Below are 48,728 nucleotides of genomic sequence, written 5' to 3' on the forward strand. Positions count from 1 at the left end.
CCGATGCCCAGCGCCCTCGACCGCCGTGACGGTGTCTGCGACGGCTTGTGGTGGGCCAGAGATGACGGTGGACGACGGCCCGTTCACCGCCGCGATCACCACACAACCACCGGTGGGGAAGAAGCCTTCCGCCTCCGCCGCGCTCAGACCCAGGGACGCCATCGCGCCGCCTCCGGACAGGGCGCGGAGTGCCCGGCTGCGGAGGGCGACGATCCGTGCACCGTCCTCCAACGTGAGTGCTCCCGCGACGCAGGCTGCGGCGATCTCGCCCTGGGAGTGCCCGATGACGGCGGCCGGTTTCACGCCGTGCTCCGCCCACACGGCGGCGAGGGACACCATCACCGCCCACAGCACGGGCTGCACCACATCCACCCGGGCCAGTTCCGCACCGTCACCGCGCAACACACCGGTCAACGACCAGTCCACATGCGGCTTCAACGCCGACTCGCAGGCGGCGATGTGTTCGGCGAAGACGGTTGAGGTGTCGAGGAGTTCGACGCCCATGCCGACCCACTGCGAGCCTTGTCCGGGGAACACCAACACCGGCCCGGTGCTGGTCGTCATGGCGGGCAGGCCGGGGCACACCACCCGATCGTCCGGCACACCGGCCGCCAACGCCCGCACACCAGCCACGAGTTCATCCACGTCCGAGCCGATGACAACGGCCCGATGCTCGAACACCGACCGCTCAGACACCAGCGACCAGCCCACCCCACCCACCGACACCCCACCACCCACCCCCACCGACACCTCCGCCACATGGTCAACCAACGCCGCCGCCTGCCCCCGCAACGCATCCCCACTCCGCCCCGACACCACCCACGGCACCACACCACCCAAACCAGCCACACCAACCCCAACCCCAACCCCAGAACCCCCCTCCACAACAACCGCCCCCAAAACCTCCTCCACAATCACATGCGCATTCGTCCCCGAAATCCCGAAGGCCGAGACACCCGCGCGCCGCGGCCGATCGCCCGACCGCGCCCATTCCCGTGCCTGGTCCAGCAGGCGTACTGCGCCCGAGTCCCAGTCGACGTGTGGCGACGGGGCGTCGATGTGCAGGGACGCGGGCAGCACCCCGTGCCGCATCGCCATCACCATCTTGATGACGCCGGCGACGCCCGCCGCGGCCTGGGTGTGTCCGAGGTTGGACTTCACCGAGCCGAGCCACAGCGGCCGGTCCGCCGGCCGGTCCTGGCCGTACGTCGCCAACACCGCGCGGGCCTCGATCGGGTCACCCAGCGTCGTGCCCGTGCCGTGGCCCTCGACGACGTCCACCTCGGACGCCGACAGCCGGGCGTTGGCCAGCGCCTGCCGGATGACGCGTTCCTGCGCCGGGCCGTTCGGCGCGGTCAGGCCGTTGCTCGCACCGTCCTGGTTGATCGCCGAACCACGAACCACCCCCAACACCCGATGCCCGTGGCGCCGCGCGTCCGACAGCCTCTCCAGGACGACCAGTCCGACGCCCTCGGACCAGCCGGTGCCGTCGGCCGCGGCCGCGAAGGGCTTGCACCGGCCGTCGGCGGCCATGCCCCGCTGCCGGGAGAACTCGATGAAGCCGCCCGCGGTGGCCATCACGGACACCCCGCCGGCCAGCGCGAGCGTGCACTCGTCCTGCCGCAGCGATTGGCAGGCCAGGTGGATGGCGGTGAGCGACGACGAGCACGCCGTGTCGACCGTGACCGCGGGGCCTTCGAGCCCCAGCGCGTAGGCGACGCGGCCGGAGATCACGCTGCCGAGGTTGCCGGTCCCGACGTACCCCTCCACCTCGCTCGTCAGATCGCCGATGACGGACAGGTAGTCGTGGGAGCTGACCCCGGTGAACACCCCCGTCTCGCTGCGGCGCAGGGCCTCCCGCGGCAGCCCGGCCCGTTCGAACGCCTCCCAGGCGCACTCCAGCAGCAGCCGCTGCTGCGGGTCCATCGCGAGCGCCTCGCGCGGGCTGATGTCGAAGAAGGCCGCGTCGAACTGCACCGCGTCCTCGCAGAACCCGCCCTCGACGACGTACGTCTTGCCGTGCTTGTCGGGGTCGGGGTCGTACAGGTCCGCGGCGTCCCAGCCCCGGTCCGACGGGAAGCCGCCGATCGCGTCGCCGCCGTCGGCCACCAGCCGCCACAGGTCCTCCGGGGACCGCACGCCGCCGGGATAGCGGCAGGCCATGCCGACGATCGCGACGGGCTCCGGCTCCGCGGACTCCACCTCCCGCAGCCGCTGACGGGTCTGGCGCAGCTCGGCGGTGACCCACTTCAGATGGTCGAGGAGCTGTTCCTCATTCGGCACGGAAACCCACGCTCCTCCGGCTGACGCGCCGCTTCGGGGACACCCGGTCGGCCTGGTTTACCTGATCCACCCGGTTCGCCTGGTTCACCTGGTTCACGACTTTCCGAACTCCTCGGAGATGAGGTCGAAGATGTCTTCCGCCGTCGCGCCGGCGAGGTCGCGGTGCGCGGCGGAGCGCTCCGGCGCGGCACCGGCCCCGTTCCACTTCGCCAACAGCAGCTCCAGCCGCCGGGTGACCCGGCGCCGTGCGGCCCGGTCCAGCGCGGCGGGCTCGACCGACGCGTCCCACCGCTCCAGACCGGACAGGACGCCGCCCTCGGACGCGTCCTGCGCGTCCGTGCCCAAGTGCTCCCGCAGCACCTCGGCCAATGCGCCGGGCGACGGATGGTCGAACACGAGGGTCGGCGGCAGCGTCAGCCCCGTCGACGCATTGAGGCGGTTGCGCAACTCGACCGCGGTCAACGAGTCGAAGCCGAGCTCCTTGAACGGCTGGTCGGGCGGCACGGCGTCCGGATCGGGGTGGCCGAGCACCGCGGCCACCTGCGCTTGCACGTGACGCAGCAGCAGCGTCCGCCGCTGCTCCGGGGTCCCGGCGTCGAGTTGGCGCAGCAGCGGCGCGCCGTCGTCGGCCGTGCCGTCCCGTCCGTCGTCCGCTCCGCCCGACTGCGGCGGGGCCAGGTCCGACAGCAGGGGGCTGGGCCTGCGGGTGGTGAGCGCGGCGGCGAACTTGTCCCACGCGACGTCCGCGACGGCCAGCGTGGTGTCGCCGTGGTCGAGTGCCAGCGCAAGGGACTTCAGCGCCGGGCCGGGATCGAGCGGCGCGAGACCGCGGCGCCCGAAGTAGGCGACGGCCGACGCGTCCGACGCCATCCCGGCCTCGCCCCAGGGCCCCCAGGCGACGCTGGTGGCTGGCAGGCCGAGGCCGCGGCGGTGTTCGGCGAGCGCGTCGAGATAGGTGTTCGCCGCCGCGTACGAGCCCTGGAGGCCGCTGCCCCAGGCCGCAGCACCGGAGGAGAACAGGACGAAGGCGGTCAGGTCCAGGTCGCGCGTCAGCTCGTGCAGCAGCCGGGCCGCGTGTGCCTTGGGCCGTAGGACAGTCTCGACGTGCGGCAGTTCGAGACCGCCGAACGGCATGTTCTCCGGGACGCCGGACGCGTGGAACACGGCGGTCAGCGGGTGTTGTGCCGGTACGCCGCCGAGCAGGGCGCGCAGCGCGGCCCGCTCGGCGACGTCGCACGCGGCGACGGTCACCCGGGCGCCCCGCGCCTCCAGGTCAGTGGTGAGTTCCGCGGCACCTGGAGCGTCGGGGCCGCCCCGGCTGACCAGCAGCAGGTGCGGTGCGCCCCGGTCCGCCAGCCAGCGGGCGACGTGGCCGCCGATGCTGCCGGTGCCGCCCGTGACGAGGGTGGTACCCGTGGGCCGCCAGCCCGCGCCCGCGTCGTACGGAGCATCAGCACGGCCTGCCGAGCCGTTGGCCGCGGACCCGTTGGCCCTGGAGCCGTTGGCCCCTGACCCGTTGACGCGCGAACCGTTCACGGCGGCGTCGGGCCCGGCGGGCTCGGCCGGCGCACGGCGCAGCCGTCGGGCGTACGTCCCGGAGTCCCGCAGGGCGACCTGGTCCTCCGGTTGGCCGGGCGCGAAGAGCGCCGCGAGCCGGTCGGGCAGGTCATCGCCCGGCGCTTCGGGCAGGTCGACCAGACCGCCCCAGCGCTGCGGCTCCTCCAGCGCCGCCACCCGGCCGAGCCCCCACACCTGCGCCTGGACGGGCCGGGGCAGCGGATCCGCGGGGAAGACGGCGACCGCGCCTTGCGTCAGGCTCCACACCGGCACTTCGACGTGGGCGTCCCCGAGCGCCTGGACCAGCGCCGTGGTGGCCGCGAGGCCCGTCGACACCGACGGATGGTCGGCGTGCGGCGACTGATCGAGACCCATCAGGCTGACGACCCCCGCCAAGGGCTCCTCGGTGTCCGACTCCATCAGCAGCGTCGTCAGCTCCGCCCGGCCCGCGTCCGCAGGCCCCAGCGCACGGACGGCCACGGCGCCGGCGTGCCGCGTCAGCGCTTCTTCGGCTGCCGCCGCGGCCGGATGGTCCTCCGCACCGGCCGGGGTCAGCAGCAGCCACCGTCCGGGCAGGGGCCGCGCAGTGGTGGCTGCCACCGACGCCCACTCCGCCCGGTAGCGCCAGGAGTCCAGCACCGACCGCTCGCGGTGACCGCGCCGCCAGTCCGACAGGATCGGCAGGGCGGGCCGCAGGCTCTCCAGGGCCGCCGCGTCGCCGTCCAGCCGCAGCGTCCTGACGAGCGCGTCGACGTCCCGCTCCTCGATGGCGTGCCACAGCCGGGCCTCCGCCGGATCGGCTGCGCCCGGCACGGGCTCGGCCGCCGTGGGGGGCGCCACCCAGTAGCGCCGGTGCCGGAACGAGTACGTCGGCAACGGCACCGTCCGCGGCGCCGGCTCGACGGGGAACAGCGACGCCCAGTCGACCCCTGCGCCGGCCGCGAAGGCGAGCGCCAGGGACCTCAGCACCTGGCCCCGGTCGCCGCGGTCCCGGTGCAGCGTCGGCACCGCGACCGCGGCGACACCGGCCCGCTCGAAGCCCTCCTGCATCCCCAGCGTCAACACCGGATGGCTGCTGACCTCGATGAACACCCGGTGCCCGGTCTCCAGCAGGGCCTGCACCGCATCCGCGAACCGCACCGGCTCGCGCAGATTGCGCACCCAGTACTCGGTGTCCAACGCGGCAGTGTCCAACAGCCCCGCCGTGACCGTCGAGTAGAACGGCACCTCGCCGTCCACGGGCAGCACACCCGACAGCGCCGACGTCAACTCGTCCGTGATCAGGTCGACCTGCGGGCCGTGCGACGCGTAGTCCACGTCGATGAGCCGAGCCCGCAACCCTTCCTCCGCCGCCCGTGCGACGACCGCCGCGACCTGCTCCGGCGGCCCCGAGACCACCGTCGACGAGGGCCCGTTGACCGCCGCCACACCGACCTGCGGACCCACCTCGGCCAGCAGCTCCGCCACCCGCTCCCGATCGGCGGCCACCGATGCCATCGCCCCGCCGCCGGCCAGTCGCCGAAGCGCCTTGCTGCGCAGCGCGACGATCCGCGCACCGTCCTCCAAGGACAGCGCGCCGGCCACGCAGGCCGCGGCGATCTCCCCCTGGCTGTGGCCGACGACGGCCGCGGGCGTGACGCCGTGGTCGGCCCACACGGCGGCGAGCGACACCATGACGGCCCACAGCACCGGCTGGACCACGTCCACCCGGGCCAACTCGGACCCGTCGCCGCGCAGCACCTCGGTGAGGGACCAGTCCACGTACGGGCCCAACGCCCACTCGCACTCGGCGATCCGCTCCGCGAACACCGGCAGCGAGTCCAGCAACTCGGCGCCCATGCCGACCCACTGCGAACCCTGCCCCGGGAACACCAGCACCGCCCCGACGTCCGTAGCCACCGCCGGCCCGCCGGGGGTCACCACATCGGGGTGCGGCACACCGTCGGCCAGCGCCGCGACCCCCGCCACGAGCGCATCCAGATCGTCGCCGACGACCACCGCGCGGTGCTCGAACGCCGACCGGGTGCTCGCCAGCGACCAGCCCACGTCCAGTGACCGGCCCACGTCCAGCGGAGACGGCACGGAAGGAGCCGTACGGGACGACGGCCCGGAGGACGCCGCCAAGTGCGCGGCGAGCGCCGCGGCCTGACCCCGCAGCGCCTCAGCGCTCCGCCCCGTCAACGGCCACGCGACCGCACCCAACGGCGGCACCCCTGCACCGTCGCCGGGCTCGCCGCCGACCGGCTTTCCTGGCGCCTCCTCCAGCAGCAGATGTGCGTTCGTCCCGCTGATGCCGAACGCCGACACCCCGGCCCGCCGCGGGCGCTCCCCGCGCGGCCACTCCTCGGCCGCGGTCAGGAGCCGCACCCCACCGGACGACCAGTCCACGTGCGGGGTGGGCTCGTCGATGTGCAGCGACGCCGGCAGCACCCCGTGCCGCAGCGCCTCCACCATCTTGATGACGCCCGCGACGCCCGCCGCGGCCTGGGTGTGCCCGATGTTCGACTTCACCGAGCCCAGCAGCAACGGCCGACCGTCGGCCCGCTCCCGCCCGTACGTCGCCAACAGGGCCTGCGCCTCGATCGGGTCGCCCAGGGCCGTACCGGTCCCGTGCGCCTCCACCACGTCCACCTCGGACGCCGACAGCCGGGCGTTGGCCAGCGCCTGCCGGATGACGCGCTCCTGAGACGGGCCGTTCGGCGCGGTCAGGCCGTTGCTCGCACCGTCCTGGTTGATCGCCGAACCACGGATCACCGCCAGCACCTGGTGCCCGTTGGCCTCGGCGTCCGACAGCCGTTCCAACAGCAGCAGGCCCGAGCCCTCGCCCCACGTGAGACCGTCCGCGTCCGCGGCGAACGCCTTGCAGCGCGCGTCCTGCGACATCCCGCGCTGCCGGGAGAACTCCACGAAGGCCCCCGGCGTCGCCATCACCGTCACCCCGCCGGCGAGCGCCATGGAGCACTCGCCCTGGCGCAGCGCCTGCGTCGCCAAATGCGTCGCCACCAGCGAGGACGAGCACGCGGTGTCCACCGTGACCGCCGGGCCCTCAAGTCCGAAGGCGTACGCCACCCGGCCCGAGACCACGCTGCCGATGTTGCCGGTGGCGACGTAGCCCTCCACGTCGCTGGGCGTGATGTTGATCAGCGACAGGTAGTCCTGCGACGTGACTCCGGTGAACACGCCCGTGCTGCTGCCCCGCAGGGCGTCCCGGGTCAGCCCGGCGCTCTCGAACGCCTCCCACGCGCACTCCAGCAGCAGCCGCTGCTGCGGGTCCATCGCCAGCGCCTCCCGCGGCGAGATCCCGAAGAACTCCGCGTCGAAGTGCGGTGCGTCGTGGACGAAGCCGCCCTCCCGGACGTACGTCGTGCCCGGATGGTCGGGGTCGGGGTGATAGACGACGTCCAGGTCCCAGTTGCGGTCCGTGGGCATCGGGGTGATCGCGTCACCACCGGAGACCACCAGATCCCAGAGCTCCCGCGGACCGCTCGCACCCCCCGGATAGCGGCAGGCCATGCCCACGATCGCGATCGGCTCGTCGTGCTGCCCCGGCGCAGCCGCCCGCACCGGCGCACCCGCGGCAGCCGTGCCGTCGCCCAGGAGTGCGTCCCGGATGTGGACCGCGACCGCCTCCGGCGTCGGATGGTCGAAGACCAGCGTCGCATCCAGCCTCAACCCGCTGGCCTCGCTGAGCCGATTGCGCAACTCGACCGCCGTCAGCGAGTCGAACCCCAGTTCCTGGAACGGCTGCCCCGAGGGCACCGCGTCCGCGCCGGAGTGTCCGAGCACGGCCGCCGCCTGCGACTGCACCAGCCGCAGCACGGTGTGGTGCTGCTGCGCCGGCGACGCGTCGGCCAACTGCCGCCGCAGGGGGCCGTCCCCGCCGTTGGTCCCGGGGGCGGCCGCCTCCTGCTCGTCGAGCGCGCCGCGGGCCGGCCGGGCGAGGTCGACCAACAGTGCACTGGGCCGCTGGGTGGTGAAGGCCGAGGGGAACCGCTCCCAGTCGACGTCCGCCACGGTGAGCGTCGCGTCCCTGGCGTCCAGTGCGCCCTGGAGCGAGGCGATCGCCCGACCCGGCTCCAACGGAGCAAGCCCCAGATGACCGAAGTACGCCACGGCGGCGTCGTCGGCGGCCATGCCGACCTCGCCCCAGGGGCCCCAGGCGACGCTGGTGGCGGGTAGGCCGAGTCCGCGGCGGTGTTCGGCGAGCGCGTCGAGGAAGGCGTTGCCCGCCGCGTACGCGCCCTGCTGGCCGCTGCCCCACGTCGCCGCCCCCGAAGAGAACAGCACGAAGGCGCTCAGGTCCAGCTCGCGCGTCAACTCATGGAGATGTGCCGCCCCCAACGTCTTGGCGGCCAACACCTCGCCCAAGCCGTACACGTCCATCTCCGCCAGGCCGCCGATGCCCGCGGTGCCTGCGGTGTGGAAGACGGCGGTGAGGGGGTGTTCGGTGGGGATGTTGGTGATGAGGTCTTTGAGTTGGGTGTGGTCGGCGGTGTCGCAGGAGGTGATGGTGATTTTGGTGCCGCGTTGGGTGAGGTCGTTGACGAGTTCGGTGGTGCCGGGTGCGTCGGGGCCGCTGCGGCTGGCGAGGAGCAGGTGCGGTGCACCGGCGTCCGCCAGCCACCGCGCCACGTGGGCGCCGATGCTCCCCGTCCCACCGGTGATCAGAGTGGTGCCCGCCGGCCGCCAGCCGTCGGCGGACGTGTCCGGCGAACCCGCGCGGCGCAGCCGCCGCCCCAGCGCACCCGAGGCGCGTATGGCGATTTGGTCTTCGGGTTGGTCGGGCGTCAGTAGTGCGGCGATGCGGGTTGGTGTTCGGTCGTCGATGGTGTGGGGGAGGTCGATGAGTCCGCCCCAGCGTTGGGGGTGTTCGAGGGCGGCGACTCGGCCGAGTCCCCATGTCTGGGCTTGTGCGGGGTGGGGGAGTGGTTCGGTGGGGGTGGTGGCGACGGCGCCTTGGGTCACGCACCACAGGGGCGCGGCGATGCCCGCGTCGCTCAGCGCCTGGAGCAGCAGCACCGTACCCATCAACCCCGCCGGGACGGCCCGGTGGTCGGGGTGGGCCGACTCCGCCAGCGCCAGCAGGCTCAATACGCCCGCCGGCGTCTCACCGCCGGTCGTCTCCACGACCACCTGCGTCAACTCTTCAAGCCGCAGGTCGATCGTGTCGACGGACTGTACGACGGCCGTCGCCCCGTGCGCGGCGAGCGCGGCCGACACGGATTCGACGGCCGGCTCCGATTCGTGACCTGCGGGTACGACGACCAGCCAGGTCCCGCTGAGCGCGGGTGCGGCCACCTCCGGGAGGTGCTGCCAACCGACCCGGTAGCGCCAGGCGTCGAGCGAGGCCCGCTGACGACGCTGCCGCCGCCAGGCCGACAGCGTGGGCAGCAACTCGTCCAGCCCCGGCAACTGGTCAGCGGGCGAGCCGAGGGTACGCGTCAGGGCCTCTACGTCCCCTTGCTCCACCGCGTCCCAGAACGGCGAGTCGTCCAGCCCCTGGGACGCCACCGAAGCCGCCTCCGGGGAGGTGGCGGCGAGCCAGTAGCGCTGGTGTTGGAAGGCGTAGGTGGGGAGGTCGATGGTGTGGGGTGTGGTGTCGTGGGTGGTGAACCAGGCGTGCCAGTCGACGCCGACGCCGTGGGTGTGGAGCTGGGCCAGGGCGTGGGCGAGGGCGTCGGCGTCCGCTCGCTTGTGATGCAGAACGGATGCCACGACGGGGTTCAGGTCACCGTCCAGGGTGCGCTGCGTCGCGGTAGCGAGGACCGGATCCGGGCCCAACTCCAGAAAGACGCCGGTGTCGGGGGCGAGGTGGCTCACCGCCGGGGCGAAGTGGACGGGTTGACGGATGTGCCGGGCCCAGTAGGCGGGGGTGGCGATCTCCGGCCCGGCCGGCTCCCCGGAGAGGTTGCTGATCAACGGCAACGACGGCTCATGGAAAGCCAGGGACGCGATCGCCTCCTCGAACTCCTCCAGCATCGGTTCCATGAGCGCCGAGTGGAAGGCATGGCTCACCGTGAGCGCCTTCGTCTTCCGACCCCTACCAGCCCACACCGAGGCGATCGCAGCGACCTGGTCCGTGGGGCCGGAGATGACAGTGCTCGTCGGTGTGTTCAGAGCAGCGATGCTGACACCGTCGTACGCAGCGAGATCGTCGGCGAGCTCATCCGCACCGGCCTCGATCGCCGTCATCGAACCGCCCTGAGGCAGGGCACCCATCAACGTGGCACGAGCCGCAACCAACTGGCACGCATCCCGCAGATCAAACACCCCCGCCACATGAGCAGCAGCAACCTCACCAATCGAATGCCCCACCACCGCATCAGGCCGCACCCCCACCGACTCCAACAACCGCACCAACGCAACATGCAGAGCAAACAAGCCCGCCTGCGCGTAGGTGGTGTGGTCCAGCAACCCTGCTGGCTCACCCTTGAACACCACCCCCCGCACCGAATGCTCCAAGTGCCCGTCCAACTCGGCACACACCTCATCGAACGCCGCCGCGAACACCGGGAACCGGGCATACAACCCCACCCCCATCCCCACCCGCTGCGCACCCTGACCGCTGAACATAAACACCGTCTGTCCTGCAACAGCACTGGCCGCGGTCACCACACCCGGATGCGCCTCACCCGCCGCCAACGCCCGCAACCCCGCCACCAACTCGTCGGCGTCTTCACCCACCACCACCGCACGACGCTCGAACACCGACCGACCCGTCACCAACGACCAGCCGACGTCCCCCGCACGCAGTGGCTCATGCGTCGATACGTGCGCGGCGAGCGCCGCTGCCTGGCCGCGTAGCGCTGCGTCCCCGCGGGCGGAAAGGACCCACGGCACGGTGACTTCCGGGTCGTCCGCGCCGTCCGCGTCAGCGGTCACGGCCGCCACATCGGCGGTGGCCTGTTCGATGATCACGTGTGCGTTGGTGCCGGAGATGCCGAAGGACGACACACCGGCCCGGCGCACACGTCCGTCCTGTGGCCATGCCGTCTGCTCCCGCAGCAGCGCGACCGCGCCCGCCGACCAGTCCACGTGCGGCGACGGCTCGTCAATGTGCAGCGACGCCGGCAGCACCCCGTGCCGCATCGCCATCACCATCTTGATGACGCCAGCGACCCCCGCCGCAGCCTGCGTGTGCCCGATGTTCGACTTCACCGAACCCAACAACAACGGACGCTCAACCGACCGACCCTGCCCGTACGTCGCCAGCAAGGCGTGCGCCTCGATCGGGTCGCCCAACGCCGTACCCGTACCGTGGCCCTCGACCGCGTCGACGTCGCCGGGGGCGAGCCGGGCGTTCGCCAGTGCTTGGGCTATGACCCGCTGCTGCGCGGGCCCGTTGGGCGCGGTCAGCCCGTTGCTGGTGCCGTCCTGGTTCACGGCCGAGCCGCGCAGCACCGCCAGCACCGGATGACCGTTCCGCCGCGCGTCCGACAGCTTCTCCAACAGCAGCAGCCCTGCGCCCTCGCTCCAGCCGGTGCCGTCGGCCGCCGCGGCGAAGGGCTTGCAGCGGCCGTCGGCCGCCAGCCCGCGCTGTCGGGAGAACTCCACGAACGTGGCGGGCGTCGCCATCACCGCCGCACCGCCGGCGAGCGCCATGGAGCACTCGCCCGCTCGCAGCGCCTGCGCCGCCAGGTGCATCGCCACCAGCGACGACGAGCACGCCGTGTCCACCGTCACCGCGGGGCCTTCGAGCCCGAAGACGTACGCGAGCCGGCCGGACATGACGCTCGGCGTCGCCCCGGCGAGCAAGTAGCCCTCCACGTCCGGTGCGCCGGCGCTCCCGCCCGAGCCGTACCCCTGGTACGTACCGCCGGTGAACACGCCGGTGCTGCTGCCGCTCAGCGCGGCACGGTCCAACCCCGCGTGCTCGAAGACCTCCCAGGCGGTCTCCAGCAGCAGGCGCTGCTGCGGGTCCATGGCGAGGGCCTCCCGCGGCGAGATGCCGAAGAAGCCCGCGTCGAAGCCCGCGGCGTCGTACAGGAAGCCGCCTTCCCGTACGTAACTGGTGCCCTGGTGCCCGGGGTCCGGGTGATAGAAGCCGTCCAGGTCCCACCCGCGGTCGGTGGGCATCCCGGCGATGGCGTCCCGGCCCTGCGCCACCAGGTCCCACAGGTCCTCGGGGGAGCGCACGCCGCCGGGGAAGCGGCAGGCCATCGCGACGATCGCGATCGGCTCGTCGCTGGCGCCGACCGGTGCGCGCACCGCGGCCGCGGCGCTCCGGCCGCCGAGTTCGGCCCGCAGGTGCGCGGCGAGGGCCTTCGGCGTCGGATGGTCGAAGACGACGGCGGGCGGGAGGTTCCGCCCGGTGAGCGCCGTGAGGCGATTGCGGAGTTCGACCGCGGTCAGCGAGTCGAAGCCCAGTTCCTGGAAGGGGCGGCCCGGCAGGATCGCAGCCGGGTCCGGATGGCCCAACACGTCCGCGGCCTGGCCCTGGACGTGCCGCAGCAGCACCTGGAGCTGCTCGGCGGGCGAGCCGTCCGCCAGCTCGCGCTGGAGCGGGCCCGTCCCCGGTCCTTCGCTGCCGGCGTCCGACTCGCTTACCCCCGTACCGGCGAGTTCGCCCAGCAGCGGACTGGGACGTTGCGCGGTGAACCCGAGGGGGAACTTCCGCCAGTCCACGTCGGCCACGGTCAGCGTCGTCGCCCCGTCGCTGAGCGCCCGGTGCAGACAGGCCGTCGCCGGGGCCGTGGGGAGCGGCGCCAGCCCGCGCTTCCTGAGGTACGCGAGGGTGTTCGCGTCGGCGGCCATGCCGATCTCGCCCCAGGGGCCCCAGGCGATGCTGGTGGCGGGTAGGCCGAGTCCGCGGCGGTGTTCGGCGAGCGCGTCGAGGTAGGCGTTGCCCGCCGCGTACGCGCCCTGCTGGCCGCTGCCCCACGTCGCGGCGTTCGAGGAGAACAGCACGAAGGCGCTCAGGTCCAGTTCGCGCGTCAACTCGTGCAGATGTGCCGCGCCCAGGGCCTTCGACCGCAGTTGGTGGTCGAGCGCTGCGGCGTCCAACCCGGTGACCGGCCCCACGTCGGCGGTGCCTGCGGTGTGGAAGACGGCGGTGAGGGGGTGTTCGGTGGGGATGTTGGTGATGAGGTCTTTGAGTTGGGTGTGGTCGGCGGTGTCGCAGGAGGTGATGGTGATTTTGGTGCCGCGTTGGGTGAGGTCGTTGACGAGTTCGGTGGTGCCGGGTGCGTCGGGGCCGCTGCGGCTGGCGAGGAGCAGGTGCGGTGCACCGGCGTCCGCCAGCCACCGCGCCAGGTGCATGCCGATGCCACCGGTTCCGCCCGTGATCAGCGTGGTGCCCTCGGGCCGCCACGCATCGGCGGGCGCGACGGTCGCGGCGGGTCGTGCTGGGCGTAGTCGGCGTACCAGCACTCCTGAGGCGCGTATGGCGATTTGGTCTTCGGGTTGGTCGGGTGTCAGTAGTGCGGCGATGCGGGTTGGTGTTCGGTCGTCGATGGTGTGGGGGAGGTCGATGAGTCCGCCCCAGTGTTGGGGGTGTTCGAGGGCGGCGACTCGGCCGAGTCCCCATGTCTGGGCTTGTGCGGGGTGGGGGAGTGGTTCGGTGGGGGTGGTGGCGACGGCGCCTTGGGTCACGCACCACAGGGGCGCGGCGATGCCCGCGTCGCTCAACGCCTGGAGCAGCAGCACCGTACCCATCAACCCCGCCGGCACCGAGGGATGGGCCGAGAGGGAGCGGTCGTCGAGGGCGAGCAGGCTGAGCACCCCGGTGGGTGCGTCCCCATCCGCCGCTGCACACAGGTCGGCGAGGGCCGCACGGTCGACCTCCGTGGGGTCGACGGTCTCGACGCGGACGGCGACGCCGTGCTCCTGAAGGGCCTGGAGCGCCGCCCGTGCTGCCGGATCCGACTCGTGGCCGGTGGGCACGACGACCAGCCAGGTCCCACTGGGCGCGGTCGTGGTCGCGGCCGCGGGGGAGAGCGCTGACCAGGAGATCTCGTAGCGCCAGGAGTCCTGAAGGGCCCGTTCGCGGCGCTGGCGGCGCCAGGCGGACAAGATCGGCAGAGCGGGCCGTAGGACGTCGACCTCCGAACCCCCCTCGCTCAGACGCAGGGTGGCGGTCAGCGCCTCGACGTCGCCGTCTTCGACGGCCTGCCACAGGGCGGACTCGTCGGCGCCCTCGTCCGTACCGCCGCCGTGCCGCGCGGGCGGCGCCAACCAGAACCGCTGGTGCTGGAAGGCGTACGTCGGCAGCGGAACCGCGCGTGGCCGCCCCTCACCCCGGTCGATGAAGGCCGCCCAGTCGACGTCCACACCAAAGGTGTGGATCCGGGCCAGTGCCTGCACGAGCCCGCTGACGTCGGGCCGCTTCCGGGTCAACACCGCGGCGGCCAAGGGCTCCACACCGTCGTCGCGGGCGTCGGCGATCCGCAGGTGCTGGAGCGTGTGTTGGGTGGCGGTGGCGAGGACGGGGTCGGGGCCGAGTTCGAGGAAGACGCCGGTGTCGGGGGCGAGGTGGTTCACCGCGGGGGCGAAGTGGACGGGTTGACGGATGTGCCGGGCCCAGTAGGCGGGGGTGGCGATCTCCGGCCCGGCCGGCTCCCCGGAGAGGTTGCTGATCAACGGCAGCGACGGTTCATGGAAGGTGAGGGACGCGATTGCTTCCTCGAACTCCTCCAGCATCGGTTCCATGAGCGCCGAGTGGAAGGCATGGCTCACCGTGAGCGCCTTCGTCTTCCGACCCCTACCAGCCCACACCGAGGCGATCGCAGCGACCTGGTCCGTGGGGCCGGAGATGACAGTGCTCGTGGGCGTGTTCAGAGCAGCGATGCTGACACCGTCGTACGCAGCGAGATCGTCGGCGAGCTCATCCGCACCGGCCTCGATCGCCGTCATCGAACCGCCCTGGGGCAGGGCACCCATCAACGAAGCACGAGCCGCAACCAACCGACACGCATCCCGCAGATCAAACACCCCCGCCACATGAGCAGCCGCAACCTCACCGATCGAATGCCCCACCACCGCATCAGGCCGAACCCCCACCGACTCCAACAACCGCACCAACGCAACATGCAGAGCAAACAAGCCCGCCTGCGCGTACGTGGTGTGATCCAACAAGCCTGCCGGCTCACCCTCGAACACCACCCCCCGCACCGAATGCTCCAAATGCCCATCCAACTCAGCACACACCTCATCAAACACCGCCGCAAACACCGGGAACCGGGCATACAACCCCACCCCCATCCCCACCCGCTGCGCACCCTGCCCACTAAACAAAAACACCGTCCGACCCACACGCCCCGCAGGCCCCGAACCCGTCACCACGGACGGGTGGGAACGCCCCGCAGCCAACTCCTCAAGCCCCGCCGACAGCGCATAACGGTCAGCCCCCACCACCACGGCCCGGTGCTCGAACACCGACCGCGTGCCCGCCAGCGCCCACCCCACCTCGCGCGCACCGAATTCCGCCCCGGCTTCCGACGTAACGTGCGCCGCCAGTCGCCGCGCCTGGTCACGCAACGCATCCGCAGTGCGCCCGGACAGCACCCAAGGCACGACGGCGTCCCCACCGCCCTCGTCGACTGCCGTGCTGGCATCGGCATCGGCTTCGGCTTCGGCCGGCGGCTCCGGTGCCTCTTCGAGTACGACGTGCGCGTTGGTGCCGGAGATGCCGAACGACGACACCCCCGCCCGCCGCGGGCGGTCCCCGCGCGGCCAGGGCACCTGCTCCGTCAGCAGGTCGATGGCGCCGGAGCCCCAGTCCACCTCGCTGTTGGGCTCGGCGATGTGCAGCGACTCGGGCAGCACCCCGTGCTGCATCGCCAGCACCATCTTGATGACCCCGGCCGCCCCCGCAGCCATCTGCGCGTGCCCGATGTTCGACTTCACCGAGCCGAGCAGCAGCGGCTTCCCCGCCGGCCGGCCCTGACCGTACGTGGCCAACAGCGCCTGCGCCTCGATCGGGTCGCCGAGCGGGGTGCCGGTGCCGTGGGCCTCGACGGCGTCCACGTCGGCCGTCGTCAGCCGGGCGTCCGCCAGCGCCTCGGCGATCACCCGCTGTTGCGCGGGCCCGTTCGGGGCGGTCAGCCCGTTGCTGGTGCCGTCCTGGTTGATCGCGGAGCCGCGGATGACACCGAGCACCCGGTGCCCGTTGCGCCGCGCGTCCGACAGCCGCTCCAACAGCAGGACACCGACGCCTTCCGACATCGTCATGCCGTTGGCGTCGGCCGAGAACGCCTTGGACCGGCCGTCCGGCGCCAGCGCCCCGAGGTCGGCGAAGCCGACGAACGGACCCGACGACGAGATGACGGCGACGCCGCCCGCCAGCGCCATCGACGACTCCGCGCGGCGCAGCGACTGACAGGCCAGGTGCAGCGCGACCAGGGCGGACGAGCAGGCCGTGTCGACCGTGACGGCGGCCCCCTCCAGCCCCAGCAGATAGGCGATCCGACCGGACACCACGCTCGCGGTGTTGCCGACCGTGAAGTACCCGGCGGAGCCGTCGGGCACCTGTGACGGGTCGGCGTAGTAGTCCAGGTGGTCGCAGCCGATGAAGGTCGCGGTGCGGGTGCCGCGCAGCGTCCGCGGGTCGATGCCGGCGTGTTCGACGGCCTCCCACGACGCCTCCAGCGCGAGCCGCTGCTGCGGCGCCATGCCGAGCGCCTCGCGCGGGCTGATGCCGAAGAACGCCGCGTCGAACCCGGCGACGTCGTCCAGGAACCCGCCCTGGTCGGTGTAGCTGGTGCCCGGGTGGTCCGGGTCCGGGTCGTACAGGGCCGCCAGGTCCCAGTTGCGGTCGGTGGGGAAGCCGCGGACGCCGTCCCGGCCGTTCGCGACCAGCTCCCACAGCTCGTCGGGCGAGGTCACGCCGCCGGGGAAGCGGCACGCCATCCCGACGACGGCGATCGGTTCCCGGGCGGCCGCCTCGACGTCCTGCAACCGGCGCTGCGTGGAGCGGAGGTCGGCGGTGACGCGCTTGAGGTAGTCGAGGAGCTTCGCTTCCTCACTCGCCATGGCCGGCCTTCTCCCGCTTGCAGGCGTAGCTGAGCTGGAAGGTGAAGTTGCTGGCGGGGAACGTCAGCGTCTGGACGTCGGTGTAACTCCCGTTGGGACCCGGCGTGATGACGTCGACGACCTGCGCCTCGTGGGCCTTGGCCCGGCCGTCGGCGCTGGGCTTCTCCACCAGGGAGTAGGTGCCCTTGAAGACGTACGCCCCGTCCCGCTTCGGCGGGGACGCGGCGGTGCCCACGCTGCCCCAGTCGTCGTGGAACTGGAGGACGTACTCACCGCTGCCCGGGTTCCAGCCGAAGACCTGGCGGCTGCGGAGGTTGTCGTCGGGGATCGTGGCCAGGGCGTCGTAGTAATGACCGTTCAAGGACCGCTTGGTGGCCATCCGGATGACCTTCTCCTTGCCGCCCGGCGGGGTGTACGTGCAGATGAACGACCCCAGGAGGAAGCTCAGCTCGGCCATCTGCGGCGGGGCCGGCAGTGGTGCCGGGCCCGGCTTGTGGCGCCCCGGGGAGGCCGCGGCCGTCCCCGACGCCGCCTTCGTCCCGGCCGCGCCGCCCTCGTTCTCCCCGGCCGCGGCCAGCGCCGTGCCGGTCACCACCAGCGCGAGCGCGGCACCGACGACGGCCAGGGGGGTGCGCCTCTTCCGCCAGGACGTGCGGTGTGCCTGTCCGGCTCGCTCGTGGCCCGATTCCCGAAAGTTCACGTCCGACTCCATGATCGCCCGCTGACGGTCCAGAGGGCTCACTGTCCGGTCGGCGGCTAAAGAGCGGCTAACCCGGCCCTGATGGCGCGCGGCGACCCCGCCGGACCCGCCCCGGGGACCGAGGCGGGGCGTCCCCTTCCTCTTAGGCCACCTTTAGTGGGTTCGGCGAGGGTGACGGGCGCGAGTGGATCCCACGCGAACGTTCGGAGGAGACAGACGACATGGTGCGCAACCTTCAGGCGAGCCCGCAGTGGGAACGGATCACCGAACACTGGGTCACCGAGGACGTGGCCGCGGACCTCACCGACTTCAAGTCCGACAGCCGCAACTACAACATCGCGCTGTGGAACCCGGAGGCCAACGGCGTCCGCTACCTCAAGACCCTGGTGTACGACTTCGCCGAACGGCTCGACGAGGAGGACTGGGCCCGGCTGCGCCGGATCCGCAACCGGGAGTTCGGCAACCCCCTCTCGGTGCGACTGCACGGCGAGTCCATCTGCCTGGACTACCTCCAGGCCGTACTGGAACTCGGCTTCATCGAACGGCAGCTCACGCTCGACGGCGCCCGCGTCATGGAGATCGGTGCCGGCTACGGCCGCACCTGCCACGCCCTGCTGTCCAACCACGACCTCGCCGAGTACTGCATCGTCGACCTGCCGAACACCATGCAGCTCAGCCGCGCCTACCTGAGCGAAGTGCTGGACGAAGGACAGTTCGCCAAGGTGCGCTTCGTGGCGGTCGACGACATCGACGTCGTCGAACAGGCACCCCCGTACGACCTCTGCGTCAACATCCACTCCTTCACCGAGATGACCCCCGCCACCGTCCGCGAGTACCTCGACCTCATCGCCGAGAAGTGCCGCGCCTTCTACGTGAAGAACCCGGTCGGCAAGTTCCTCGACAAGACCCTCGACGGTCACTTCAAGGGCAGCGAAGCCGTGCAGATGGCGCTGCGGACCGGCCCGCTGCGGAAGGTCATCGACATCTTCGACAGCGAGGCCGTGGCCGCGGTCGTGCCGGAGTACGTCGCCGCGTACACCCCGGGCGACGGCTGGGAGTGCGTCGCCGAGGCCCGCGGCATCCCCTGGAGCTACTTCTGGCAGGCCCTCTACAAGAACGGCGGCGGCCAGTAGCGATGGCGACGGGCACCGTCGTCGTGCTCGGCGGCACCGGATTCCTCGGCCGGCACGCGTGCGCGGCCTTCGCCACCGCGGGCGCCGACGTCGTCGCCGTCTCCCGCCGCCCGGGGCCCGCCCCCGACCGCAGCGGCGGACCCGCCCCCGATACCGCCCGCCGCGTCCCGCTGGACCTGCTCTGCGCCGACACCGCTTCGCTGGCCCGGCTGTGTGCGGGGGCGGACACGGTGGTGAACGCGGCCGGCGCCGTGTGGGGCGGCACCGAACAGGAGATGGCCGACGCCAACACCCACCTGGTGGAACGGCTCGTACGGACCCTGACCGAACTGCCCGGGCGACCGCGGCTCGTGCACCTCGGCAGCGCCTACGAGTACGGGCCTGCCGCGCCGGGTGCCGTCACCGACGAAGACCACCCGGCCGCCCCGAACACGCCCTACGGCCGCACCAAACTCGCCGGCACGCAGGCCGTGCTGCGGGCCGCTACCGAAGGGGACATCGACGCCGTCGTGCTGCGGATCTCCATGGCCTGCGGGCCCGGCGCGCCCCCGAGCAGCCTCCCCGGAACCGTCGCCGCGCACCTCGCCGCGGGCCGCGCCGAAATCCGCCTCGCCCCGCTGCACGCCCACCGCGACCCGGTCGACGTCCGGGACGTCGCCGCCGCCGCGGTGGCCGCCGCCAGCGCCCCCGCGGGCGGACCCGCCACCGGCCGGGTGATCAACGTCGGCAGCGGACGGGCCGTGCCCGTGCGCGAGCTCGTCGACCTCCTGATCGCGCTCGGCGGCCGGCCCCTGCGCGTCGTGGAGGAAGCGGCCGCACGGGGGACCCGCTCGGACGCGCCCTGGCTGTGCCTGGACGTCGCCCGCGCCCGTCGGCTCCTCCGCTGGACGCCGCGCCGCTCCCTGGAGGAGTCGCTCGCCGACTTCCTCACCGCCGCCGGAGCCACCCCGAACCGGCCGCGCCCCACCCGACAGCCCCACCCGCACAGGGAAGGAAGGACATGACGGAACGGGTCGCGCGGATCCTCGACGAGGTCCGCAAGCACCACCAGGACACCCAGGCCGCACGGAGCGGCTTCGTGCCCGGCGTCACCGAGATCTGGCCCTCCGGCGCCGTCCTCGACGAGGACGACCGCGCCGCGCTCGTCGAAGCCGCCCTGGACATGCGGATCGCCGCGGGCCGCTCCTCGCGCGAGTTCGAGCGGACCTTCGCCCGCACCCTCAAGCTCCGCAAGGCCCACCTCACCAACTCGGGCTCGTCGGCGAACCTGCTGGCCGTCTCGGCGCTCACCTCCCACCTGCTCGGCGAGCAGCGGCTGAAGCCGGGGGACGAGGTCGTCACCGTCGCCGCGGGCTTCCCCACCACCGTCAACCCGATCCTGCAGAACGGGCTGACCCCCGTCTTCGTCGACGTGGACCTGCGCACCTACAACGCCACCGCGGAGCGCATCGCAGCCGCCGTCGGACCGCGCACCAGGGCCGTCATCATGGCGCACACCCTCGGCAACCCCTTCCAGGCCGCGGAGGTCGCACAACTCTGCGACGAGCGCGGCCTGATGCTCATCGAGGACAACTGCGACGCCGTCGGCTCCACCTACGACGGACGGCTCACCGGCACCTTCGGCGACCTCGCCACCGTCAGCTTCTACCCGGCGCACCACCTGACCATGGGGGAGGGCGGCTGCGTGCTCACCTCGAACCTGGTGCTCGCCCGGATCGTGGAGTCCCTGCGGGACTGGGGGCGCGACTGCTGGTGCGAACCGGGCGAGAACGACACCTGCCGCAAGCGGTTCGGCTACCAGATGGGCACCCTGCCCGCCGGCTACGACCACAAGTACATCTTCTCCCACGTCGGATACAACCTGAAGGGCACTGACCTGCAGGCCGCCCTCGGCCTCAGCCAACTCGCCAAGCTCGACGAGTTCTGCGCGGTGCGGCGGCGCAACTGGCGCCGGCTGCGCGAGGGCCTGGACGGGCTGCCCGGGCTGATCCTCCCCGAGCCCACCCCGCGCAGCGACCCCAGTTGGTTCGGGTTCGCCATCACCGTCGACCCCGAAGGGCCATACGGACGGGCGGAGTTGATGAACTTCCTGGAGTCCCGGAAGATCGGCACCCGCCGGCTGTTCGCCGGGAACCTCACCCGCCACCCCGCCTACCAAGGCCGTGCCCACCGGGTCGTCGGCTCCCTCGCCAACAGCGACGTCATCACCGAGCAGACCTTCTGGATCGGCGTCTACCCCGGCCTCAGCGACGAGATGATCGACTACGTGGTGGCCACCGTCACCGAGTTCGTCGGGGCCCACCGGTGACCGCCACCGCCCGGACCACCGCCGGACCCCCGCTCAGGCCCCGCGAGGACGCGGACCTGGCGACCCGCATCGCCCGCTCGGCAGCGGCCCGGCCCCGCCGCGGCAGCGGTCCGGGCGGCGTCGACGACGTCCACGGCTGGCTCGACGAACGCCGCGCGGCCACCCGCTTCGCCGTCGACCGCGTCCCCTTCCGCGAACTCGACGCCTGGTCCTTCGCCGAGGACACCGGGAACCTGGTGCACCGCAGCGGCCGGTTCTTCACCGTCGAAGGGCTGCACGTGCGCCGGCAGACCGACGACGACCCCTGGACGCAGTGGCACCAGCCGGTCCTGGTGCAGCCCGAGGTCGGCATCCTCGGCATCCTCGCCAAGGAGATCGACGGGGTGCTGCACTTCCTGATGCAGGCCAAGATGGAGCCGGGCAACCCCAACCTGCTCCAGCTCTCGCCGACCGTGCAGGCCACCCGTTCCAACTACTCCAAGGTCCACCGCGGCGCGGCCGTGCGCCACCTGGAGTACTTCGTCGAACCCGGCCGGGGCCGGGTGCTGTCCGACGTGCTCCAGTCCGAACACGGCTCCTGGTTCCTGCACAAGCGCAACCGCAACATGATCGTCGAAGTGGCGGACGACGTGCCGCCGCACGACGACTTCCGCTGGCTGACCCTCGGCCAACTCGCCGCGCTGCTGCACCAGGACAACGTGGTCAACATGGACGCCAGGTCCGTGCTGGCCGGGCTGCCGGGCCCGCGCCGCACGCACGCCCTGCACCCCGACACCGCCGTCCTGTCCTGGCTCGCCAGGGAACGCGCCCGGCACACCGTGCGCGCCGACCGCACCCCGCTGGCCACCGTGCCCGGCTGGATCCACGGCGACCGCGCCGTGCACCGCGCCGACGGACGGTACTTCGCCGTCGTCGCCGTGGCCGTGCAGGCCGGCAACCGCGAAGTGGCCCAGTGGACGCAACCCCTGTTCGCGCCGTGCGGCGAGGGCGTCGTCGCCTTCCTCACCCGCACCTTCGACGGAGTGCCCCACGTGCTGGCCGCCGCCCGCCCCGAAGGGGGCCTCCTCGACACCGCCGAGGTCGGCCCCACCGTGCAGTGCACCCCCGGCAACCACGCCCACCTGCCGCCCGCGCAGCGACCGCCCTTCCTCGACCTGGTGCTCGACCCGGACCCGGGTCGGGTGCGCTACGACGTCCGACACTCGGAGGAAGGCGGCCGGTTCCTCGACTCCGTCAGCCGCTACCTGGTCGTCGACGCCGACGAGGGCCAGGCCCCGCGGCAAGCACCCCCCGGCTTCCAGTGGCTGTCCCACGCGCAACTCTGCGACCTCGCCCGCTACGGACACCACGTCAGCGTCCAGGCCCGGACCCTGCTCACCTGCCTCAACGCCATGGCAGCGGGAAGCCCGTGACCGCGCGGCGGCCACGGGCCCGGATCGTTGCAGGAGGCGGTGCCCGTCACACCGTGACCCGCACCGCCGCCTCCTCGATCGCGGCCACCAGCTCCGCCTGCCGTACGCTCGCCGCCGCCAGGCCCTGCGCGTCACCGCCCGAGCGCACCGCCGCCACGAACAGCGCGACGACGGCCGCGAACTGGTCAACCGCCGCCACCGTGAACTCCTCCCGGTGGTCCTGCCGCTCCACGCACACCACCGGCCGGTACGACGGCGGCGGGGTGAACACCCGGTCGACCGTCAGCCGCCCCTCGCTCCCGGCGAACTCGTACGCATTCCGGTAGGAGTGCTCCATCCCGAAGAACAGGTCCGCCGTCACGCCCTGCGCGGAGGCCAACAGCACCCGGCCCGCGACGACCGCGCCCGTCCGCCCGTGCTCGCGCAGCACCGCGCCCACCACCTCAAGGTCGGGGCCGCAGAACTCCAGCGCCGCCCGCACCGGATAGATCCCGATGTCCAGCAGCGCCCCGCCGCCCACCTTCGGCAGGTGCCGGACGTTGGACGCCGGCAGCACCGGGATCGTGAACGTCGCGCCGAAGCCCCGCAACCGCCCGATCGCCCCGCGCGCCAGCCGGTCCCTCACGTCCGCGTGCAGCGCGTGGTGCGGAAACGCCACGTTCTCCACCAGCGCCAACCCCCGGGCGGACGCCGACTCCACCAGGCGCGCCGTCTCGGCCGCACTGCCCGTCAGCGGCTTCTCCGCCAGCACGTGCTTGCCCGCCCGCAGCGCCCGCTCCACCCATTCGGCGTGCAGCATCGCCGGCAGCGGCACGTACACAGCGTCCACGTCCCGCGCCGCGAGCAGCGCCTCGTACCCCTCGATCGGACGACCGCCGAAGCGGTCCGTGAAGCGCCGGGCCCTGGCCCGCTCCCGGCTGGCGACCGCCACCACCTCGACGTCGGGCGCGGCGGTGAGCACGGGCAGCATCCGCCGCCAGGCGATGTCGGCGCAGCCCAGCACCCCGAAGCGGACCGGCGCCCCGAAGACCGGCGCGCCCTGCGGTGCGGCGCTCACGCGGCCACCTGCCGCGACTCCCACCAGGTCCGGTTGGCCCGGTACCAGTCGACCGTCGAGGCCAGGCCGTCGTCGAAGTCGACGACCGGCCGGTAGCCGAGTTCGCGGCGCAGCTTGCCGCCGTCGATCGCGTACCGCCGGTCGTGCCCCTTGCGGTCGGTCACGAAGTCCACGCTGTCCCACTCCCTTCCACACGCCGCCAGCAGCCGTTCCGTCAAGTCGCGGTTGGTCAGCTCGACGCCGCCGTCCACGTTGTACACCTCGCCGGCCCGCCCCCCGGTCCGCACCAGCTCCACGGCCCGGCAGTGGTCCGTCACGTGCAGCCAGTCACGCACGTTCAACCCGTCGCCGTACAGCGGCACCCGGCCGCCGTCCAGCAGCCGGGTGACGAACAGCGGAACGACCTTCTCCGGGAACTGCCGCGGCCCGTAGTTGTTGCTGCACCGCGTCACCCGCACGTCCAGCCCGTGCGTACGGAAGTACGCCAGCGCGATCAGGTCGGACGACGCCTTCGAAGCCGCGTAGGGGGAGTTCGGGTCGAGCGGGTCCTCCTCCGTGGACGCGCCGCTGACCACGGACCCGTAGACCTCGTCCGTCGACACGTGCACGAACCGCTCCACGCCGTGCCGCAGCGCCGCGTCCAGCAGGGTCTGGGTGCCCAGCGCGTTGGTGCGCACGAACGCCCCGGGGTCGGCGATCGACCGGTCCACGTGCGACTCGGCCGCGAAGTGCACCACCTGCCCGATCCCCGCCATCAAGGCGTTCACCAACTCCGCGTCGCACACGTCGCCCTCGACGAACCGCAGCCGCGGATCCGTCAGGTCCAGGTTCTGCCGCGAGCCGGCGTACGTGAGCTTGTCCAGGACCGTCACGCGCGTCACCCCGATGCCCGGCAGCTCGCTCGCCAGCAGCATCCGCACGTACGTCGAGCCGATGAAGCCGGCCGCGCCGGTCACCAGAAGGTTCACGCTTCCTCCAGCATCTTCGCCAGCGCCCGCTCCGGCAGGTAGGCGCGGGCCCGGTCCATCACGTAGCGGCCGTAGGGGGAGTGGCCGAGCGCCGCCCCCAGCTCGTAGCACTCCTCGACGCCGATGAACCCCATGATCAGGGCGATCTCCTCCAGGCAGGCGATCCGCATGCCCTGGTGGCGCTGGACGTGACGGACGAACTCGCCCGCCTCAAGGAGCGTCTCGTGCGTGCCGGTGTCCAGCCACGTCACCCCGCGGCCCAGCCACACCAGCCGGGCCCGGCCCTGCTCCAGGTAGGTCCGGAGCACGTCGGTGACCTCCAGCTCGCCCCGGTCCGAAGGCCGGACCCCGCGGGCGACGTCCACCACCTGCTCGTCGAAGAAGTACAGCCCCGGCACCGCCAGGTTCGACTTGGGCTTCTCCGGCTTCTCCTCGATCGACACCAGGCGCCCCTCCTGGTCGATCTCGGCCACGCCGTACCGCTCGGGGTCGGCGACCTGGTGGCCGAAGAGCACGCAGCCGTCCAGCCGTTGCACGCTGCGGCGCAGCAGCGACGGCAGGTCCGCGCCGTGGAACAGGTTGTCGCCCAGCACCAGGGCGCAGGGTTCGCCGCCGATGTGCTCGGCGCCGACGAGGAAGGCGTCAGCGATGCCCCGGGGCTCGTCCTGCACCGCGTACGAGATCGACATCCCGAGCGCTTCGCCGTCGCCCAGCAGCCGGCGGAAGGCCGCCAGCTCCCCCGGGCGGGTGATGATGAGGACGTCCCGGATCCCGGTGAACATCAGGATCGACAGCGGGTAGTAGATCATCGGCTTGTCGTAGACGGGCGCCAGTTGTTTGGAGCTGACGAGGGTCAGGGGCTGGAGCCGGGTCCCGCTGCCGCCGGCGAGGATGATGCCCTTCATGACGCGTCCGTCGCCTAGCGCGGGCCGGCGTCGGCCGACGCCGGCTTCCGGGCGACCGCGATGAGGCAGCCGACCTGCGGGGGCGCACCGAAACCGGCGCTCTGGGACGCCTGGGGGTGCGCGGGCTTCATCGCGTCCAGCACCTCTTCGACGGTCATGCCGTGCTCCCGCTCGAAGTCCTTGCGGCACCGCAGGATGCCGTCGAGCACCCGGGTGAAGGTGAACTTGGTGTGCTCGGTGACGTCCGTCAGCTCGACCGGTTCCAGACCGGCGTCGGCGAGCAGGCGCGGGTACTCCTCCAGCGTCGCCATCGAGGCGACGTCGCCGACCGTGTCACCGGGCCGCCGGGCGGCCCCGTCCAGGGGGAAGGTGTCGGTGAGGACGATGCGGCCGCCGGGCTTGAGGACCCGCTTCCACTCCCGCAACGCCCGCGGACGATCCATGTGCACGATCGACTCGAACGCCAACACCGCATCGAACGACCCGTCCTCGTACCCCGTATCCATCGCGTCCCGCAACGCGAACCGCACCCGCCCCGACAACCCCGCACGCTCCGCCAACTCCACCGCCTGATCCACCTGCTGCTGACTAATCGTCACCCCCCACACCTCAGCACCCGTCAACGACGCCACCCGCACCGCAGGACTACCGATCCCACACCCCGCATCCAACACACGGCACCCGGCTTCGACACCCAGCCGATCCGTCAACACATCCGTGAACCGATCCGTCGCCTCCTGCGGCGAACTCCGATCCGACACACCCTCCCAATAGCCGAAGTGGAGGTTGTCGCCCCACGCCATCCGCAACAGCGGACCCAACGCGCTGTAGTAGTCGGTCACCTGGTCGCTGGTCGGCAGCGGAGTTGACGGGGACGTCATCGCGTTCCTCCAAATGGGCGCTGGACTGCGCGCGGCATGACGCACCTGTCTAGCCAGCCCCCGTTAGGGCCCCCCGAAGCCGCGGCAACGGATCGCTAAAGTCCCAGGTCGCGGCCGGTCCTCTCGCCCCCGCTGCGCGTCTTGTGCCCGATCGGCGTCGAGCTCGTGCTCTCCGCCGCGTTCTTAGCGGCGTTTTGACGCGTCGTCCGGCTTGTGCGTCGGCTATACATGAGTACAGTCGCCTGTACCGCTGTGCAGCAGGCGATCCAGCCGTACAGCGAGCAATACGCGTGAGTGGGAGCATCGAATGAAGGGAGCACGGGATGATGCCGCCGAGCGCCGTACCCAGCGCAGGATCGGCAGACCGGCACCGGAACCGGAGGACCTGACGGCCCGCGCCCGCATAAGGGACGCCGCGCTGAAGCACTTCACCGAGTCCGGGTTCGCCAAGGCGACGATCCGTGACATCGCCCGCACCGCGGGCGTGTCCCCGGGGCTCGTCCGGCACCACTTCGGGTCGAAGGAGGGCCTGCGGGACGCCTGCGACGCATACGTCCTCGAAGCCCTCAACCGCTTCAACGACCAGGCGACCCAGGAGCGGGAGCAGCAGCCGGGCCACGTTCCGGTCGGTCTAGCGGACCGGCACGCGCTGGACCCCATCCAGCGGTACCTGGTCAACGCCCTGCGGGACGATTCGTCGGTCGCGGCCCCCATGTTCGACGGAATGGTGCAGATGGTCAGCCGGTGGCTGGCGCTCGCCGACGCCGAACGGACGGATCCGCCCCGGGTGGACCGGGAGACCCGGGCCGCGCTGATGGTGGTGCAGTCCCTGGGCATCGCCGCGTTCCACGAACACGTCTCCCGGACGATGGGCGTGGACATCTTCTCCACGGAGGGGGACCGGAAGATCGCCCTCGCCATGCTCGACCTGTTCTCCCACCGCCTGGTCAGCCCGGAGTACGCGGCGTCCGCCGAAGAGGCCCTGGCCGAAGGCCCGGGCGCCGTGGTCGAGCGGTCCCTCTCACCCGGTCAGCCCTCCGCCGACCAGGACGGCGACCCCGTCCCCCTGTGAAACCCCGTTCCCATGCGACATCACGTCTCCATGCGTAACCACGTTCCCCTTGGTGAACACGAATGACGAGTACAAGGAAGACACCCTCCATGACAGAAGGACGCTGCCATGTCTGATGCCATTGCGGTGACCGGGCTGGTGAAGCAGTTCGGCCCGACCCGCGCGCTGGACGGCCTCGACTTGAGCGTGGCCACCGGCGAGGTCCACGGCTTCCTCGGGCCCAACGGCGCGGGCAAGTCGACCACGATCAGGATCCTGCTGGGGCTGATGCGCGCCGACGCCGGCGAAGTACGGCTGCTGGGTGGTGACCCGTGGGCGGACGCGACGCAGCTGCACCGGCGCATCGCCTACGTCCCCGGCGACGTCAACCTGTGGCCGGGTCTCTCCGGCGGTGAGGTCATCGACCTCTTAGGCCGGATGCGCGGCGGCCTGAACAAGGCGCGCAAGACGGAGCTGCTCGACCGGTTCCAACTCGATCCGAAGAAGAAGGCGCGCACCTACTCCAAGGGCAACCGGCAGAAGGTCGCCCTGGTCGCGGCCCTCGCCTCCGACGCCGACCTGCTGCTCCTGGACGAGCCGACGTCCGGCCTGGACCCCCTGATGGAAGAGGTGTTCCGGCAGTGCGTCATCGAGGCGCGCGACGCGGGCCGCACGGTGCTGCTCTCCAGCCACATCCTCTCGGAGGTCGAGGTGCTGTGCGAACGGGTGAGCATCATCCGCGCCGGGCGCCGGGTGGAGAGCGGGACGCTGGCGGAGATGCGGCACCTGACGCGCACGTCCATCGACGCCGTGGTGCGCCAGCCGCCCGAGGGGCTGGAGGGCCTGGCAGGGGTGCACGGGCTACAGCTCGACGGTGACCGCGTGCGGTGCGAGGTGGACACCGACATGCTGGGCGGAGTGCTGGACTACCTGGTCTCGCTGGAGCTGCGGAGCCTGGTGAGCCAGCCGCCGACGCTGGAGGACCTCTTCCTGCGGCACTACGCCACCGCCCGGGACGGCGGCGGCAACGAGGGCGTGGGCGTGGGGGCGGCGAGGTGACCGCGTTCGTCGGTACGGGCAGGCTGGTCCGGCTGATCCTGCGCCGCGACCGGTGGTTGATGCTGGCGTGGATGCTGTGGATCGTGCTGATCGCATCGAGCTTCGCCACCACCTACCAGGACCAGTACCCCACCGCGGCCGACCGCGAGGAGTACGCGAACACCAGCGGCACCAACCCCACGTTCCTCGCGCTGTACGGACCGCTCCAAGACGTCGGCGTGGGCGGGATCGTCTCTCAGCGGCTGGGTGCGGTCACCCTCTTCGTCGCGCTCGTCAGCCTGCTGACGGTGATCCGGCACACCCGCACCGAAGAGCAGGCGGGCCGGCGCGAGTTGCTCAGCGCCGGGGTCTGCGGACGGCACGCCCCGCTCACCGCCGCGGTGCTGGTGACCGTCGTCGCCAACCTCGTGGTGGGGCTGCTGATGGGTGCCGCCCTCAGCCGGGACCTGCCCGGCTCGGGTGCGTACCTGCTGGGCCTGGGATTCACCGCCGTGGGGTGCGCCTTCGCGGCCATCGGCGCCCTGGCGGCACAGGTCACGGAGAACGCGGGAACGGCCCGCGGCATCGCCATCGGCGCCATGGGCGCGTTCTTGCTGATCCGGCTCTCCGCCGACACCAGCGGCGAGGACAGCGGGCTGAACTGGCTCAACTGGTTGTCACCGCTCGGCTGGCGTACGGAGCTGAGCGCCTTCGGGGACAACCGCTGGTGGGTGCTACTGGTCTTCGCGCTCTTCACCGCGGTGGTGCTGGGCGTCGCGATGGCGGTCTCCGCGCGGCGCGACGTGGGCGCCGGCCTGGTGGCCGCCCGGCTCGGCCGCGCGGAAGCGGCACCGGGCCTACGGGGTCCGCTGGGGCTCGCCTGGCATCTGCACCGGTCGCTGCTGGTGGGCTGGCTGGTCGCCTTCGTGATCATCGGCGCGGTCTTCGGCGGCATGGCCGAAGGCGTCGGCGACCTGCTGAAGGACAACGAGGAGGCCCAGAAGGTCTTCGCCCGGATCGGCGGGGACCAGGGCCTGGTCGACTCCTACATCGCGTCCATGATGAGCCTCGTGGGGCTGATCGCCGCCGGCTACGGAGTCCAGGCGGTGCTGCGACTGCGCCGCGAGGAGGAGTCCGCACGGGGCGAGTACCTCCTCGCCACGGGCGCCAGCCGGGTCCCGTGGGTCGTCTCCCACTTGGTGTTCGCCCTCGTCGGGCCCGCAGCGGCGCTCGCCGTGGCGGGACTCGCCGCGGGAGTCGTGCACGGCGCGAACGTCTCGGACGTCGGCGGACAGGTCTCGTCCACCCTCGGCGGCGCGATGATCCAGCTCCCCGCGGTGTGGATCCTGACCGGTCTCACCGTGGCCCTGTTCGGCCTCCTGCCCCGGCTGACCGCGGTGGCCGGCTGGGGTGCGCTGGCGGTCTGCTTCATGCTCGGCCAGTTCGGCCAGGCGCTGGAGTTCGACCAGAGCCTGCTGGACGTCTCGCCGTTCACGCACGTGCCCCGGGTGCCCGGCGGCGACGTGACGGCCGGTCCGCTGGTGTGGCTGCTGCTGATCGGTGCCGTGCTGACGGCCGCGGGCCTGGTGCGCGCCCGGCAACGCGACATCGGAGCCTAGCGCCGAACACCGGTGCGCAGACGGGGTCCGCCCCGAACTCGACTGACTCCCCCGTGGCCGACCACGGGGGAGTCGCCGTTCGCCCGCCCGGGCCCCGATCGCGGACGCCGAAGTCACCCGGCGCGCCGACGGGTTACGCTTCCTGCGCCCTGTGGGGGAAGTCCGGTCGAAATCCGGCGCTGACCCGCAACGGTGGACGCCGTCCCGGCCCGGGACGGCGTGAGCCCGATTACCCACGGCGGCACTCGATCCTGTCAACTCGCCGTGGACTGCGAGAGGATGGCCGGCCCGGCTGCCCGTGCCGCTCCTCCGGGGTGCACGGCCCGAGCCGAAAGAGGCTCCGCTCGTGGCCGTACGCACCGAACGGACTCCGGCCCCGCCGCCGACCGAACGCGACGACGGGCCCCCGGGCCCCGAGGGCGCACCGACGGCGGGACGGCGGATGCCGCTGCTGCCCCTGCTGTCGGTCTTCGCCCTCGCCCTGCCGCTCTCCGTGGTCTGCGCCGTCGCCATCGGGGCGTCCGGCATCGGCTGGGGCCGGGCCCTGTCCCACCTGTGGGCCGGGCTGACCGGTGGCACCATCCCCGCCGACCGGGTCGCCGAGTACACCATCGTCTGGGAACTGCGCTTTCCGCGCGCCGTGTTGGCCGCCGTGGTCGGCGCCGGCCTCTCCGCGATCGGCGTCGCCGTCCAGGCCATGGTGCGCAACGCCCTCGCCGACCCCTTCGTCCTCGGCATATCCTCCGGTGCCGCCGTCGGCGCGAACGCCGTCATGATCTTCGGCGCCTTCGGTGCCCTCGGCGTCTGGGCCCTGTCCGGCGCCGCCTTCGTCTCGGCCCTGCTGGCGATGGCCCTGGTGTACGCGATCGCCGGCAGCGCCCAAGGGCTCACCCCCGTCCGGCTCGTGCTGACCGGCACCGCCATGTACTACGGGTTCTCCGCCATCACCACCTTCATGGTCTTCGCCGCCGAACACGGCGAAGCCGCCCGCTCCGCCATGATGTGGCTGCTGGGCAGCCTCGGGGGCGCCAACTGGGACGCCGTGCCCATCGCCGCCTGCGCCGTCCTCGCCGGACTCGTCCACCTCGGGCTCTCCGCCCGCCGGCTGAACGCCCTCGCCATGGGGGACGAGACCTGTGCCGCGCTCGGCGTCGACGCCGACCGGCTGCGCCGGGAGCTCTTCGTCGTCTGCGCAGCGGTGACCGGCGCGGTGGTCGCGGTCAGCGGCGCCATCGGCTTCGTCGGACTGATGGTTCCGCACGCCGTACGGATGCTCGTCGGCGCCGACCACCGCAAGGTCCTCCTCCTCGCCCCGCTGATGGGCGCGGTCCTCCTGGTCTGGGTGGACGTCCTGTCCCGGGTGCTGCTCGCCCCCACCGAACTCCCGGTGGGCGTGCTGACCGCGGTGATCGGCGTCCCGTGCTTCGTGGTGCTGATGCGCCGCCGCGGCTATGCGTTCGGAGGCCGGGCATGAACGTGGACATCGACGACCTGACCGTGACCGTGCACGGAGCCCGCCTGGTGAAGGACGTCTCCCTGCACGCCGGGAGCGGCCGGCTGGTGGGCCTCGTCGGCCCCAACGGCAGCGGCAAGTCCACCCTGCTGCGCTGTGCCTACCGTGCCTTGCGCCCGTCCGCCGGCACCGTCCGGCTGGACGGTGACGACCTGCACGCCCTCAGCCAGCGCGAGGGGGCGCGGCGGGTGGCCGCGCTCCCTCAGGAGACCGTCGGGGAGTTCGACTTCACCGCCGGGGAAGTGGTGGCCATGGGCCGGCTGCCGCACCAGCGCGCCGCGGCCAGGACCACCGCCGACGACCGGGCGGCCTGCCGCGCGGCGCTGGACGCGGTGGGCGCCGCCCATCTGGCGGACCGCGGCTTCCTGTCCCTGTCCGGGGGAGAGAAGCAGCGGGTGCTCATCGCCCGGGCGCTGGCCCAACGGCCCCGCGTCCTCGTCCTCGACGAGCCCACCAACCACCTGGACATCGCCCAGCAGTTGGAGGTCCTGCCGCTGGTGCGCGCCAGCGGGCTGACCGTGCTCACCGCCCTGCACGACCTGAATCTCGCGGCGGCGTACTGCGACGTGCTGTACGTGATCGAGCGCGGCCGGATCGTCGCCGACGGACCGCCCCCGAAGGTGCTGACCGACGACCTGCTCGCGGAGGTCTTCGGCGTCCGGGCCCACCGGGTCCGCCACCCCGCTTCGGGCGCGATGCAGCTCCTCTTCGACCGGCTGCCGAGCGACGGCCCCACCCCCTGACACCCGCGCCCCCTCCCCACCCGCACAAAGGAGACCCCACCGTGCTGTTCCTGCCCCGTGCCCTGCGCACCCCGGCGCTGCTGCTGACGACCGTCGCGCTCCTCAGCGGCTGCGGTGCCACCGTCGAGAAGAGTCAGGAGGACCGGGACGCCGCGGCACGGGACCACTACCCGGTCACCGTGGAGAACTGCGGCGAGCGCCGCACCTTCGCCAAGGCCCCCGAGCGGGTCGTCACCAACGACGTCGGCATCACCGAGATCATGTTCGCGCTCGGCCTGGAGGAGCGGATGGCCGGCTACGTCATGCCGGACAACAAGGGTTCGGTGCACCAGGTCCCCTGGAAGGACGGCTACGAGCGCACCACCTGGCTGTCCAAGAAGCGGATCAACACCGAGCTGGTGCTGGACGCCAAGGCCGACCTGGTGTTCGCCGGCTGGAACTACGGCTTCGACGAGGGCGAGGGCTTCACCCCGGCGAAGCTGAAGAAGCTCGGCGTCGACTCGTACGTCCTGAGCGAGTCGTGCCGCAGCGGACGCACCAAGGCCCGGGGCGTGATGCCGCCGCTGGAGGCGCTCTACACCGACCTGCTGAACCTGGGGAAGGTCTTCGACGTCGAGGACCGCGCGAAGGAACTGGTGGCGACGTTCCGCAAGGAGGTCGCTGACGTCGAGGCCGCGGCGCCCCGCGGCGCCGACCGCCCCCGGGTCTTCCTCTACGACGACGGCCGCGACCGGCCCTTCACCTCCGGCGCCTACGCCGGCCCGCACGACATCATCACCAGGGCCGGCGGCGACCACGTGATGAAGGACCTGAAGGACAGCTGGACCGCGGTCGGCTGGGAGACCGTCGTGGAGCGCGACCCGGAGGTGATCGTCATCAACAACTACGGCAACGTCAGCGCCGAGGAGAAGAAGCGGTTCCTGCTGTCGTACGCCCCGCTCGCCCGGGTCTCCGCGATCAAGAACGAACGCTTCGTCGTCCTGGACTACGTCGACCTCGTGGAGAGCCCGCGCAACCCCTCGGCGATCAGCCGGCTCGCGAAGGAACTGCGCCGCGCGACGCCGTAGCTCTCGCCTGCACAGTCCCGTCTGCCCGGTGAGGTGACGGCGCGCGAGCCGTACCGATTTCGATGCTCAGCCGTGAATGGCTTCATCATCTTCCGTTTCGAGCCACCCGACTGCCAGCATCTGCGCACGTCGTCACGACGTCACCCGTCACCTCACCCAGCACGTCACCAGGCGTGGAGACACGCATGGCGCGACGCGCGGCATGAACGAGGAGTACCCATGGCAATCCGGAGACGCGCCCGCTCCCTCGCGGTCCTGGCCATCGCCGCTCTCGTGACCGTCTCTTGCGGACGCTCCGACCAGGGCAGCACCTCCAGTGCAGGAGGGCCCGCCGTTGCGGGCAAGAGCGCCACCGACCTGCTGCCGCCGGACGTCAAGAAGAAGGGCGTGCTGCGCGTCGCCACCGCCGTCGGCTATCCGCCGATGGAGATGTACAAGCCGGGCACGACCGAGCTGACCGGGGTCGACCCCGACCTCGCCCGGGCCGTCGCCGACGAGCTCGGACTCAAGCTCGAACTCACCAACGCCGCGTTCGACGGGCTGATCCCCGGACTGAAGTCCGGCCGGTTCGACCTGGTCATGTCGTCCATGACGGACAGCCCCGAGCGCCGTCAGGCGGTGGACTTCGTCGACTACTTCCGCACCGGCGGCGTGATCATGACGAAGAAGGGCAACCCCGAGGGCATCAAGACCCTCGATGACCTCTGCGGCAAGTCGGTCGTCCTCGCCAAGGGCAGCTCCAACCTCGACATCGGCCAGAAGCAGAACGCGAAGTGCGCCGAGAAGATGCGGATCTCGCAGAGCGAGGACGCCCCTACCGGGCTGCTCCAGCTCGACAGCGGACGCGCGGTCGCAACCATCGTGGACTATCCGGTGGCCGCGCTGTTCGCGAAGGAGAAGGGGACGTACGAGGCGCTGCCGACCCAGTACGGCGCAGCGCCCTGGGGCATCGCCGTGGCGAAGGACCGCAGCGGGCTGCGGGACGCCGTCCAAGCGGCGCTCCAGAAGCTGATCGACGACGGCGGCTACCGGAAGATCCTCGACTCCTACGGAGTCGGCGGCAGCGCCGTGCCCAAGGCCACCGTCAACGACGGCGCCTGAGGAGAGGGAGCGCGATCATGTCCCACCTCGGCAAAAACGTTCCTTCAAAGGGTTCCTTGAAGGGTTCAGCGCCCGCCCCGGCACCCCTGCCCGACGCGAAGCCGCCGGCGGACGAGCTCACGCTCAAGGTGACCGCCCGCCCCCGTCCCGGGCGCTGGCTGGCCGTCCTCGCCGCCCTGTTCTTCGCCACCTGGCTGGCGTACACGATCATCGTCAACCCCAACCTCCACTGGGACGTCGTCGTCGACTACCAATTCGACGACCGCATCCTCAAGGGCCTGTGGGTGACCGTCCAGCTCACCCTGATCTCCATGGCCGTCGGCATCGCGATCGGCGTGCTCATCGCGGTGATGCAACTCTCCGAGAGCCCGGTGCTGCGGCTGATCGCCAGCGCCTACACCTGGTTCTTCCGCGGCACGCCGCTCCTGGTCCAGCTCATCTTCTGGTTCAACCTGGCACTGCTGTTCCCGGTGATCGGCATCGGCGTCCCCTTCGACGGCCCCAAGCTCGTCGAGTGGCAGACCAACGCGGTCATCACCGGCTTCGTCGCCGCCCTCCTCGGCCTCTCCATCAACGAGGGCGCCTACATGGCGGAGATCGTGCGCGCCGGAATCCAGAGCGTGGACCCGGGACAGCGCGAAGCCGGCCAGTCCATCGGCATGTCCAACCGCCGGATCCTCACCCGGGTCGTGCTCCCGCAGGCGATGCGGGTGATCATCCCGCCCTTCGGCAACCAGTTCATCTCCATGCTGAAGACCACCTCCCTGGTGTCGGTGATCGCCGGCTCGGACCTGATGACCGTCTCCCAACACCTGTACCTGGCGAACTTCGAAGTCATCGCCCTGCTGATGGTGGCGTCCATCTGGTACCTCGTCCTCACCACGCTCGCCAGCGTCGCCCAGCACTTCATCGAGCGGCACTACCACCCCGGCGCGACGCCCGTGCGCCGCCGGGTGCTGACCAACCTCGTACCCGGCCGCACCGGCAAGGGAGCCACAGCGTGAACGACATCGTCCTCAGCGCCCGCGGGGTGCGGAAGCGGTTCGGCGACACCGAGGTGCTCAAGGGCATCGACGTCGACGTGGCCACCGGCGAGGTGCTCTGCGTCATCGGCCCCTCCGGCTCCGGCAAGTCCACCCTGCTGCGGTGCTTCAACCACCTGGAGAAGATCGACGCCGGCCGCATCTGGGTCGACGGCGAACTCGTCGGCTACGAGCAGCACGGCACCTCCCGGGCGGTGCTGCGCGAACGCCGGCCGCGCGACGTGCGCAGACAGCGCGAGCGGATCGGCATGGTCTTCCAGCGCTTCCACCTCTTCCCGCACCGCACCGCGGTGCAGAACGTGATGGAGGGCCCCCTCGTCGTCAAGGGGCGACCGCGGGCCGACGCGGAGCGCCGGGCCCGCGAACTGCTCGACCGCGTCGGGCTCGCCGACCGCGCGCAGCACTATCCGAGCCAGCTCTCCGGCGGCCAACAACAGCGCGTCGCGATCGCCCGGGCGCTGGCCATGGACCCCACCCTGATGCTCTTCGACGAACCCACGTCGGCGCTCGACCCCGAACTCGTCGGCGAGGTGCTGGGCGTCATGCGCGACCTGGCCCGCAGCGGGATGACGATGATCGTGGTCACGCACGAAATGGGCTTCGCCCGCGAGATCGCCGACCGCGTCCTCTTCCTCGACCAGGGCGCCGCCGTCGAAGAGGGCCACCCGGACCAGGTGTTCAACGACCCGCGGCACGACCGCACGCGGGCCTTCCTGTCGACGGTGCTGTGATGGCCGGCCCCGTCCACGACCTCCTCCTGCGCGGCGGCACCCTCGTCGACGGAACGGGCGCGCCCCGCCGCAAGGCCGACGTCGCCGTCACCGACGGGCGGATCACCGTCCTGCCGCCCGGCGGGCGACAGGCCGCCGCGGAGACCGTCGACGCCACCGACCGGGTCGTCACCCCCGGCTTCATCGACGTCCACACCCACTCCGACGCCCTGGCCGCCCGCCACGACGGCGGCCCGGACGAAGCGGCGATCGAGGAACTGCGCCTCGCGCCGCTGCTCCAGGGCGTGACCACCGAGATCAGCGGCAACTGCGGCAGCAGCCTCTTCCCCGCGCTCCCCGAGCGGCTGCCCGGGCTCGCCGAGCACGTACGGGTGACCTTCGGACTCGGCGACGTACCGCCCGCCGAGGACTTCGACGGCTTCGCCGCGGGCCAGGACCCCGCGCTGCGCCGCACCCACATCGCCTCGCTCGTCGGCCACGGCACCCTGCGCGCCGGCGTGCTGGGCTTCGACGACCGCCCCGCCACCCCCGACGAACTGCGCACCATGTGCGCGCTGCTGGACCGTGCCCTGACCCAAGGCGCCGCCGGACTGTCCACCGGGCTGATCTACCCGCCCGGCGGATACGCGGCCACCGACGAACTCGTGGCGCTCGCCGAAGTCGCGGCCCGGCACGGCAAGCCGTACGTGACCCATCTGCGCGACGAGATGTCCCAGGTCGAAGCCGCGCTCGACGAGGCCCTGGAGATCGCCCGCCGCTCCGGCGCCCCGCTCCAGGTCTCGCACCACAAGACCGCCGGCCGCCACGCCTGGGGCGCCACCCTGCGCACCCTGCCCCGACTGGAGCGCGCGCGGGCCGAGGGCGTCGACGTCCTGTGCGACGTCTACCCCTACACGGCCGGCAGCACCGTCCTGCACGCCCTGCTGCCGCCCTGGGCGAACGAGGGAGGCATCGGCGCCCTGCTCGAACGGCTGCCGGACCCCGAGGTGCGCAACCGCATCCGCGCATCCATCGCCGACGGCGTCGACGGCTGGGAGAACACCGTCGGCAACGGCGGCTGGGACCTCATCTCCGTCGCCGCCGCCCCGCACCACCCCCGGGCCGAGGGCCACCGCATCGCCGACCTGGCGCAGACCGGCGGCGTCGACCCGGTCGACTACGTCTGCGACCTGCTGCTCGCGGAGCACGGCGCGGTGACCATCATCAGCCACTCCATGCGGGAGGACGACGTCCGCCGGGTGCTCGCCAGCCCGCTGTCGATGATCGGCTCGGACGGGGTGCCCAAGCCAGGTCGCCCCCACCCGCGGTGGGCCGGCAGCTTCGCCCGGGTCCTCGGGCACTACGGTCGAGACCAGGACCTGTTCACCCTGGAGAGCGCCGTGCACAAGATGACCGGGCTGCCCGCGCGGCGCTTCGGCCTCACCGGCCGCGGCACCGTCCACGACGGCGCCCACGCCGACCTGGTCGTCATCGACCCGGACGCCGTGCGGGACGCCGCGACCTTCGACCAACCGCTGCGCGCGCCCGACGGCGTCGACGCGGTGGTGGTGGCCGGACTGGTCGCCGTCCGCGACGGCCGGCCGACCGCAGAACGCGCGGGACGGGTGGTGAGGGTGCCGTGACGCTGGCCCGAGTGGCGGCGGCGGCCCGACGCGCCACCGCGCTGCCGCTGGTCCTCGCCGTCGCCGCGATCGACGTGGACGACGGCCGGAGCGTCGGCGTCGACGACACCGTCGTGCTGCCGGTGGCCTCCGCGTCCAAGCTGCTGCTGCTCGCCGAGGTCGCCCGCCGGCTGGAGAGCGGGGAACTGAGCGCCGGGCAGCCGGTCGCCGTCACGGCGGCGGACGTGGCGCACGGAACCGGGCTGCTGTGCCGGCTCGGTCGAAGCGGCTGGAGCGTGGCGGACCTGTGTTGGCTCACGGCGTCCGTCAGCGACAACACCGCGACGAACGCGCTGCTGCGACTGGTGGGGCTGGACGCCACCGCCGCGCTCGCCGCGGACCTCGGGGTCAGCGGGCTGACCCTGCACGACCGCGTGCGCGACGAGCGCGGCCCGGGCGACCCGCCCGTCTTCGCCACCGGCACCGCTCGCTCGCTCGCCGAACTCGTCGCCCACGCCGCCCGGTCCACCATGACCTCGCCGGGCGCCTCGCGGCGGCTGCTGCACTGGATGCGGTCCAACACCGACCACGGCCTGGTCCCCGCGCTCGTCGCGCACGACCCGTACGCGACCTGCTTCCCCGAACCGCTGCCCGGCGGCCGGCTCGTGGCCAACAAGACCGGCACCGACACCGGGGTCCGCGCGGACGCGGGGATCCTCATCGGCGAACGCCGGGTCGCGTACGCCGTCGTCGCGCACTGGGACACCGCGCTCGGCGACAGCACGGAACGGGCCGCGGTGCACGCCATCCGCGACGTCGGCCGCACCCTCGCCGACTACGCGGGCCGGGCCCCGCGCCAGGAGGACTGACGGCTCGACGACCGGTCCGGGCCTCCCGGACCGGTCGTCGCGGTCACGTCCACTGCGCGCCGAGCAGCGCCCCGACCTCCTCCGCCGCCGACCGCAGGTCGGCCAGGAAGGCGCGGAGCAGCGGGTTCTCGTTCGTACGGCGGGTGGCGACGCCGATCCTGCGGTGCAACTGCGGATGGTCCAGGCGACAGACGTGTACGCCCGCGGTGTCCCCGAGCCCCAGCGCCGGTACCAGGGCGATGCCCATGCCCGCGCGGGCCAGGTTGATGGTCACCTGGTAGTGGTCGCTGCGGCAGCGGACCCGGGGCAGGAAGCCCTCCGCGGCGCAGGCGCGCTCCAACACCGGCTCGCCGGTGTGGCCGCCGCGGGTGCCGATCCAGCTCTCGCCCTCCAGCGCGGCCAGTCGGACCACCGAGCGCCGCCCCAGCCGGTGCCGCAGCGGCACCACGACCAACTGCGGCTCGTCGAAGAACATCTCCACGTCGACCGACGCCTGCCGACACCACGGGTCCAACGGGTGCTCGAAGACGACCACCGCGTCCAGCGCGCCGGCCTCCAGGTCGGGCACCAACTCGTGCGGCTGCCCGAGGATCAGTTCCAGCTCCACATGGGGCCGGTCCACGGCGAACGCCGACAGGGCCCGGGGCAGCAGCTCCAGGCCCGCGGAGGCGAAGAACCCGAGGCGCAGCACCCCGGCCTCGCCGCGGGAGTGCTCGCGCAGGTCGTCCCGCGCCACCGCCATCAGATCGGCGATGGCCTGGGCGTGCTCGGCCAGCCGCCGGCCAGCCGGCGTCAGCCGCAGGCTCTGCGGGCCGCGCTCCACGAGCGCGACCCCGACCTCCTGCTCCAGCCGGGCGAGTTGATGGGAGACCGCCGAGGGGCTCAAGTGCAGCTCCCCGGCCGCCGCCACGATGGTGCCCCTGCGGGCGATCTCCAGCAGGACGAGCAGACGAGCACTGTTCAGCATCGCGTCAGGTTAGAACGGTTCGGGCGGATCGTGCCGAGTCGGGGCGGAACTCCCTTAGGCCGTGTCCGCAGAGTCCCACGAGGCCCCGTGCGGCAGTGCCGCGCCTTGGCTGGCACGGTTTCGCCGTGCGGCGTGCTGCGGTATGGCGTCTGCGGCTGCTCTGTGGCTTGTCGCGCAGTTCCCCGCGCCCCTGCTTCGCTTCCCCCGCCATCTGTCTGCGGGCTGAGGGCAGGGGGTTGGGGGCGCTGGGGGTCCCCCCGTGCCCGCAGGGCGCAGGGGGCGGAACTGCGCGAACAGCCCACCACCGGCCGGTGGAGACCAACGCTCCCCAAGGGAAACGGCGGCTACGTCAAGAGACGCAGGGAAAGTGCGCGGGACCCCGCCGACACGCCCTCGCGGCCCTCAGACCGCACCGCGGGCCGTGACCAGTTCGGCCGGGCGGTCGCCCGGGCCCGGTGCCACGTCCAGGCGCAGCAGGTCCTCTTCGGTCTCCCGCCGCACGACCAGCCGGGCGTCGCCGTCGCGGACGAAGACCACGGCGGGGCGCGGCAGCTTGTTGTAGTTGGACGCCATGGCGTAGCCGTACGCCCCGGTCACCGGCGTCGCCAACAGGTCGGACACCCGCAGGTCGGCCGGGAGCTCGGCGTCGTCGATGATCACGTCACCGCTCTCGCAGTGCTTGCCGACCACCCGGGCGCGCAGCGGGCGTGCGGCGTGCGGCGCGCGCGGCAGGAACGCCTCGTACCGGCTGGCGTACAGGGCGGGGCGGAGGTTGTCGCTCATTCCGCCGTCGACGCTCACGTACGTCCGCACGCCCTCGATCCGCTTGATCGTGCCCACCCGGTACAGCGTCAGACCGGCGCGTGCGGTGATGGACCGCCCCGGCTCCACGGTCACCTCGCCCCGCCAGCCGGCTTCCCGGGCCGCGGCCCGCACCCGGGCGGCCCACTCGGCGAACGACGGCACGCGCTGGCCCGCCTCGTAGGCCACGCCGAGGCCACCGCCCACGGTCAGCCCGCGCACCCCCGTCTCCACGGCGAACCGTGCGACGGCCCGGGCGCCGTCGGCCAACTCGGCCGCGTCCAGCACCTGGGAGCCCACGTGGGCGTGGACGCCCTCCAGCGCCGTCGCGGGGGAGTCGGCGGCCCGGCGCACCGCCGCCGCGGCGGCTCCGTCGGCGAGCCCGAAGCCGAACTTGGAGTCGGTGCCGCCGGTGCGGATCGCCTGGTGGGCACCGGCGGCGACGCCCGGTGCCACCCGCAGCACCACCGGCACGGGCGCGAGCCCGCCCGTGGCGTGCAGCCGCTCGATCCGGTCCAGCTCGTCGAAGCTGTCGACGACGACGTGCCGCACCCCGGCGCCGATCGCGGTGCGCAGTTCGTGTTCGTCCTTGTTGTTGCCGTGCAGCACGATCCGCTCGCCGGGCACGCCCGCGTGCAGCGCGACCCGTAGCTCCCCGCCCGACGCGACGTCGAGCAGCAGCCCCTCTTCGTGGGCGAGTCGCGCCATGGCGGTGCACAGGAACGCCTTGGACGCGTACGCCACGTTCCCGGCGCCGAAGGCGGCGACCGCCTCCCGGCAGCGCTGCCGCAGGTGCTCCTCGTCGTACACGAACAGCGGTGTCCCGAACCTGCGGCCCAGCTCGACGAGCGGAACACCGCCGACGGACAGCCCCGAGGGGCCGTCCTGCGCGGTGTCGGGCAGCAGGTCCGCAGAGATGGCGGACGACATGGTTCCTCCACGGGGTCGGACTCGCAGCCATCCTCAGCCCCGGGCCGGGGGAGACGAAAGCGGATACTTCCGGGGGTCAGCATCAGTTTTTCGAAGGCTCGCGCGGGGCGCGGACTGCCGCCTCACTCGCGGGCGCTCCCCGCCGCCGGTGCCTCGGTGATGTCGAGGAACACGTGGTCGGCCTGCGGCCACTGCTCGTGGATCCGCTGCTTGATCCGTACGCAGGCCAGCTCGACCTCCTCGCTGTCGATCCCGGGCGCGAGGTCGATGCGGGCGGCCACCAGCACCGAGTCCATGCCGAGCCGCATCGTCAGCAGGGACGCGACGTTGTCGATCTCCTGCTGCGACGCGAGGAGGGCGCCGATCCGATCGCTGAGTTCGGGGTCCACGGCCTCGCCGATCAGCCGGTCACGGGCTTCCCGGGCGAGCCGGTAGGCCACGTAGATCAGCAGCAGGCCGATGCTGAGGGACGCCGCGGCCTCCCAGGCCACCTGCCCGGTGACCAGGTGCAGCACCATGCCGGCCATGGCGAGCACGACGCCGAGGACGGCGGTGGAGTCCTCGGCGATCACGGTGCGCAGCGCGGGGTCCCGCACCCGCCCGCGCTGGCGGCGCGCCTGGTGCAGGGCGCGCAGCAGGGAGCCGCCCTCCGCCAACAGGGACACCGCGAGGACCGCGAGCCCGACGACGTAGCCCTCGTGGGACTCCTGGCCGCCGGTGCGCAGGGCGTGCAGCCCTTGGTAGACGGAGAAGGAGCCGCCCAGGACGAAGATCCCGACGGCGGCCAGCAGGGCCCAGAAGTACCGCTCCTTGCCGTAGCCGAAGGGGTGGCGGGCATCCGCGGGGCGTCGGCTGCGGCGCACGGCGATCAGCAGGAAGACCTCGTTGAGGCTGTCGGCGATCGAGTGCGCGGCTTCGGACAGCAGCGCGGGGGAGGCCGTCAGCAGGCCAGCGGTGGTCTTGGCGGCGGCGATCAGCACGTTGGCGCCCAGCGCGACCAGCACCGTCACCCGGGTGTGCACGTCCCGCGCCCGGCGGTCGGGGGCCTGCTGCTGGGGTGCCACATTCGACACCGTCTCTCTGCGCGGCCCCGCGCGCCAGTCGGTGTCCGTGCCCGCGCCCTCACACAGGGTGGTGGGCCATGGCGAAATCCGTACCCTTCATGCCCCCTCGGCTCGGGGCCCGGCCGTCCCGGCGAAACCGCCGTCGGGTGACTTGCTCCCTTTGACCACCTGTCAGGAGAGATATCCGTACAGAGGCCCTATTGACGCCCATGGGAGGGCAAAAGTGCAGGTCCCAGGGGGGAAGGCGCGGTGATAGCATTCCCGAATCCGCGATCATGAATCTCACAACTCAGGCACGAAAATGCGTAGTTGACGCGGGGGAGCGGGCCTGGTTGCGGACCCTCTTGAGGTGTATCCGTGGATGTCTTTAGGTCATGCGCCGGGAAAGGTATGCCGTGAATCAGGACGCACTCATATGGTGCCTGGTTGTCGTGGCGGCGATAGCCGTCGTTGCGGTCGTGTTGCTCGTCGGCCGCAACAGAGCTCTGGGAGCTAAGAGACGAGAGGTCGAGGCCGCGCTGGGGCAGCAGTTGCGGACCTCGGAGGGCCAACTGGCCGTGAGTCAGTCGGAGCTTCGGCGGTTCAAGGACGAACAGGACAGCACCGTACGGGCGGCTGAGGAGTCGTCAGAGGACAGCACGAAGGCGGTCCTCAAGGGTGCGGCCCGCTTCCTGCAGTCCCTCGCCGCCGAACAGATGGCGCTGCTGGAGGAGATCCAGCGCAAGTACGGTGGACACTCCGTGCTCGGTGACCTCCTGGAGGTCAACCACGCCAACGCCCAGATGGCGCGCAAGGCGCAGGGCATCGCCGTGATGTGCGGCGCGCCGATCGGGCGCCGCAGCCGCCCCGCGAGCGTCTACGACGTGGTGCGCAGCGCGCAGGGGCAGATCCGCAACTTCCGCCGGGTCGAGATCATGCAGCAGACCGGCTTCGCCCTGAAGGCGTCCGCGGTCTCGCCGGTGGCGCTGGCCGTCGCCGAACTCCTCGACAACGCCGCCAGCTTCTCGCAGAGCGACGCCCCGATCGAGGTCACGTTCCAGCACGTCCAGAACAACCTGTGCATCGTCATCGACGACGCCGGCGTCAGCATGAACGACGAGGAGCGGCAGAAGGCGACCGCGCTGCTGTCCGGCGAGGTCAGCCCCCGGCTGTCGCAGCTGGGCAACCAGCCGAAGTTCGGCTTCCCCGTCATCGGCCTGCTGGCCAGCCAGTACGGATTCAAGGTCGACGTCACCGGCGTCTCGCGCTACGGCGGCGTGCGCGCCGTGGTGCTGCTGCCCGAGGAGCTGTGGACCATGGAAGAGGCACCGATCGTGGAGGAGGCGCCCGTACGGGACATCCGACAGGCCGAGGGCCGGTCGCAGAACTCCGGGCGCACCGTGCACGGCCTGCCCAAGCGCGGCAGCCGGCAGACCCCCCTGGTGAACGTCTCCCAGCGCACGGCCCGGCCCGCGTCCCGCACCCCCGACGAGGCCGCCCGCGCCACCGGCCGCAGCCTGGGCGCCTTCCAGCGGGGCACCATCTCCGGCCGCAACTTGGACTCCCCGCCGTTCGAAGGGTCCGAAGACACATGAGCCCAGATCTGTCGTGGATGCTTGAGGACATCGTGCGCAACGTGCCCAAGGCGCGGCACGCGGTCCTGCTCTCGGCCGACGGTCTTCCGCGCGGCGCGACGGAGGGCCTGCCGGCGAAGGACGTGCGCACCATCTCCGCCGCCATGGCGGGCATGCAGTCCCTCAGCCGCGCCATCGCGCACTTCGCCGGTGACGCGGAGGCCCGGCAGTGGGGCCAGACGATCATCGAGTTCGAGCACGGCTGGATCTTCCTGATCGGCGCGGGCCAGGGCGCCTACCTGGCCGCCGCGGCGGCGCCCGAAGTCGACATGCAGCAGATCTCCTTCCGCATGCACCGCCTCGTCGCCCGGCTCGGGGACAACCTGACCTCGCCGCCGCGGGTCGACGTCGGCAAGGCGGGCAACGGCGACGCCGCCCGCGACCGCACGACGTCCACGCCCGGCGCCGGGTTCGTCCTGGACGTGCTCGACGAGGTCGTCTCCGAGGTGCACGGCGCCCGGCACGCCGTACTGCTCGGCGGGGACGGACTGCCCCGCGGGGCGACCTCCGGCCTGAGCCGGGACCTGGCGGACACCATCGCCGCCGCGATGACCGGCATCCACGCCTACAGTCGCGTCACCTCTCCGTTCGCCGGTGTCGCGGCGGAGTCCGAGTGGCGCCAGACGGTCATCGAGTTCGAGCACGGCTGGATCTTCCTGATCGCCGCCGGACGCGGCGCCTTCCTGGCCGCGGCGGCCGACCGGGACGCCGACATCGAGGACTTCAGCACCCGTCTGCACGGCGTGGTGCCGCGGCTCAACCCCGGTCACGCACGAGTGGGGGGCGACCATGCATGACGACCACGAACGCGAGCTGGAACTGACGTCCTCGTTGGTTCCGCTCTTCGTGATCACCAACGGGCGGTCCCTGCCCCCGGATCACGAGTACGAACGCACCACCCTCGTCTGTGCCCAGGACGAGAGCGTGGCCGCGGCACGGACCCTGTCCCCGGAAGCGCGCGTCGTCATGGAGCTGATAGCCGACGGCTACCTCTCCGTGGCCGAGGTGGCCGGCCACACGCACCTGCCCCTGGGCATCGTGCGCATCCTGCTCGCGCAGTTGGAGGAGGGCGGCCTCATCTTCGTGCGCGAGCCTGTCCCGCGCGCCGAGCGCGCCGACAGAGAACTGCTCAGCGCCGTGCTCGATGGCCTGAAATCCCGATTCGGAGCGTGATTCGTGTACCTGGATCCAGGCGTCTCCACCGCGGTGAAGATCCTCGTGGTGGGACACTTCGGGGTCGGCAAGACCACCTGCATCGGCAGCATCTCGGAGATCGAACCCCTTCAGACCGAAGAGGAGATCACCGAGGCCAGTGAGGGCTACGACGACCTGTCGGGCACGCCGGACAAGACCACCACCACCGTGGCCATGGACTTCGGCCGGCTCACCCTGAGCGATCAGGTGGTGCTCTACCTCTTCGGCACCCCCGGTCAGGAGCGCTTCAAGGAGATGTGGGAGGAGCTGTCCCGCGGAGCCCTGGGCGCACTCGTCCTCGTCGACCCCGAGCGCCTCTCCGAGTCGTTCCCGGTCCTGGACCTCGTCGAGAGCTTCGGGCTGACGTACGCCATCGGCGTCAACCACTTCCAGCAGTCCCCGGCCTACCCGCTCGACGAGGTGCGTGAGGCGCTCAACCTCAGCGCGGACACACCCGTCGTGACCTGCGACGTACGCGACCAACAGTCCTCCGCGCAGGCACTGATCACCCTGGTGAACCACCTTCTCTCGCTCATCGGCTAGGAGATCCGCATGCAGCACTCCGAATCGGGGATGCCGGCCGGCTGCCCCGCGCACGGCAACACCGCACTCTTCGGGCCCGCCTTCGGCTCCGACCCCGAGGGCACCTACGCCGCGCTGCGCGCGACCGGCCCCAGCGCCCCCGTCGAGATCGCCCCGGACGTCGAGGTCGAACTGGTCACCAGCTACGACGCGGCGCTGTTCATCCTGCAGAACCCCGCCTCCTTCGTGCGCGACTCGCGCCGCTGGAACGCGTTGAGCGAGGGGCGCATCGCGGAGGACAGCCCGGCGCTGCCGATGATGGGCTACCGGCCCAACGCCCTGTTCACCGACGGTGCGGCGCACGCCCGGCTGCGGCAGGCCATCACCGACAGCCTGGCCACCGTCAACGAACTCCAACTCGTGCGGCAGACCCAGCAGTCCGCCGCCTACCTGATCGGCCAGTTCGGCTCGGCGCCGCACGGGCAGGCCGAGTTGATGACGGACTACGCCCGTCCCCTGCCCCTCCTCGTCTACAGCGGGCTCTTCGGCTGCCCGCCGGAGATCGGCGACCGGGTCATCGCCGGTGTCTCCGGCATCTACGACGGCACCCCCAACGCCGACAAGGTGCTCGGCGGGGCGATCGCGGACCTCATCGAGCTGAAGCGGCGCAAGCCCGGCGACGACCTGACCACCCGTCTGATGGAGCACTCCGCCGGGCTGAACGACGAGGAGGTGCTGCACCAACTGGTGGTGCTCCTCTCCGGCGGCACGGCGCCGCTGGCGGCCAGCATCGGCACCAGCAGCGCGCTGTACCTCTCCGAGGACTGGCAGACCGGCCTCCCCGTCGAGGACGCGGTCTCCCACACGCTGTGGAACTACGCGCCCATCGCCAACTACGCGACGCACTACCCGACGCACGACGTCGAACTCGGCAACAGGACGATCCGGGCCAACGACCCGATCACCATCTCCTTCGCGGCGGCCAACACCGACCCGCGGCTGACCGCGCACCGCGAACAGCTCAGCGCCAAGGCCCATCTGGCGTTCGGCGCGGGCCCGCACGCCTGCCCCGCCAAGGACCCGGCCTTCATGATCACGGTGGCGGCCGTCGAGGCGCTCTTGAACGGGCTCCCCGACATCGAGGTGCGCGTCCCCTTCAAGGACCTCAACTGGGCGCCGATCCCCTGGAGCCGGACCCTGCTGACCCTGCCGGTCCGCTTCACCCCGAAGGTCATCGCCCCCAAGGCTTCCGAGCGCTCCTCTACCACGTCGCTCAACGCCACGTCGATACCTCAGTCGACATCTGCTACGAACACTTCGTCCCGTCCCCAGCCCAAGGGCGGTCTGTTCAGTCGCTTCCTGGCGTGGACGAGGGGAGAGTGACGTAAGTAACGTCCCGTAGTCCTCTGATGGCGGATGGTTTAACAATGTGAAGGGTACGTATGGCGGCTGACTTTGAAGAAAGGATCCGTCACCGTGAAGGTCGCCGCCCCTTCCCAGGCCAGCCGTCGAAACGTCATCTCGCACTTCGCACGACTAAGGACGCCCAAGGGACAGAGCAACCCCTTCCCGTACTACGCGGAACTCCAGTCGCTGGGCCCGGTCTTCCCGGCCCCGTGGGGCGGGCACCTGGTCACCGGGTTCGACCTGTGTGACCAGATGCTGCGCGGGCGGGAGTGGCTCGAACCCGACCGGCACTGGCGACGCCGCCGGGGTGGCGGGACGCGCTGGGACACGCCCTCGTCGACGGAGATGGGCTTCACGCTCATCGTGCTCAACCCGCCCGACCACACCCGGATGCGCCGCACCTTCGGCTCCTTCGACCGCACCACCGTCCGCGAGCTGGAGCGGACGGTGACCAGCGCCACCAACCGGCTCCTCGACCCGGTCGTCGAGCAGGTGCGGGACGGCGAGGCCGACCTCGTCGACCTGGTCTGCGAGCGGCTGCCGATCAACGTCATCGGCGCTTGGCTCGCACTGCCTTCGGCGGACCTGCCCCGGTTGTGGGAGCTGACCCACGACCAGGTCTTCACCCAGGAGCTGTTCCCGACCCCCGGCCAACTCGCCCTGTCCGACGCCTCCACCATGGAGCTGCGCAGCTACTTCAGGAACCTGGTGCGCGAGCGTCGGGCCAGGCCCGGCGTCGACCCCGTCTCCCGGTGGCTGGCCACCTGGGACACCATGGAGACCGATCGCGACAAGTCCGACGAGGCGGTCTACTACCTGACGCTCTCCGTCTTCCTCGCCGCGCTGCTCACCACGGCCGCGCTGCTCGCCACGATGGTCCTGCAACTCCTCGAACACCCCGAGTGGTGGCGGAGGCTGGCCGCCGAGCCGGAGTTGGCTGCGAGCTTCGTCGAGGAGACGCTGCGCTTCGACGCGCCCGCCCCGATCGTCAGCCGGATCGCCAGCGAGGACCTGCTGCTCGGCGGCACGGAGGTCCGCAAGGACGAGATGGTGCACATGATGGTGGGCGCGGCCAACCGCGACCCGCTAAGGCACCACGACCCCGATCGGTTCGACCCGCTGCGCAAGCCCGGCCACCTCTCCTTCGGCGGCGGCATGCACTACTGCCTGGGGACACCGCTGGCCCGGCTCGAAGCCCAGACCCTGCTCCTTCAACTCATCGAGCGCCTGCCTGAACTCGCTCTGGTGCGCCGTCCGTCGTGGGCGCCTCGGGTGGCGTTCCGGCGCATGCTGAATCTGGATGTCGCGCCGGCATGACCACCACGAAACCCGCCTCTGCGGCGAAGTCGGCCGCGCCGACGAAGCGCGCCGCCACGGCGAAGTCGGCTGTGGCGACGAAGCGTGCGGCCACCACGAAACCCGCTTCTGCGGCGAAGTCGGCTGTGGCGACGAAGCGTGCGGCCACGACGAAGTCCGCTGGGGCGAAGTCGGCTGTGGCGACGAAGCGTGCCGCCACGGCGAAACCTGTCTCTGCGGCGAAGTCGGCTGTGGCGACGAAGCGTGCGGCCACCACGAAGTCCGCTGGGGCGAAGTCGGCTGTGGCGACGAAGCGTGCGGCCACGACGAAGTCCGCTGGGGCGAAGTCGGCTGTGGCGACGAAGCGTGCCGCCACGGCGAAACC

At 72.0% G+C, this 48,728-nt stretch carries 32 protein-coding genes and 1 riboswitch; of the genes, 22 read left to right on the forward strand and 10 right to left on the reverse strand.

Annotated features, from left to right (window positions below):
* The 3 genes from ACH4E8_RS33195 to ACH4E8_RS33205 all read right to left on the reverse strand — a co-directional run.
* Positions 1-2,283 (reverse strand): type I polyketide synthase (locus tag ACH4E8_RS33195; protein ID WP_398455276.1); only part of this gene is annotated, 2,283 nt, incomplete at its 3' end.
* A 93-nt stretch (positions 2,284-2,376) separates the two neighbouring features.
* Positions 2,377-16,809 carry a type I polyketide synthase gene (locus ACH4E8_RS33200; RefSeq protein WP_398455278.1) on the reverse strand — a complete coding sequence of 4,811 codons (14,433 nt, stop codon included), beginning with the start codon at positions 16,807-16,809 and terminating at the stop codon, positions 2,377-2,379.
* Positions 16,799-17,509, reverse strand: a complete 711-nt coding sequence (locus tag ACH4E8_RS33205; RefSeq protein WP_398455279.1) for a hypothetical protein — start codon at positions 17,507-17,509, stop codon at positions 16,799-16,801. Before ACH4E8_RS33205 ends, ACH4E8_RS33200 begins: the two co-directional genes overlap by 11 nt.
* Before the next feature lie 221 nt (positions 17,510-17,730).
* On the opposite strand from ACH4E8_RS33205, the gene ACH4E8_RS33210 reads away from it, so the two are divergent.
* From ACH4E8_RS33210 to ACH4E8_RS33225, 4 genes are read left to right on the forward strand one after another with little or no spacing between them, the layout of a single operon-like run.
* Positions 17,731-18,642 (forward strand): putative sugar O-methyltransferase, encoded by a 912-nt coding sequence (locus tag ACH4E8_RS33210; RefSeq protein WP_398455280.1) that lies wholly within the window; start codon positions 17,731-17,733, stop codon positions 18,640-18,642.
* 2 nt (positions 18,643-18,644) lie between these two features.
* On the forward strand, positions 18,645-19,646 hold the full coding sequence (locus tag ACH4E8_RS33215) for an NAD-dependent epimerase/dehydratase family protein (protein ID WP_398455281.1): 1,002 nt from the start codon (positions 18,645-18,647) through the stop codon (positions 19,644-19,646).
* On the forward strand, positions 19,643-20,950 hold the full coding sequence (gene rfbH, locus ACH4E8_RS33220; RefSeq protein ID WP_398455283.1) for a lipopolysaccharide biosynthesis protein RfbH: 1,308 nt from the start codon (positions 19,643-19,645) through the stop codon (positions 20,948-20,950). The genes ACH4E8_RS33215 and rfbH overlap by 4 nt, the downstream gene beginning before the upstream one ends.
* Positions 20,947-22,362: an NDP-hexose 2,3-dehydratase family protein gene (locus ACH4E8_RS33225; protein ID WP_398455285.1), complete on the forward strand. Its 1,416-nt coding sequence runs from the start codon at positions 20,947-20,949 to the stop codon at positions 22,360-22,362. Before rfbH ends, ACH4E8_RS33225 begins: the two co-directional genes overlap by 4 nt.
* 46 nt (positions 22,363-22,408) lie before the next feature.
* Here ACH4E8_RS33225 and ACH4E8_RS33230 read toward each other — a convergent pair whose 3' ends face one another.
* Genes ACH4E8_RS33230 through ACH4E8_RS33245 form a run of 4 tightly spaced genes read right to left on the reverse strand, consistent with a single transcriptional unit; the run spans position 22,409 to position 26,173 of the window.
* Positions 22,409-23,419: a Gfo/Idh/MocA family protein gene (locus ACH4E8_RS33230; RefSeq protein WP_398455286.1), complete on the reverse strand. Its 1,011-nt coding sequence runs from the start codon at positions 23,417-23,419 to the stop codon at positions 22,409-22,411.
* Positions 23,416-24,387: a dTDP-glucose 4,6-dehydratase gene (gene rfbB / locus ACH4E8_RS33235; protein ID WP_398455288.1), complete on the reverse strand. Its 972-nt coding sequence runs from the start codon at positions 24,385-24,387 to the stop codon at positions 23,416-23,418. The genes ACH4E8_RS33230 and rfbB overlap by 4 nt, the downstream gene beginning before the upstream one ends.
* On the reverse strand, positions 24,384-25,292 hold the full coding sequence (gene rfbA / locus ACH4E8_RS33240; protein ID WP_398455289.1) for a glucose-1-phosphate thymidylyltransferase RfbA: 909 nt from the start codon (positions 25,290-25,292) through the stop codon (positions 24,384-24,386). Before rfbA ends, rfbB begins: the two co-directional genes overlap by 4 nt.
* A gap of 14 nt (positions 25,293-25,306) precedes the next feature.
* Positions 25,307-26,173 carry an SAM-dependent methyltransferase gene (locus ACH4E8_RS33245; RefSeq protein ID WP_398455290.1) on the reverse strand — a complete coding sequence of 289 codons (867 nt, stop codon included), beginning with the start codon at positions 26,171-26,173 and terminating at the stop codon, positions 25,307-25,309.
* 307 nt (positions 26,174-26,480) lie between these two features.
* Between ACH4E8_RS33245 and ACH4E8_RS33250 the strand changes: the two genes are divergently transcribed.
* The 11 genes from ACH4E8_RS33250 to ACH4E8_RS33300 all read left to right on the forward strand — a co-directional run bounded on the left by ACH4E8_RS33250 (position 26,481) and on the right by ACH4E8_RS33300 (position 38,549).
* Complete coding sequence (locus ACH4E8_RS33250; protein ID WP_398455291.1) at positions 26,481-27,245, forward strand: TetR/AcrR family transcriptional regulator; 765 nt, start codon at positions 26,481-26,483, stop codon at positions 27,243-27,245.
* Between the two features lie 108 nt (positions 27,246-27,353).
* Entirely contained in the window at positions 27,354-28,283 is a 930-nt protein-coding gene (locus ACH4E8_RS33255; RefSeq protein ID WP_398455292.1) for an ATP-binding cassette domain-containing protein, read from the forward strand.
* Positions 28,280-29,881, forward strand: coding sequence for an ABC transporter permease (locus ACH4E8_RS33260; RefSeq protein ID WP_398455293.1), 1,602 nt, complete (start codon positions 28,280-28,282; stop codon positions 29,879-29,881). The genes ACH4E8_RS33255 and ACH4E8_RS33260 overlap by 4 nt, the downstream gene beginning before the upstream one ends.
* Before the next feature lie 154 nt (positions 29,882-30,035).
* Positions 30,036-30,116, forward strand: a riboswitch (cobalamin riboswitch).
* Positions 30,117-30,227: 111 nt separating this feature from the next.
* The gene (locus ACH4E8_RS33265; protein WP_398455294.1) at positions 30,228-31,355 is read left to right on the forward strand and encodes a FecCD family ABC transporter permease; all 1,128 of its coding nucleotides are present in this window, start codon (positions 30,228-30,230) and stop codon (positions 31,353-31,355) included.
* A complete protein-coding gene (locus ACH4E8_RS33270) occupies positions 31,352-32,137 on the forward strand; it encodes an ABC transporter ATP-binding protein (RefSeq protein WP_398455295.1) in 786 nt (261 codons plus the stop codon). The genes ACH4E8_RS33265 and ACH4E8_RS33270 overlap by 4 nt, the downstream gene beginning before the upstream one ends.
* Positions 32,138-32,187: 50 nt before the next feature.
* Positions 32,188-33,204: an ABC transporter substrate-binding protein gene (locus ACH4E8_RS33275; protein ID WP_398455366.1), complete on the forward strand. Its 1,017-nt coding sequence runs from the start codon at positions 32,188-32,190 to the stop codon at positions 33,202-33,204.
* 219 nt (positions 33,205-33,423) lie between these two features.
* Positions 33,424-34,305, forward strand: coding sequence for an ABC transporter substrate-binding protein (locus ACH4E8_RS33280; RefSeq protein WP_398455296.1), 882 nt, complete (start codon positions 33,424-33,426; stop codon positions 34,303-34,305).
* A gap of 56 nt (positions 34,306-34,361) precedes the next feature.
* The gene (locus tag ACH4E8_RS33285; protein WP_398455297.1) at positions 34,362-35,309 is read left to right on the forward strand and encodes an amino acid ABC transporter permease; all 948 of its coding nucleotides are present in this window, start codon (positions 34,362-34,364) and stop codon (positions 35,307-35,309) included.
* Complete coding sequence (locus ACH4E8_RS33290) at positions 35,306-36,079, forward strand: amino acid ABC transporter ATP-binding protein (protein ID WP_398455298.1); 774 nt, start codon at positions 35,306-35,308, stop codon at positions 36,077-36,079. The genes ACH4E8_RS33285 and ACH4E8_RS33290 overlap by 4 nt, the downstream gene beginning before the upstream one ends.
* A complete protein-coding gene (locus tag ACH4E8_RS33295) occupies positions 36,079-37,701 on the forward strand; it encodes an amidohydrolase family protein (protein WP_398455299.1) in 1,623 nt (540 codons plus the stop codon). Before ACH4E8_RS33290 ends, ACH4E8_RS33295 begins: the two co-directional genes overlap by 1 nt.
* Positions 37,698-38,549 (forward strand): serine hydrolase, encoded by an 852-nt coding sequence (locus tag ACH4E8_RS33300; protein ID WP_398455300.1) that lies wholly within the window; start codon positions 37,698-37,700, stop codon positions 38,547-38,549. Before ACH4E8_RS33295 ends, ACH4E8_RS33300 begins: the two co-directional genes overlap by 4 nt.
* Positions 38,550-38,592: 43 nt before the next feature.
* Here the strand turns inward: ACH4E8_RS33300 and ACH4E8_RS33305 are convergent, their stop codons facing one another.
* The 3 genes from ACH4E8_RS33305 to ACH4E8_RS33315 all read right to left on the reverse strand — a co-directional run bounded on the left by ACH4E8_RS33305 (position 38,593) and on the right by ACH4E8_RS33315 (position 42,311).
* The gene (locus tag ACH4E8_RS33305; RefSeq protein ID WP_398455301.1) at positions 38,593-39,516 is read right to left on the reverse strand and encodes a LysR family transcriptional regulator; all 924 of its coding nucleotides are present in this window, start codon (positions 39,514-39,516) and stop codon (positions 38,593-38,595) included.
* 402 nt (positions 39,517-39,918) lie between these two features.
* Positions 39,919-41,247, reverse strand: coding sequence for a diaminopimelate decarboxylase (gene lysA, locus ACH4E8_RS33310; protein ID WP_398455302.1), 1,329 nt, complete (start codon positions 41,245-41,247; stop codon positions 39,919-39,921).
* Positions 41,248-41,369: 122 nt separating this feature from the next.
* Positions 41,370-42,311 carry a cation diffusion facilitator family transporter gene (locus ACH4E8_RS33315; RefSeq protein WP_398455303.1) on the reverse strand — a complete coding sequence of 314 codons (942 nt, stop codon included), beginning with the start codon at positions 42,309-42,311 and terminating at the stop codon, positions 41,370-41,372.
* Positions 42,312-42,706: 395 nt separating this feature from the next.
* Between ACH4E8_RS33315 and ACH4E8_RS33320 the strand changes: the two genes are divergently transcribed.
* The 7 genes from ACH4E8_RS33320 to ACH4E8_RS33350 all read left to right on the forward strand — a co-directional run.
* Complete coding sequence (locus tag ACH4E8_RS33320) at positions 42,707-43,885, forward strand: ATP-binding protein (RefSeq protein WP_398455304.1); 1,179 nt, start codon at positions 42,707-42,709, stop codon at positions 43,883-43,885.
* Positions 43,882-44,721 (forward strand): roadblock/LC7 domain-containing protein, encoded by an 840-nt coding sequence (locus ACH4E8_RS33325; protein WP_398455305.1) that lies wholly within the window; start codon positions 43,882-43,884, stop codon positions 44,719-44,721. The genes ACH4E8_RS33320 and ACH4E8_RS33325 overlap by 4 nt, the downstream gene beginning before the upstream one ends.
* Positions 44,714-45,097 carry a DUF742 domain-containing protein gene (locus tag ACH4E8_RS33330; RefSeq protein WP_398455306.1) on the forward strand — a complete coding sequence of 128 codons (384 nt, stop codon included), beginning with the start codon at positions 44,714-44,716 and terminating at the stop codon, positions 45,095-45,097. Before ACH4E8_RS33325 ends, ACH4E8_RS33330 begins: the two co-directional genes overlap by 8 nt.
* Before the next feature lie 3 nt (positions 45,098-45,100).
* Positions 45,101-45,661, forward strand: a complete 561-nt coding sequence (locus tag ACH4E8_RS33335) for a GTP-binding protein (protein ID WP_398455307.1) — start codon at positions 45,101-45,103, stop codon at positions 45,659-45,661.
* 9 nt (positions 45,662-45,670) lie between these two features.
* A complete protein-coding gene (locus ACH4E8_RS33340) occupies positions 45,671-47,023 on the forward strand; it encodes a cytochrome P450 (protein WP_398455308.1) in 1,353 nt (450 codons plus the stop codon).
* A gap of 93 nt (positions 47,024-47,116) precedes the next feature.
* Positions 47,117-48,364, forward strand: a complete 1,248-nt coding sequence (locus ACH4E8_RS33345; protein ID WP_398455309.1) for a cytochrome P450 — start codon at positions 47,117-47,119, stop codon at positions 48,362-48,364.
* A partial coding sequence (locus ACH4E8_RS33350) for a hypothetical protein (protein WP_398455310.1) occupies positions 48,348-48,728 on the forward strand: 381 nt, incomplete at its 3' end. The genes ACH4E8_RS33345 and ACH4E8_RS33350, both read left to right, overlap by 17 nt.

This window comes from Streptomyces sp. NPDC017979 (genome assembly GCF_044328175.1).
Taxonomy (GTDB): Bacteria; Actinomycetota; Actinomycetes; order Streptomycetales; family Streptomycetaceae; genus Streptomyces.

Excerpts from the sequence above, each read along its gene's own strand:
- ACH4E8_RS33200 (WP_398455278.1), bottom strand. The coding sequence starts at position 16,809 with ATGGCGAGTGAGGAAGCGAAGCTCCTCGACTACCTCAAGCGCGTCACC.
- ACH4E8_RS33210 (WP_398455280.1), top strand. The coding sequence starts at position 17,731 with ATGGTGCGCAACCTTCAGGCGAGCCCGCAGTGGGAACGGATCACCGAA.
- ACH4E8_RS33215 (WP_398455281.1), top strand. The coding sequence starts at position 18,645 with ATGGCGACGGGCACCGTCGTCGTGCTCGGCGGCACCGGATTCCTCGGC.
- rfbH (WP_398455283.1), top strand. The coding sequence starts at position 19,643 with ATGACGGAACGGGTCGCGCGGATCCTCGACGAGGTCCGCAAGCACCAC.
- rfbA (WP_398455289.1), bottom strand. The coding sequence starts at position 25,292 with ATGAAGGGCATCATCCTCGCCGGCGGCAGCGGGACCCGGCTCCAGCCC.
- ACH4E8_RS33245 (WP_398455290.1), bottom strand. The coding sequence starts at position 26,173 with ATGACGTCCCCGTCAACTCCGCTGCCGACCAGCGACCAGGTGACCGAC.
- ACH4E8_RS33250 (WP_398455291.1), top strand. The coding sequence starts at position 26,481 with ATGAAGGGAGCACGGGATGATGCCGCCGAGCGCCGTACCCAGCGCAGG.
- ACH4E8_RS33255 (WP_398455292.1), top strand. The coding sequence starts at position 27,354 with ATGTCTGATGCCATTGCGGTGACCGGGCTGGTGAAGCAGTTCGGCCCG.
- ACH4E8_RS33270 (WP_398455295.1), top strand. The coding sequence starts at position 31,352 with ATGAACGTGGACATCGACGACCTGACCGTGACCGTGCACGGAGCCCGC.
- ACH4E8_RS33280 (WP_398455296.1), top strand. The coding sequence starts at position 33,424 with ATGGCAATCCGGAGACGCGCCCGCTCCCTCGCGGTCCTGGCCATCGCC.
- ACH4E8_RS33295 (WP_398455299.1), top strand. The coding sequence starts at position 36,079 with ATGGCCGGCCCCGTCCACGACCTCCTCCTGCGCGGCGGCACCCTCGTC.
- ACH4E8_RS33305 (WP_398455301.1), bottom strand. The coding sequence starts at position 39,516 with ATGCTGAACAGTGCTCGTCTGCTCGTCCTGCTGGAGATCGCCCGCAGG.
- lysA (WP_398455302.1), bottom strand. The coding sequence starts at position 41,247 with ATGTCGTCCGCCATCTCTGCGGACCTGCTGCCCGACACCGCGCAGGAC.
- ACH4E8_RS33325 (WP_398455305.1), top strand. The coding sequence starts at position 43,882 with ATGAGCCCAGATCTGTCGTGGATGCTTGAGGACATCGTGCGCAACGTG.
- ACH4E8_RS33330 (WP_398455306.1), top strand. The coding sequence starts at position 44,714 with ATGCATGACGACCACGAACGCGAGCTGGAACTGACGTCCTCGTTGGTT.
- ACH4E8_RS33340 (WP_398455308.1), top strand. The coding sequence starts at position 45,671 with ATGCAGCACTCCGAATCGGGGATGCCGGCCGGCTGCCCCGCGCACGGC.